Consider the following 56839-nt stretch of genomic DNA (forward strand, 5'->3'; position numbering starts at 1 on the left):
TCACGCTGGAAGTTTGAAGCAAACGTTGATTTCAACAGGCAATCAACTGATAACTTCCCCGACGTTCAATACGGTCCTAACAGTATCATTTACAATATTGCCGTTTGGACCGGGGCCGACTGGGACATTAACGCCCCCGATATTAAAGCCATTTGGCAGCCAGGTAAAGAAGGCGTACAATCGCAGTTTGCCGAATATACCCGCTACCATAACCCATATTTGCTTACGCAAAAATGGACAAGGGGCCATTATAAAAATGATGTTTACGGATATTTGTCAGGTAACTTTAAGATCAATGATAACCTGAACGCAACCCTGCGCTCACAAATCAATACCTATAATATATTACGCAGCGAGGATCTGCCATTTTCGGCACACCCTTATGGTCGTGAGGGAAACCAGGGCGATTACCGCGAAGATCGCCGTAACCTGTTTGACAACAATACAGAGTTGATGTTGAACTATAACTACACTGTAAAAAAGTTCCTGAACTTATCGGGTGTTGTTGGTTCAAACCTGCGTAGCTTTAACTACAACTCCAGCTGGACATCAACCGATTATTTGAACGTACCTGAAGTTTATGCTTTTAGTAACTCTAAAAATCCTATACAGGCTACAAACTTTACATCGCAGGAGCGTGTATTAAGCGGTTATTACTCACTTGATGCCACATTTGGTAAATATGCTACCTTATCAAGCACAGGTCGTGTTGATAAATCGTCGGCATTTCAAAATGTAACCACTTACTATTATCCAAGCTTATCAGCGGCAACTGTAATTTCCGACTATGTTAAATTGCCGGAGGTTATATCATTCTTAAAAGCAAGGGCTTCATATTCAACAGTAAAAGCCGATGCTTCAAGTGCAACAATAGGGCCTGCTCCTTTTAATGCCATTTCGGTATACGGTGGTTCAACAACAACCAGTAACCCCAATTCAAACCCGTTGTTCCTCAATCCGCTTGGTTACGGAAGCACTTATAACTCGCCTTATAACGGGCCAAGTTATCAGCTTAATCCATTTTTCTTAACCAGTAAGCCTTACAACAGTCAACCCGCTGCATCAGCGTCCGACTTTTTGTATCAGAACAACATCAAAACCTCAACCCGTGTTAACTACGAAGAAGGCTTCGATATTAAATTCTTGCAGAACCGTTTAGGTCTTTCTGCTACTGCCTTCCAATATATCGACGGTCCGCAGATATTGGCTAATACCATATCAACAGCCACAGGTTATACTACCTTATACCTGAATGCTTTAAAAACCAAGAAAACTGGTTATGAAGGTTCATTAGAAGGTACCCCGATTAAAAATTTAGGCGGTTTTACCTGGAATATCCTGGTAAACGTATCAACCTTTAAAGATGTGTACGAAGAGCTGCCTCCGGGACAGGAAACTTATCAGACTTTCTTTAAAAAGGGCGACCGTACCGACAAATTGTATGGTACAGCGTTTGCCAGGACTCCGCAAGGCCAAATCATTAATGACGACGCAGGCAAGCCTTTAGCATTACCGGTTCCGCAATACCTGGGTAACGAAAACGCCAAATACCAATGGAGCGTTGCCAACAAAGTGCGCTATAATAACTTTAGCCTCGGTTTCCAGTTTGACGGTTCTGTAGGCGGTGTTATCATTGATTACATGCACAACAAAACCATGCGTGGTGGTGCAAATATTGAAACAGCCACCGGAGCTTTGGGCGACGCCCGTTATAAAGACTGGCAAAACTTTGGCAAAGCAGGTTACAACGGTAGTTATATAGGCGAAGGTGTAACTGTATCAAACGGAGCATCTATCAACTATGATCCTGTAACCGGTAAAATATCAAACTATACTGCGCTGCAATATTCACCTAATAAGCAAACCGCTTTGGTACAAGATTATGTAAGTAAGTATTATAATGTTGATGAGTCAAACCTGATGAGCAAAACCTTCTCCAAACTGCGCGAGGTTACTCTTGGTTATGATTTCCCTAAAGCATGGATGGATAAATCATTCATCAAAAAGGCATCGGTATCGGTATATGGCCGTAACCTGTTATACTTCTATAAAGACAAACGCTTTAAGGATGTGGATTTAGATCAATACAATTATGCTACCTCAAGCACTGTTTTGCAATCGCCAACAGTACGTAGCTATGGTGTAAACTTAAATGTATCATTCTAATTAAAAATTGAATAATTATGAAAAAGATATTTATTAATTACGTACTGCCGGTATTTATGGTATTGGCGGTAACTGGTTGTAAAAAGAGCTTTGAGGACCTTACCAAAAACACCAATGTTCCAAGCACTGTTCCTGCATCGCTGTTATTTAATGGTATATTAAATAAAATGGCCGACCTGCCTCAATCAGAAAACGAAATTTATTGCCAGTATTATCTGTATAATTATGATTATTATGGTAATAACCGCTATGATGCCCTGGCCAGCGGAGGCGATAATTATTACGGCACGTTAAAAAACGTATTGGTGATGGAAAAACAAGCTGCGGCTTCGGGTGGCGCAGCGGTTAATCCTTATTCGGCAATGGGTAAATTTTTCAGGGCTTACTTCTTCAGTAAAATGAGTTTGGAAGAAGGGGATATCCCGATGACCGACGCTTTAAAAGGATTAGATAACCTTACGCCTGCTTATGATACTCAAAAAGCGGTTATGACCCAATGCTTAGCCTGGCTTGAAAGTGCCAATACCGATCTTACCCAGTTAATAAAAGATCCGGCATCGGGCGGTACCGGCGTAGGCGCAACCCTGGCTAATGATATTTATTTGGGCAGTGATCTGGCTAAATGGCAAAAGGTGGTTAATGCCTTCCACATCAGGTTATTACTTGCCTTAAGTAAAAAAACAGCCGATATTGACGTAAAGGCGCAATTTGCAGCTATTGTTGGCAACCCGGCTAAATATCCTTTAATGGCAAGCAATGATGACAACCTGCAATATAAATTTGTTACCCCAAGCAACTATTATCCTCAAAACCCCGATAACTTTGGGCAAAACGGTTCAAGGCAAAACATGTCGGCAACATATGTAGGTTTGCTTACCCAGCTTAAGGATCCGCGCGTGTTTGTTACTGCCGAGCCTTCACGTTATAGCGTTGATACCTTAAAGAAAAGCCCTACCAGCTTTGACGCCTATATTGGCGCCGATGCCGGGCTTGATCTTGGAGTAATGTACAATAACGCTACCTTACAGCGTTACTCGTTCTTAAACCGCAAACATTTTTATTCAACCTACACAGGCGAGCCAAGCATACAAATAGGTTATCCTGAGTTGATGTTTAACATTGCTGAAGGTATAAACCGCGGATGGGCCACCGGTTCGGCCGAACCTTATTATGTTAAAGGTATACAGGCGTCATTCCAATATTATGGTATTCCTACAGTAAGTGCCCCAACTATATTTTCAGCTTATTTTTATCGCCCGGGTGCAACAAAAGGTCCGGCCGATCAGTCGAGCTATGATACTTTCCCTATCACAGTTAACTGGGATACCTACTATTCACAAGCGGCTGTAAAATATGCAGATGGCGCTACCGGCCTTACCCAAATATTACAGCAAAAATACCTGGCCCTGTTCCGTCATTCAGGTTTGGAATCGTATTTTACTTATCGCCGTACCAAAGTGCCAACTTTCACAACTGGTCCGGGTACAGGTAACAGCGGGCGTATAGCGCTCCGTTTTGAGTATCCAACATCAGAAAGAACAGTAAATGCTACCAATTATAATAAGGCCCTGACCAATCAATTTAGTGGCAAGGATGATATAAACGGTATCATGTGGATATTACAATAAACAAACTAAACTAAATTTTAGCAAGGCCTCCCGGTACATCGGGAGGCCTTTGTCTGATTAAATAAAAAAGCGATGAAGAAAGCAATTTTAATGCTCTTACTTGCCGGATGTTTTTCGGCATTATTTGCTCAGCAGCATAAAACCGAGAATGTAATTATTGTAACCATTGATGGTTTACGCTGGCAGGAAGTTTTCAGAGGTGCCGATTCCGCGTTGATCAACTCAAAAGAAACCAACGAAAAAGAAGAAGTACAAAAAAACTTCTGGACGCCAAATACTGATGAACGCCGCAAAATGCTGATGCCGTTTTTCTGGTCGACGCTGGTACAGCAGGGCCAGTTATATGGCAACCGGGATAAAGGCAGCAAAGACGAAGTAGCCAACCCGTATCATTTCTCTTATCCGGGTTATAATGAAATTATGACGGGGTTTGCCGATCCGGGTATGAACACCAATGATGCAATTTACAACCCCAATATGAACGTGCTTGAATTTTTGAACAAGCAAAAAGGTTTTGAAAATAAGGTAGCGGCATTTGCATCGTGGGAACGTTTTACACAAATACTGAGTCCAAAACGGGCCGGTATTTTGGTTAATGCCGGCTTTATGCCGTTGAATGTTGCGGGTATGAATGATCGCCTTAAGCACCTTAACGAATTACAGCAGGAAGCCCCGCGTTATATCAGCGACTCTACCCGTATCGACTTTCTGACTTTTGAATTTGCCAAAAACTATATGAAGCAGTATAAACCTCGTGCTTTATATCTTTCGTTCGACGAGCCGGACGATATGGCACATGCAGGTAATTATAAATTCTATCTTGATCGTATACACCAGGAAGATGGTTTTATAAAGCAGATCTGGGATTACATTCAAACAGATCAGGCATATAAAAACAAAACTACACTGATAGTTACCTGCGACCACGGCAGGGGCGATGTGCCGATAACTAAGTGGCGCGATCATGGTAAAGAAACGTCTCATTCAGAACAAACCTGGTTTGCCGTTTTAGGTCCCGATACACCTGCTTCGGGTGAAATGAAATCAACTGCGATCACTTATCACAAACAACTTGCCCAAACCATAGCTCAGTTGCTTGGTTTTGATTTTAAAGCAGCAGCCGGCCATGAAGTTGGCGACGCCATTGGCAGTGTTATTGGCAAATAATATTAACAGTAAACAAAATAAATGCGTTTAGTAATAGTAACTGCAATATTCCTTTTATTATCAGGCACCGATAGCTGGCAGCCCAACCCGGCACCGGCATCAAAACATAAATTTATAGTGGCCGCTCACCGTGGCGATCACGTAATATATCCCGAAAATACGCTGGCAGCTTACCAGGAAGCCATTAAAAATGAAGCCGATTATGTGGAGATTGATTTACGCACTACTAAAGATGGCCAACTGATCAGCATGCATGATGCCAATGTTAACCGCATGACCAATGGCAGCGGACTGGTTAAAGACCTTACTTTTAATAAGCTTGAACAGTTGAAAGTTAAAAACAAGGATACTACATCAGTGGAAATTCATCGCATCCCTACATTTAAGCAAATATTAAAACTCTGTAAAAACAAGATCAACATATATCTTGATTTTAAAGCGGCCGACCCCGCAGCAGCTTACCAAATGATCAAGGAGTATAAAATGGAAAAACAAGTGCTGGTTTATATTAACGGTGCCGGTCAGTTTACCGGCTGGCGCAAAGCCGCACCTCAAATGCCCCTGATGCTGAGTTTGCCTGATAGTGTTAAATCTGTAGCTGGCATGGAGCAATTTATTGATAAGTACCAGGTTGATATTTTGGATGGCAGTTACAAACAATATAATGCGGAGATGGTGAAATTTGCAGAAAGTAAACACATTCCCATTTGGCCGGATATTCAAAGCGCAGGCGAAGGTCCTGCTGATTGGGATAAAGCCTTGGCTATAGGCTTAACCGGTTTGCAAACCGATCATCCGGCGGCATTGGTAAAGTATTTAAAAGAGAAAGGGTTGAGGTAGTATCAACTCAATGACGAATGATATCTTTTACCCTCATATCATTCCTGTTACTTTATTGTAATTAACGCTAATTTAACAACCTTGTACTACATTTACTTAAAATTGAATACATGACTACCCGCAGAGAATTTATAGGCACTGGCTTGGCCGGTGTGGCCGCTTTAACTTTGTTGCCTGCTGTTAACACTTTTGCAAACGTTACTAATGATTACAAAAGGAATAATAAAAATAAGCTAAAACTAAGGTTTGCCCTGGCGTCTGATATACATTATGGTCAGCCGGAAACAGATTATGCCTTGCATACCGGCAATATGGTTAAATGGATAAATGCAGATCATGCTAAAAATCACCTGGATATGGTGATCATCAATGGCGATCTCGTACATAACCGCCCCGATCTGCTGCCGGAAATTAAAACCAATTATCTCGATAAACTAAGCGTGCCGTATCATACCATACCGGGCAACCATGATTTTGCCGACGCTGCTGTTTGGCAAAAGAACTTTGGTTATGAAGATAAATATACCGTGGAGTTTGGTGACATAGCCTTTGTACTGGCCAATACCGCCGATACCAAAGGCACGTATGTTTGTCCCGATAATGCTTTTATCAAGGCTTCGCTTGATAAGTTTGCTGATAAAAAAATTGTTTTTGTGATACTGCACATAGCTCCGTTTAAGTGGCAAAAGGACGATTTTTTTGTTGATTGCCCCGAAACTATCAGCTTATTACACAGCTATCCTAATGTAAAAGCGACCTTTCATGGCCATGATCATTTGCTTGATGGGGTACGTTATACCGGTAAATTCCCGCATTTTTTCGACTCGCATATTGGCGGTAACTGGGGTACTGATTACAAAGGATACCGTATAGTGGAGGTTGATGAGCAAAACGCCATTTATACATACCAGGTTAACGCCAGCCAAAACCCGGTGCTTAATTCCAATAAATTATAAGATCTTATTTTTCTGAGGGGAACTTTAATCCTATCTCGGCGCGGGCCCTGTCAATCAGGTTAATCATTTGTTTTGACATTTGGTGGCTGATGACAGGGCTTTCGGTTTTTCCGGCTTTGATCAGGTTGCAAAAGTGTGCTATTTCATAGTTAAGGCCACCCGCGGCAAAAGGTTCATTCAGTTCAATAACCCGGCCGTCGACGTAATCAATGGTAGCGCGGGCCGGGTTCCACCAGTTTTTATGGATGGTGATATGCCCTAATGTACCTGCTATAAGTGCATCGCCCTTGCCATGCAGATCAAAGCCTGCATATAATTGTGAATAGCCACCCGTATGCAGCGTTTGAAATACCGTAAACATATCAATTCCGGTACTGCCAAACCGGGTCATGGCTTGTACATCCAGCAGGTCGCCAAGCCAGTCTATCGCCAAAAAAGCTTCATATATCCCTATTTGCATTAATCCGCCGCCGGCCAGCTCATAGCTGAAATTAGGATGATCGGCCGAAACATCGGCTACGGATGATCCCGCACGCACATAACCCACCGGGCCAATAGGATCATGAGCAAGATGTTCTTTTAAACGGATGTATAAAGGATAAAATGCCGGTTTCATGCCCTCCATAAAAAGCAGCCCGCAAGTGTTAGCTACGGTGAGTACCTCCTCCAGTTCAGCGAGATTTATGGTTGCCGGCTTTTCGCAAAGTACATGTTTGCCCGCTTTTAGCGCGGCTATGCTATATGCCGCGTGACTATCAGGCAGGGTGGCAATGTATACCGCGTCAATATCGCTGGCCAGCAATTGGTCAATACTGGTGCAGGCATTGCCGCCATATTGTTCAACAAAGGCATTAACAGTTGAGGGCCTTCGTGACCATGACGATACCAACCTGGTACCGGCCACTTCGTGAAGGCCCTGCATAAACCTGTGGGCAATACGCCCGCAACCTATAATACCCCATTTGATCATGATCTTAAATTCTGAGTTTTAAGTCTTAAGGCAAAAGTCTAAAATTAAAAAGTCTTAAGTCAAAAAATATAATATTAATTGACCTAAGACTTAAAACTCATACTTATAACCCGAACCTATTGGTATTGTATATAAATAGGGTATGGTTTGTATCGTGATAAAACTTCCTCAGGTGTTAACATGTGGAAAGGTTTTTTCTTAATATCGTTTTTGTAAAACAGTTTAAAGCCAGTGAACTGAACCGGCTCCTGGTTTATAAAGTAGCGGTAAGTACCGGTTTTTAAATCTGGTTCGCCCCATCCGTCCATATCCATTACTATTTGTACCTCCTTACGTAGTTTAATGTTCTTATAGTTGGTTACCATTTTCTTGGTAAAACGGTGTACTATCAAAATTTTTGGAGGCAGGTTATTTTTTTTAACTATACCGGCTAAATAACCCGATACATAGTTAACATCAGCTGCATCATAAGTTCCAATTTTTCGGCCAGGCTTGCTGCCATCTTTCATTGAAAATTCAGGGTCCATACCAAAATGCACTTGTGGCATAGCCAGGTATTTTTCAAGCAAAGGCAATTCGGCCTGTATGTTGCTTAATGCTACCTGTACATCTAAAAACACAATGGCATGCGCCTTTTTTGCCAGCACTAACACACTGTCAATTTGTTTAAACGGCATTCTGTAGCGGTATTTGCCATCTTTTCCGCCATCACCTTGTGCCACAACGGCAATATAATGCAGGGCTGGTTGCACAGGTGTTTTCGGGTCGGCTTTTTCCCAGTGTTTTACTTCGCCTTTTAATTTGGCCAGCATTTCTTTAGGAGGCAGTTCGCCCAAAATCCCCATCTTTTTAGAGTACAGGTTACCATAAAAAGCTACCACACGTTTAAATGGCAAAATTGCACCGTTTAAAGGGTAGGGCGTGTTCTTAACCGGCCATCTGCCGGTAGTATCACCATGCGCGTTAAATACTAATAGGGAATCATAAAGCTTTTTATCCAAAGGCGGATAGCTTGATTTAACTTCGCTAAGCGTATCTTCCGTTTCGCCTTTGGCAGAATCAGCTGTAGCTGATTGTTTACTGCCCGGCTTGCTTGTACCATTGCTTTGGTTACAATTAGTAAGCAGGGTGATTGATAATAAAAGGACTGAGGCAGAAAGGAAAAAATGTTTCATTATAATGGTGAGATAGTTTGTGTGTTTTTATTTTGCCGCGCTTAACAAAACGCTGTAAATTATTAATTATTTCTGTTGATATCCGGGGCCGTGCAAAATAACACCTTTTCTGGTACCAATGTGTTTAAAATTATCAACAGTTATGTTTCCATTTACCAAAACATATTTAAAACCAGTTGAATAGGCGTGGGGATGCTCAAAAGTTGATTGGTCCTTAACCGTGCCGGCATCAAAGATAACAATATCTGCAAACATGCCGGGCTGCAGCAAACCCCGGTTGGCGATGCGGAATTTTTGAGCCGGTAAGGAAGTCATTTTCCGAACGGCATCCTCCAGCCTGATGATATTCTTTTCGCGTACATAATAAGCAAGTACGCGTGCATTGCTCCCATAGCCCCGTGGGTGGGGTACTCCCGCGCCAAATAACCTGATTCCGGAGTCAGATGCTACCATAGTGAGCGGGTATTGCAGTATACGCTTCACATCGGCTTCGTTTAAACCATGAAATACCATAGAGGCACTGCCTGTTTTGGTGATATCCAAAATGGTTTCAATTTCATCAGGTATGGTTGGCGGGCGACCTTTGGCAATATTGATCTGCATGATGTTTTTGCCGTTGATAGAAGGATCTCCATCACAATGTGCAACTACGGCATAATCAAAATGTTCTCGTGTACGACTTTTCATGTCAGCTATCATTTCAGTAACCACTTTTTGATGTATCATCGGATCGTTCAGCCGCTTTAATACTGAATCATGGCCGCCGTCCTGAAGCCAGTCGGGCAGCAATACATTCAGAGTGGTACTGCTGGCTGTGTAAGGGTACTGATCAACCGTTACATCCAAACCTTCCCCGCGGGCTTTTTCAACCATGGCTATCATGTCGGCCGAGCAGTTCCAGTTGGGTAAACCGACTTTAAAATGCGATATCTCTACAGGCATACCGGCTTGCCTGCCAATATCAATAGCTTCGGCAATGGCATCAAAAATTTTATCTGTTTCATTACGCATGTGCGAAGCATATACGCCATGATATTTCGCAGCAGATTTAGCCAAAGCAACAACTTCGGGCGTTTTGGAGTACAGTCCGGGCGTATAAATTAAGCCGGTAGAGAAACCCACGGCACCATCGCGCATGGCCTGTTCAACAATGGCCTGCATTTTTTGTAACTGGGCATCGTTTGGCGTTTTGGCGGCTTTGCCCAAAACAGCTTCGCGCACACTGTTATGCCCTATCAGCGTAGCCACGTTTACCGATAGTTTAATACTATCCAGGAATTTAAAATATTGTTCAATATTGGTATTTGAAGTGCCGCAATTACCGGTGATCACTGTGGTTACACCATCGTAAATAAAATTATCGGCAGTGGGCGTTTTCTTTTCGTCGCCTTCAATATGGGTATGTACGTCAATAAAACCCGGGGCAATTATTAAACCGGTAGCATCAATAATTTTATCGGCTTTGTTTTTGGAAAGATCACCAATGCTAACGATCTTATTTTTATTAATACCCACATCGCCATAAAACCAGGGATTGCCTGTGCCGTCAATTACTTTTCCGTTTTTTAAAATGATGTCAAAATGTTGCTGTGCGCTGCAGGAGGCAGCTATAAATACCAATAAAAATATTGCATACAGCTTTTTTTTGATCATACCTGAATCATGAGCGCGTTTTAAAGAATTTGCCAAAAACACCAAGCGGCAGTTTTGAACCGGCTGTAGCCTGCAGGTAAAGTTCGCCTATCTCCAGGTTTTGTACTTTCGGAAATGCGCTTTTAATCAGGTTTTCAATAATTACCGATGAAAAGCCAAGCGAGTAAGTGTTCAGGATCAGGAAATGCTCATCAGGGTCAAGCAACTGTATCACATCAGCCATCATTTCGTTAATGTTATCTTCTAGTTTCCATTTTTCGCCATTTGGGCCGTTGCCATATGCCGGCGGATCAAGGATAATACCGTTATATTTTTTGCCGCGTTTCAGTTCGCGCTTTACAAACTTCAGGGCGTCCTCAACCACCCACCTGATATTGCTAAGGCCCGAAATTTCCTGGTTTTCATTGGCCCAGGTAACCACTTGCTTTATGGAGTCAACGTGTGTGGTATCGGCACCTGCTGCCTGCGCAATTAATGATGCGCCGCCGGTATAAGCAAACAAATTAAGTACTTTGGGTTGTGGGGTTTTAAACTTTTTGATGTTTTGGGTAATGTAATCCCAGTTAACGGCTTGTTCAGGAAAAATACCGAGATGTTTAAACGAAGTTAAACCCAGCCTGAATTTAATGGCCGCATCTTTATTTTTATATTCAATATGCCAGCGGTCTGGTGTTTTTTGATCTTTTTTTATCCAGTCGCCGGCAGTAGCCGAGCGCCCTTTAAATTTAATATGGTGTAAGCGCTGCCACTCAGATGGGGGTAAATTTTTACTCCAAACCGCCTGTGGCTCGGGCCTTATCAGTACAATGTTCCCAAAGCGTTCCAGCTTTTCAAAATCGCCGCAGTCAATCAGCTCGTAATCTTTCCAGTGCGTTGGAGTTAATAGTTGGATCATTTTTTTTGGGTTCGGATGCGTGTTGCCGGTGTCCGGATTTTTTGCGTGCAAATATAATAAAATACTAAAGCTAATTTAACACGCTACACGAACCGCGCTCCCGCCACAGATCAAAGTTTAGCTTTTGCGGCCTGCATGAACTTGCTGGCAAATACAAAGTCGTTCAGCTCCTGGTTATCAGTGTGGGCAATTTCTTTATTGCTGCCTTCCCACCATTTTTTGCCCTGGTGCAGGAAAATGATATGCTCGCCTATACCCATAACCGAATTCATATCGTGGGTAACAATAACGGTGGTAATTTGATATTCTTCGGTAAGCTCATTGATCAGTTCATCTATCAGGATGGATGTTTTTGGGTCAAGGCCGGAGTTGGGTTCGTCTACAAATAAATATTTTGGCTGCATGGATATAGCGCGGGCTATGCCAACGCGTTTTTTCATGCCCCCCGAGAGCTCCGAAGGGTATAGCTTATTTTTACCGGTGAGGTTAACCCTTTCCAGGCAAAAATTGGCACGCTCCAGCTTTTCGGCCTTTGATTGGTTGGTAAACAAATTAAGCGGAAACATAATGTTTTCTTCAACCGTCATGGAATCAAACAGGGCCGAGTTTTGAAAAAGCATCCCGATCCTGGTGCGGATGGGCACTCTTTGTTCAAAGTCCATATCAGTAAAATTCTCACCGTCAAAAAGCACATCGCCGCTGGTAGGAGCGTGCAAACCAACAATGCACTTCAGCAGGGTTGTTTTGCCCGATCCTGAACCCCCAATGATCAGGTTATTTTTACCTGGTTTAAAAGTTGCGCTTATACCCTTAAGTACCTCGTTTTGGCCAAATGTTTTGTAGATATCCTTAATTTCGATCATAGTAGAAGGCGTGAAATAATCAGATCCACAAATAATATCATGATACAGCTCCAAACAACTCCACGCGTTGCCGACTGACCAACTTCCAGGGAGCCGCCATCAGTGTAAAAGCCCTGGTATGAACAGATTGATGTGATAATGAATCCAAAAAATATTGATTTAACAGCACAAACCGTAACAATAAGCGGGTTAAAGCCATCAGTTAAACCGGTTACATAATCGGCTGTTGAAACGTCGTTTGAGGCGGCGCAGGCTATGTAACCACCGCTCAGGCCTAAAATTACCGATACTATTACCAATAAAGGTATCATGCTTACACCAGCAATAATTTTAGGTGATATTAAGTAGCCCGGGGCGTTTACACCCATGATCTCCAAAGCGTCTATCTGCTCAGTCACGCGCATGGTGCCAATTTGCGATGCCATGCTTGAGCCCACCCGGCCTGCAAGTACCAGCGCCGAAATGGTTGGGCTAAACTCCAGTATAGTTGAATCGCGGGTGATACCGCCAACAATTGTTTTAGGTATAAAATCACTAACTAATTGAAATGCGGTTTGTATAGTGGCCACTGCGCCAATGAATACCGAAATAATGGCTATGATACCCAATGAGCCTATGCCAACCGATACCATTTCGCGCATAACCTCGCTCCAATAAACACTAAACTTTTCAGGTTTTCTGAAACTTAAACGCAGCAACAGTATATATTTTCCTAAACTTTGGAACATTTGTTTTTATTAAAATCGGTTAAAAATACGTTTTTTACCAATAAGCTTTACCGTTATACCTATTGAATTAATTTTAATATGCAATTTTATAAGCTATCAACTATTGCTTACGTAAATTGGCGCCATAAAGCTTCAACCAGGTCAAAAAAAACCGACGGGTGTTTCCGGGGTTGTTTCAAAAATAAAATAATCATTAAAAATACATTATCATCATTATGAAGAACGCTCTTATTACAGGTTCAACAAAAGGCATGGGCCGTGCTATTTCTATTTCCTTTGCTAATGAAGGAATAAACGTTGCAATTTGTTCGCGAAATGAGAAAGAATTATTAAAATTTAAAGAAGAGCTGCAAGGCTTAAACCCCGATATTAAGGTTTTTGCCCAGGTAGCTGATGGCAGTAAAAAAGCGGAACTGCTGAAATTTGCTGCCGATGCCGAGCAGGAGTTGGGGTTCATGGATATAGTAGTAAATAGCCTGGGGATGTTTGTGCCGGCAAGCATACTGGATGAGAGCGATGACGTTTTTGAAAAACAGGTAAATACCAACCTGATGCCAACTTATGAGTTATATCGCTACTTTGGTAAAACCATGATGGCCGCGCGCAAAGGCCACTTCTTTAATATATGTTCTGTTGCCTCTTTAAACCCTATTGCTCAGGCGGGTACGTATAGTGTAACAAAGTATGCCCTGTTAGGTCTAACCAAAGTAATGCGGCTTGAAATGCAGGATCATGGTGTAAAAGTAACCGCAATAATTCCGGGATCAACGCTAACAGATTCATGGAAGGACGCTGTTGTTGATAAAGATACCATGGTGTTGCCAGAAGACATCGCATCAGCGATCACCAATATATATAAAATGAGCGCTGGCGCCAATGTTGACGAAATAATCATTAAACCTGCATCGGGCCAGATATAATAAATCAATTTACAAAAGCATTCGTTCTTGTTTACGCAACTGGCAACTAATTTATTTGCCTGATAACACTACACGGCCGGCTTTTATTAGTACATAGCAAACACATCGCTAAAAGTGCATTCGTTCGTCGGCATTTTCAGGCAGTTTACCGAAAGTTTGATTACTTTCACCTAAAAGTATTACACTAAAACCAAGGTTGTTAGCACATTTGAACCATAAATCACCACATTAACAAATTATGGAAAAGAAACTTTATCGCGATGAACACCGAAAGGTAATAGGCGGTGTTTGCGCGGGTTTGGCCGATTACTTTGATATAGATATAGCTATTGTACGCGCCCTGTTTTTACTCACCTTTATATTTATGGGCACGGGCTTAATGGTTTACATTGTTTTATGGATAGTGTTGCCAAAAAAAGGTTATGGCTTTTTTAATCCGGATGTAGATTACAGGGTGCCGCCGCAGGAGCCTTATGCTTCATCTGGTAAAATGCCGCCGCAGCCTGGCAATCCGTTCGTCGGCCAGTCCAAAAAGGGAGCATCAACCGCAGGCCTTATTATAGGCGTTATATTGATATTCATAGGAGCCTCTTTTCTGCTTCACGAGTTAAACATGTTCAGGTTTTGGCACATGGGCCGGTTGTGGCCGGTTATTTTGGTGATAGCAGGTTTTGCCATGATGGCATCAGGCAACAAAACAAAGCCCTGGGAAAAGAAAGAATGGCCAAACACCGAAGATGCTAATAAAGAAGAGAGTAAGGATGATACCCTGAATAAGGATGACAGCTTTACCGGTGAAAAGGAAGACGATAACCTGAAAAACAATCCGCCAACTGTTTAACATGATGGAGCTTTTGGGGGCGCAACGATCATAATGACGTTGTTATAACCCGTAGCAGTTTCACAACAAAAAAATACTGAAATGAGAAATGATAAATTAGTTCCGGGCGCGATCCTGGTATGTATAGGAGCCATATTTCTGCTGAATAATTTTGGCTATATTGATTTTCACTGGATGAATGTCATTCACCTTTGGCCTATATTTTTAATTATGGGTGGTGTTAACCTGGTTTTTGCCAATAACAGAACCGCCTGGGCCACTATTTTAAAGTTAAGTGTGGTAATACTGGGTTTTGGGCTGCTTCTTTTCGGGCATTTTGAACGCTATAGTTTTTGGCCCGGCCGCTATAACTTTCATTATAACGATGATAATAATAATGACAACAACGACAGTGATGACGACGATGACAGCGACAGTTCCGGAACAGACCATGGCGTGGTTAAAATAGAAGGAAGCAGCGTTTTTAATAAAGAATATACGCCTGATGCTAAGCTGGCACGCCTTAATGTTAGCGGCGGAGGTACCACTTACACATTAAATGACACTACCAGCCAGCTTTTTAAGGCCGAAACCAAAGAATTTTACGGTAAATACGAGTTTAACTCCAGTAAGGAAGACTCGGTTTATGTTTTAGATCTGAAAATGAAGAACAATAAAGGCTGGCATTTTGATTCGGATGAAAACAAATCAAACATGGCAAACATTAAATTGAACCCAAATCCGGTTTGGGATATCAATGTGCAAACTGGCGCAACAAAACTTGATTTTGATCTTAGTAAATTCAAAATAAAAAACTTAACTTTAAAGGGTGGTGCAGCATCATTTGATGTAAAACTGGGTAACCCTTTGGCAAGCACAAATGTTGAAGTATCAACCGGGGTATCAGAAGTAAACATCAATGTACCAAAAGAAGCGGCTTGCAGCATCCGTACCAACTCCGGCCTGTCATCAAACGAGTTTGCCGGATTTGACAAAAAGGACGACAACCGTTACGAAACCCCGGGGTTTGACGCTGCAAAAACTAAAATATACATCCACATGAGTGGTGGTGTATCTGACTTTAAAGTGAACAGGTATTAATTTACCCCCAACCGATACCGGGACAGTATATATAATAAATTTTACAAGCCGCCATATGATGATTCATATGGCGGCTTTTTTATATTATTTATGGCTTTGCTGCAGACAGGTTCAGTTTTTTGTCATTAATTATCATAACTGGGCTTAAAAGTGTTAAAATCAAAACCATTATTGCAAAAAATAGGTTTAATTTACAGCATTAATTGATCTGCCCATGAAACCTAAATATATCGTATTGATTTCTGCGCTTTTTATAGCAGGTACAGCTAACGCCCAAAGTGTGCTAAAGGGTACCGTTTATGAGCTGGGCAAAAACACAAGGATGCCGAATGTTTTTATAAGAGACGATAATAACAAAAAGCAAATAACCATTACCGATGACAAAGGTAATTTCGAGATAAGCACCCAAACCGGCCATACCCTGATATTTGATTCACCAGGCTATGTATCTGATACCTTGTATATAACAAGCCTGGCTCCTAAGAGAATAGAAATGACCACTAAGCTGATAAGCTTACGCCAGGTTAATATTACATCAACCAGGCAATCATTTGATGCGCATAAAGAATATCCTGAGGTTTATACCAAAAGCAAGGTTTATCCATTATCACCATCTTCATGGTTCAGTAAAGACGCCCGCGATGCCCGGAGACTAAAAAAATACTTCAAGAGAGAGGAGGAGGAACGGCATGTGGACGAGGTGTTTAACGCCGCTTATGTACAAACTCTTGTACCGCTGCGAGGCCAGGAGCTTGAAAACTTCATGACCCTTTACCGCCCCACATATGCTTTTCTGAAAAACAACAACGGTGAATCGCTTACCGTGTATATTAATGATTCATACAAGAAATTTATGGCCCTGCCGGCTGATAAACGGTCATTGCCAAGTTTGCCCAATACGGGTAAAACTTTACAATAGATGGTAGATAGTTGTTTGAGAAGGACTTTTAGTCAACCAATACACTTTCATCGCCCGACAAGATCTTTTGGTAAAGCACTTGTATCTGGCTTTTCAGTATCCGGTCTTCAGATAATTCAGGTAGCTGGTCAATATCAAAATACTGCACATCAAGTACATCAAAGCCCTTGTTAAACGCAGATGATATGGCTTTACACCAAAAAATCATTTTATAAACGTAGAATGGCTGTGGAGGGTGTGGGTGCATTCTTTTATCGAAAACGGCCAGCAGCCTTTCGGGGACAACGTCAAGCCCGGTTTCTTCTTTAAATTCTTTAATGATCGTTTCTTTCGGGCTATATCCAATATCGCCCCATCCGCCGGGTAACGACCACTTGCCATCCGCGCTTTCGCGGGCCAGCAGTATCTTGTTATCGGCTGATAATACGATACCCCTGATATCAATTTTCGCAGTAGGGTAGTCTTTAGCCTGCGGGAACATTATGCTGATAGCTTCTTCACCAAAGCCTGTGATCTCATTAAGTATTTGGGTGCTAATGTGTTGTAGTTCGGTATAACGCTCTATATCGTACTCGTTTTTAGCATACAGCAAACCAATATCAGCTACAGACCTTAATTGAGCAATTAGGGTTAAAAGATTGTTGTTATTCATAGAAAGGAAAAAAGTGAACTGTCATCCCGTTGCAACAGGTTGCCCATAACAGCCTTGTTTATATTGAAATAGATAACTATCCCCTGCCCAATAGTTCGTCAAGTTTATTGCGTTCCGTTTGTAGTTCGCGGGCCAGTTTCTTTTCTTTTTCGTTGGCTTTTGATTTGTAAGCTTTATACTCCTCATCAAGTTCTTCGTACAATTTTGTCCTGTACCTGGCTTCGCGGCTATGTGCTCCGGAGCGGGCAATAACAACAGCGGCAATAATGCCAAATGCAATAACCAGTCCCCACATAAGTAAATTATATGACGATTTGGTAAGGGATATGCCCAAAAGACTAATTTCGTCGCGTTTTGCATTTGATTCAGAAAGGGTTTGGTCTTTTACGCTTACGTCAGTTTTAAGGGTATTAATATCCTGGGCTTGAGTAGCCAGCTTAGCCTGGGCCTCCCTAAGTTTACGGCGCTCGGTATTTAAAGTATCGCGCATGTTTTTCCACAGGGCCGATGCCAGTGGTTCCTGGTAATGATATAGCTTACTTAACAGGTATTTATACTGCCCGTTAAGCGATTTATCTTTAACTAAAGCGGAGTCTGCTCCTTTGGCTTTTGGCTGTGCATATTTATTAACTGATGGATTGACGGGTGTGGCGGCTTTTACAACAGCGGGTTTTACACCATTTGTTTTTTTTGCAGTATCCTGGGCAAAGCCCGGCATCATACTACTAAAATAAACGATTGTTAAAATGCAGACACGGAATAAAAAAGGCTTGTTCATCAAATGTAAAATTAGGTATCCAATCTGTTAACAAAATAGGATTTCAATGGTTTTTGTCCTGATATCCTATGGTTTGTGGATGCTAATGTAAAGGTTTCATACGTAATTTTGCTACTCATGGTTATATTAGCGGCATGAATATAGGTATTATTGGTTTGGGCGATATGGGGCGTTTATATGCCAAAGCTTTTGCAAAAGCAGGTTATACGGTTTGTGGATGCGATTTGCCGGAAAATCGCAACAAGCTGGAAGAAGAGCTTGCCCCTTATAAAATAACCGTAATGGACAGCGGGAAAGATGTGTCGCGCACCAATGACCTGATCATTTACTCAGTTGAGGCCGATAAAATGGAACAGGTGGTAGCCGAGTGCGGCCCTTTAACCAAATATAGAGCTATTGTAGCCGGGCAAACCTCAGTAAAACATCCCGAGATCACTACTTTTGAAAAATACCTGCCCGCTGATGTGCAGATCATCACCTTTCATGGTATGCACGGCCCTGGGTTTGAACCTGAAGGACAAACACTCATCCTGATACCTCATCGTTGCAATCCTGATGCTTACCAGCGCATGCATGACCTGTTTATGGCTATCGGAAGCAATATTGTGGAAATAGCCGACTATCATGAACATGATAAAATTGTGGCTGATACGCAGGCTGTAACCCATGTTGGTTTTGAAAGCATGGGCACGGCGTGGAAATCGGCCGGGTTTTTTCCCTGGGAAAACGCCTCTTATATAGGTGGTATTGATAATGTAAAGATACTGACCACTTTGCGTATATTTAGCTATAAGGCGCACGTATACGCGGGGTTGGCCATATTAAACCCTTATGCCAAACAGCAGGTTAAGCGCTATGCCGAATCAGAGTCAGAATTGTTTAAGCTGATGATCAGGGAGGAGGCCAAAACTTTCAGGGAAAGGCTGTACCGGGCCCGCGATTTTGTTTTTCATGAAAGTCGCAAACCTATTATGCTTAACGATTTGGTAATGAAGGAGTTTTCATTATCTCAAAAGCCCGAGCAACAAAAGCCCAACTCGCATTTAAGCATTTTGAGTATGGTTGATGCCTGGTATCACCTGGGCGTAAACCCATATGATAACCTTATTTGCCAAACTCCGCCCTTCCGTTTGCGGTTAGGTATTGCCGAATACCTGTTCAAGAATGAGGAGTTGCTGGAAGAGTCAATTGAAACCGCCTTGTATGATAAAACCATCCGGGGTGATGATCTGGAGTTTCATTCTGCTGTGCGGGAGTGGTCGTCAATAATAGGTTATGGCGATATGGAGGGCTACAAGAAGCATTTTAATGAGGTACAGGCCTTTTTTGATGGCCGGCTTGAAGAAGGTAAGAAACAGAGCGCCGAACTGATCAGAAGGCTCATGATGGAGTAACTTTATACCAGATGGCGGGATGGCTAAACGGCAAGCAATCCGTGTTCACGGTGTTCACGTTTTTTATGTATGAACATTGTGAACATCCATGAACACTGACAAATTATTGTCAGTGAGTACTAACGAGCTTTACTGATTGCATGGTACTTTGCGCTATGGCCGCGATAATGACTCCATAACTTATTCTTCAATTCCAGGCGCTCCAAAAGCTATATATGCCCCAATAAATTTTATTGACTGCCAAAAACGAACACATCGTTCGTACTCGAAGAATCATTTTTTCATTATTTTGTCGCAATGTATTGATAACAAAGTGATTAAATTTATGGCATAGCTTATGCCGGCAATCTGACATCGTATTTAACTGACACTGTTTTGGTACCAATAGTTGACCGCAGTTAGTTTAAACCCTACATTGAAATAATTTTAACGCTATGAAAATTCACTTTTTAATGGTGTGCCTTGTAATAACTATTACACAGAGCAGTTTTGCTCAGCAGGACGTTAATGCGCTTAAAGATAAACACGAAAGGAAAGGAAAAGATATTACTGTTTATCCTGATTTTGATCACAGCTTATTGTTAGAAGCGAAATCTGATACAACAGCGAATATCAGTTCCGGAGATTTCGACGGTGATGGACATCTTGATATTTTACTGGTGAAAGGACGGCACTGGCCTATTCTTGACAGGGTTCTTCTGGGTGATGGTAAGGGCAGCATACGAAAGGTCTATAACCTTGGGGAGATGTCAGACCGCTCATATACCGGCGCCGTGGCGGATTTTAATGGAGATGGTTTCCCTGACATTGCTGTCAGTAATGATAACCCCGACCGGAAACTCGTTTATTTTAATGATGGGAAAGGTAATTTTAAAGTTGTGTCTGAATTCGGACGACCGGAATGGCCAACACGCAATATATCCGTCGCTGACATTAACCGCGATGGATTGCCGGATATTATTTTGGCGAACAGAGGTGATTCACCAACTTTAAATTACATCTGCTTAAATACGGGAAACGGGCAGTTTAATGGTAATTGCATTCCATTTGCTCCCTACCCCACCACAACAATAACCCCTGCAAACTTTAACAACGATGGTTTTGTTGATCTGGTTGTACCTCATCGTGACGGCGGTCAGAGTTACGTATACTTTGGTAGTTCGGACACGTCTTATTCAGACAATCATCGTGTGCCGTTTGGTCCGTCTAAAGCTACAATTCGGGTAGCGGCAGTAGCCGATTTTAATGGCGATCATATGCTCGATATTGTGACAGTCGACGAATATAAAGGTGTAGATCTTTACTTTGGTCAGAAAGATCAAACCTTTTCAGAAGGTATTTCATTAGCTGGTCCAAAAATAGTGCCTTATGCGCTGGCCGTCGCTGATCTGAATAACGATAAAAAAATTGATATCATTGTAGGGCATGTAGAAGCGCCGTCGACGGTGTTTTTTAATGACGGCACGGGCCGCAACTTTAAAAAGGTTTCTTTTGGCGATGCAAAGGGCACTGTGTATGGTTTTGCAATTGGCGACTTTAATGAAGACGGAATGTCCGACATCGCTGTCGCACGCTCAGACGCTCCCAATATTTTATACTTTGGTAATACCAAATCTAAACCTCGAATGAGATGATGTGTAAGTTTTAGCAGATAGTTAGGTTCTGTTCAAATTTGAACAAGGCGGTTAAAAAGCCTCCCGCGAAATTGAAGGGCTTTTGGCTTGCGCTGTATCCGAACTTGCACAACTCAGGACGGCGGGTTTCCGGCGCGAGATGAATACCCGCCTTAATTTTTTACAAATTTCAAATGCATTACCCTCCAACTGTTCACCTCAAAGCCGGTAATTTTATTTGATTTATTTCGCATTACCACGAGGTGCTTCATATACCAGGCGTCGTTAAGTAGGTGATCCGGTCCAAATAATGTCAATCTCGTGTCGTTGTATTTGCTGTTAGTTAAATAAAGCTGATGATCTTTTAATATTATATTGTAGGTACAATCGAGCTCCCTGTTATAATAAGTGCCCGTGTATTCCAACATTTTTTTATCATCAGCTATCAGTTTGCCGGGTAGTTTGGTAAGATGAAAAGTGTCATTGGATATGTTTAGGGTCACATACGGGATGTTTGCCTTTTGGTTAAAAATCAGCTTGATTGATGGTGCATAAAACATAGCGTAGGTATGCTCAGTTTCTCTTGCCATCAGGTTGTCATTTGTGCCGATACGCAGATATAGGCTATCATTTTTAAGCGCCAGGCTTGTTACCATATTCATTTCATCGCTGAAATAATCCCCTGACTGCGCTTTTAGGAAAAGTAATTCTGTGTCTGGTATTTTTGCATTTCTTGTCTTTTCGGTCGGTTTTGCAATACCCGCTTTTTCTGAAATTAGCACATCTGCAATTTGGTTTGCTTTGTCTTGGGCATTAATCTCACTCAAATTACTTAAAACGATGATACCTGTTTTTAATTCAGGGAAAACTGTAATTGATGTGCGGAATCCCGCATCGGCTCCATTATGGGTAAATTGTTTCCAACCTTTGTAGTTTTCAGATAAAATCCCTGAAGCATAGTCTAATTCTGTGCCATCATTTAATTTAGCTTTTTGGGTAAGTTGCAATATGGATCGTTGGTCTCCAACCTTAGTATCATAAAAGTTCATGACCCAATTTGCCAGATCGGGAATATTTGACAAAAGGCTGGTGGCGCCAACGGTTGAATAACTCAAAATACTATTGCTAAACCGCGTATTATCTTTTCTGTCGTAAGAGTAAGCTCTGTTGCTTTCTATTTCAGTATAATCATCATGAAAATGAGTATGGGCCATTCTTAAAGGTTTAAATATAGCCGAATCTGTAAATTCCCTTAACGGCCGGCCAGATACCGCCTTCACAATTTCTGCGAGTAAGGTATACCCGCTGTTTGAGTACATGAATTTATCGCCGGGGATAAAATTTAGTCCCTGCTGCTTACTTAAAATTTTTATGATGTGTTCCTGCGTTATCACATCATCAATCCTGGTTCCCGAAATGCCGAGTAGTTGCCACTGGTCCCTTATTCCGCTTGTATGGTTCAGCAAATTACGAATGGTTATTTTTTGCTTAAGGTTGGGGAACCACGCAAGGTATTTCCTAATATCGGCGTCAAGATCAAGTTTGCCTTGTTGCGCCAATAAAATAATAGCATAGGCTGTAAATTGCTTAGACACCGATGCCAAATGATATACTGTTTGGGTTGAATTGGGTATAGCATATTCTAAATTTGCCATGCCATATGCTTTGGAGAAAACAAGAGAATCGTTTCTGACAACGCCCACTACACATCCGGGGCTTTGATTTTTATCCCAACTATTAAAAAGAGAGTTGATCTTTTTTACAACTGGCTCAGGCAGTGCCTGGGCCCATAGTTTAGTGCCACTTGTTAAGATCAAATAAAAGAACAGGAAAAATAGGCGTACTCTAAGCATTGTGTGAACAGGTTGGGTTTTAATATAGCTACCGGATAGTTAGTTGATATAAATGTATAAAAAAGGTTCAAATCTTTCGACCTGAGCCTTTTACTATTTAGCGGGAGCAGTATGTTTAGCTAAATCTGGACAGAGGGGCGTGTAAAGACGGCCTGGTTGCCTTTTTGAATTAGGATTTCAGCAGCCATTTGCTCAAGACCATCGGCTGAAACGGTAATAAATATTATTAAACCAATACTGTGCCGCCATCAATTATGAAAGTTTGCCCGGTAGCGAAAGTTTGTTTCATCAGGAATACAAAGGCTTCTGCAATATCTTCGGGCTGCCCGATGCGTTTAACCAATAGTGAACTTGCAGTTGAATGATAGAACTGTTGCCGGTCTTTATCAGACATTCCGTTCCACAGGTCGGTTTCAATTACACCTGGCATAACCGCATTAACGCGGATGGGAGCCAGTTCCACGGCCATAGCACGGGTGAAACCTTCCATTGCGCCACAGATGGCAGCGGCCATGCCCCAACCTGCTCCGGGGCGCTGACTGGCGATGCCGCTCGTCAGGCTGATCGATCCTCCCTCGCGGATCAGTGGCGCGCCGTATTTGACGGTCGCCAGTGCTCCCCAAAATCGAAGCGTAAAAAAGTTCCGGGCCTCAGCTAAGTCGGTATCAGCTATCTGTTTTAAATTCAAATTTTCTGCGGCAGTATAAACCAGGTGATCGAAAGCGCCTATCTTACTGAAAAAATCCTGAATATTGGCCTCATAGCGCAGATCAATCGCGTGTCCGCTTGCGTTTTGGGGTAATGATTTTAACGCATTGTTGATGCGCGCCTGAGAGCTGGAGGCAATAATTACCTCTGCGCCTTCTGCTGCCGCTGCCCGGGCGGTGGCCAGGCCAAGACCTGAACTTCCGCCTAAAATAACTATGCGTTGATTTGATAACGTTTTCATGTTTATAGCTTTTAAAGTGATTAATTGGTAGCGCCGCCGTTAACTAACAGGTGCTGCCCGTTAACAAATGAAGAAAGATCGCTGGCGAAGAATTCGGCTACATTGGCCACGTCTTCAACTTCAGCCAATCGACCCATCGGACAACTGTCCAGCAATTGTTTGCGCAGGCGCGGATAGGATTCAGGATCAGCAAATATACCTGAATGATCAACGGCGAACGGGATGATGGAGTTTACTGTAATGCCACGGTGACCGATCTCTTTAGAAAGGATATCTACAAGGTAACGCGGCGTAGTTTTACTTCCGCCATATACAGCCATCCCCGGTACCGGAAATGAGGTGGTTGAAGAAGCGATGTAGATAATTCGGCCACCATCTTCTACATTTTTTGCCGCCTGCTGCAGCGTGAAATAAGTACCTTTGGTATTGATGCCAAATACACGGTCGAATTGCTCCTCAGTAAAATCTACTACGGGTGTCTCTACCATTTCAATACCGGCGTTAGCAACCACAATATCTATTTTACCGAAAGCCTTTTTAGCGGCAGCAAAAAGCTTCTCAATTTCGGCAACTTTACTGATATCAGCTTGTACGGATATCACACGTGCGCCCATGGCTTTAATATTGCTTTCTACCTCTTCGGCAGATACTTTATCGCGTGAGTAATTGATAACAATATCGGCGCCTAATGAGGCATAACGTTCTGCAATTGCCTTGCCTAATCCCCTGGCCGAGCCGGTAATAACGGCTACTTTATTATTTAATGAGTTCATGACTGAAATTTTTATGATTTGATCTTTATTAACTGAAACCAATTGATTTGATTGATTATGCCATTGCTCCATTTAAGCCGATGGTTTGAGCACTGATCCATTTAGCGTCGTCACCAGCCAAAAACACTACTACTTTGGCAACATCCGAGGGTTGTCCCAGACGGTTAAATGCGTTTAACGAAGCCAGATGATCGATAACCTGTTGTGGTTTACCTTTGGTAAACAGTTCGGTGTTGGTAGGGCCGGGTAGTACCGCATTCACATTGATACCGCGGGCGCCAACTTCTTTGGCAAACACGCGGGTTAGTTGCTCAACTGCACCCTTGGTGGCAACGTAAGTGCTGTAAGTTGGCATGAGCAAACGAGTGGTGGTTGAAGAAAAATTGATAATGCTGCCGCCGTCGGCGAGTTTGGTAGCAGCTTCACGCAATGTATTGAAGGTGCCGCGCACGTTAACGTCAAACTGGCGGGTAAAATCTTCGTCGGTAGTATCCTTTAGCAATTTGGTGATCATGATACCGGCGTTGTTAACCAGTACATCTATTTTACCATAATGCGCTATGGCGGCATCAAATAGATTGGCTACTTCGTCAGCTTTACTTACATCTGCCTGTAAAGCGATGGCTTCGCCGCCTGCGGCTATGATCGCGTTAACGGTTTCTTCGGCCGCGGCTGTGCCGCCTGCATAGTTAACAATTACCTTTGCCCCCGCTAATGCCAGCTGTTGGGCTACTTCGGCACCGATGCCTCTTGAAGCACCGGTTACCAGGATTACTTTTTCATTTAATGTTTTCATGACTTTCTTTGTTTCTTTTATTGTCGCTGATCGACAGAACAAAGGTCATGTTTAACTCACCAGCAGAGTTGCGAAGTCTTCAGGAGGTGATGTAAATTTCTAAGATCGTGTTTGCTGTTGCATGCTCCGATAGGCGGCGGGTGACATTTTCGTGTGCTTTTTAAAATAATTGCTGAAATGCGCGGATTCGGTAAACCCAAGGCGATAAGCGATCTCTTTAACAGAAATGTTAGAATTCTGCAGTAAGGATTTGGCTTCAGCCACCATTTTTTCGGCTATCCAGGTACCGATGGATTTACCGGTTTTTGACTTGATTACGGTGCTCAGATAGTTAGGATGCAGGTTTTGTGCGTCCGCAAAATCCTGCACCCGGAACACTTGCTGCACCTGGCCGTCGCTTAACTGGCGAAAGTGTTTCTCCAGCAGTAATTTGAAACTTTTAACAATCCATGAACTCCGGTTACCTTCATAGATTGGGTTATAGTCCAGCCAGAAATGTTCTTTTATTTTTAGAAGCAGCACAACAAAAAGATTTGCTATTATACGCTTACGAAAAGGCGAGCGGCTTAGATATTCGTGATGGATTTGTAGATATATGCGTTCAAACTCGGCAATGTTTTCTTCATTTAACCGCCGGCCAGGAAATGTTTCTGCAAGCAGAAATGGAAATTCGTCGAAAATATCCGCATGTATATTTTCTTTTAAAAAGGTTTCGCTTAGCGTAATTAAATAAACTTCGTCTGTATTCTGCCACTCGTAGGCACGGTAATGGCCGGGATTGGTAAAATAGATTGTTCCGGGCTCTATTGGAAAAGTTTTATCATCTATGGTGTACTGCCCGCTGCCTTGTTTGATGAAATTAAAAACGAAAAAATTAAGACGGTGAATGGGAGATTTAAAAGGTAATAAGGGCTGCAAGGTATCGCGTAGATTGAAGATCGTGAATTCGATGTCCGGATCGATCAGGTCGGTACGCAAGCCCAAGTAACGATATTGTTCCTGTAACGTATTAAAAATCCGGACTTTTTCTTCATTCATACCGCTAAAATAACCATTACTTAGAGCCAATTTAAAAATGGATGGTTAAATTTATTATGGGTTGAAAAGAGAATAACACAGGCACAGCCCATTGGTCAAATAATTGCTAATTATGAGTAACAACAAAATTATTATCAAATAAAATTAAACACACTCTTAAAAGCGGAAAAAAATGGAAACATACAAATTTGAAAGCGACATTAAGATTTTTTATGTAACAGCTAAATCTTTTCCGGAAGGTATTCAGGAAGCCCACGACAGATTGCATACTTTGGTGCATTTTTCAACAGCAAGAAAATACTTCGGCATATCCAGGCCAGAAAACAAGAAAATTATTTACCGGGCCGGCACTGAAGAAACATATGCTGGTGAGGCTGAAAAATATAAATGCGATACACTAACTATCAAAAAAGGCAACTATGTTTCTGCCGTTGTAAAAGATTTCAGGGAAGATAAAACAAGCATCGCCAAAACGTTTGATGAATTGCTTAAACAACCCAATATTGACCCTGAAGGATATTGTGTGGAATGGTATGCTAATGACAAAGAAGAAGTAAGGTGCATGGTAAGACTTAACCAATAATTTATCATTAAAGAATATTTATGGAGGCTTTTTTGAGACCGTTTGCAGGAATTATTGGAATAGCTGCATACCTCCTTCTTATCGCCGGAATAATAAAATCAAAAGTAAGGCAAAGCTTTGTAGCATTTTTGTTATGGGCAATGCTTGATGCCATAGCAACGATAACAACTATTCTTAAGGAAGGGAATTATTGGCTTTCACTATCTAATGCATTGGGTGCAGCCATCGTTGCAATTTTACTCGCTTTAAAAAAACAGGTTTCATGGACCTGGGTTGAAACAACAACGACAATTCTTGTGATTATTTGCCTAAACGTTTGGTATTTTGCCGGCGCAACGGAAGGAATAATTGTGAGTAGTTTGGCAATGGTTATTGCAAGTGTTCCGCAAATGCGCGACACTTACAAAACCCCGGAAGAAACACCCACTACTGTATATAGTATGTTTTTAGCGGCAAATATTTTATCGCTTATTGGCGGAAAAGAATGGACCATTGAAGATCGGTTTTATTCAGGGTGTGCTGTATTTCTTTGCGCTGTTATTGTGATTTTTTCACTTAAAAATACCTTGAAAATTAAGCAAAGACAGCCTTCATAACATATAAAAAGTCACTAACATTAGTATTGCCAAAATACAGGCTGGCGGAACTGCATCGATCTTTGTTTTCCGTTTGACCTTTCATTCTGTTTGCTCAACCCATTGACTTCGCCAGGCCGGCGCTTCAAAGGAGTCTGCAAAATACTGTGTCTCGTGTATAACCTTGCCGTTATGAAACTCCATAATGCTTATGGTGAAAGCTGATCGCTCCTGGTAGGTGATGGTGTATTCCGTGATCCAGAGATTACCCTTTCCGAGAATTCGCCTGACTTTGAAGCCTGATGGCTTACCCGGATGATGGCTCCTTAAAGCCTGCAAATTGTTTCGCCCCAGTATGCGCTCGCCCGACTGGGGATAATCACAAATAGCATCGTCGTTGTAGATGTCATGTTCGGCGTTTGCATCACCAATTGCCGACGCGCGCCAGTGTGCATTCAGGGCCTCGCGTATTTGATCTTCTTCCATACTACCAATTTACAAATATATACCCAACAAAAAGCTGCCGGTCTTTTGCTTTCAGGATAGCGGGATATGACAATTCTAAAACCATTTATCAGGTGGACCTAAACTTTAATAAATATTTACTTTAAATTAGTTGACAAATCTTATCAAATGCAATTGATGTTTAGGATGCTCCTTCCTTGCGTTGTTGCAAAAACAATTAAACCCGGCAAAACAAATAGCTATGAATAAGAACCATTACTCCCTGCTGATATTTTTTTTTGCATTAACTACTGCTTGTGGCTTATTACAAAGTTTAATTAGTTTTAAGATAGGTGCGGGAATATACACGCTGGACGCAATTGTTTTATGGGTTATTGGAATAGGTATTATTTCCTTTGCCGAATCGGTATTCTTATTAAAGTATTTTCATTACCGTAAATATTGGTTTGCCTTTTATGCGGCAAGCGTTGCGTTAATAACAAATCTCTGTTTCCTTATAGTTGTCTGTTGCGTTTTAATATCAAAGCAATTAGTAAGCTATTACAAGCCTGTGGCTATTGTTTACTTGTGTGCCGGCATTATATATGCTATAAGTCTTATGTTTTCGGGTAGCAGAAAAACGTTATGGTTAAAAACAGCAGGCGTATATGGACTCGTTATTGGTCTTATTTTACTTTCAGTAGTTATTCGGAGTACATTACCGCAGCCTAATACTAATATATTAGAACGAATTACACAATGGACCTCACTGGCCGCCAACCTCGTTCCCGTTCTGTTTATACTGCATTTAATAACGGAGATAAAGTTATTAAAAACAGAAGAACCGGATATCCCAATATCAGAGCGGGCAACAGAGATGTTCGGCCTTGTGAAAACGTTGGCTCTTATAGTTACAATCGGATTGGGAACAGTGATAAGCTATCAATGTTATTCACAGATATACTGGGGGAAACGTAACTTTGAAAATACAAAAGCATTGGCACGGCTATTTGAAGCGCGCGCCTTTGTGAACAGTAAAGGGGATACGTTGCGGTATCGTTTATTAAAACCGCTCAATTATGATCCGCAAAAAAGTTATCCTTTGGTGGTATGCCTGCCCTATGGTGGGCAGCCAGGAACTGATACCATAAGACAAATAGAAGGGGCCGCGGCGGCCGAGATACTATCGACCGACATCAACAGAAAAAAATACCCGGCGTTTATTTTTGTGCCGAACTGCCCGGCAGGATCAGGATGGGGAGGCGTTCCGAATTATCCATCAGTAGATACACTGGTTTATAAAGCCATCAACGCACTGGATACGGCATTTTCAATAGATGCCAAAAGGCGTTATGTTACAGGTATTTCAAGGGGCGGATATGGCTCGTGGCATTTTATATGCACACGCCCGGATATGTTTGCCGCTGCAATACCGGTTTGCGGAGGAGAGGATCCTGAACTTGCCTCAAAAATTGTAAATGTGTCTGTATGGGCATTCCACGGCGCAAAAGACCAAAACGTTCCGGTTAGCGGCTCACGTGGTATGATTGAGGGGATGAAAAAGGCCGGCCTGAAACCAAAATATACAGAATATCCACATGAAGGGCATAACATTTGGTACCAGGTTAGTATTACACCCGGCTTGTGGGACTGGCTTTTTGCCCAAAAACGTATTTAATGGCTAATTCAATATTCTTAACAGGTAGTGCCATAAAATACAAATCGTGTTTTTATGGGCTCTTAATTTTTCCGATAAGATAATAAATTACCAGGGCGGGGATAGTCCGGTAGAAAGCAAAGCCGGGCAACCAGGAACGGAGGCAGCGGATCTGGCTTGCGGCTGCGAAATGAAAGTCATCCAAATAAGATTTTTTTGTTTTTAAGCAGATACTTATTCTTAAGAATTAATTTCAAGCTTATATCCTTTGCTGCGGATAACAACAATTTTGATATTCGGATCAAATTCCAATTTTTTTCTAAGTTTTGATATAAACATATCCAAACTGCGTCCAACAATAACACCTTCATCTTCCCATATCTCTTTTTGCAGCCGGCTTCTTTCTATAGTTTGGTTAGGAGACGATGCGAAAATATGCAGCAGACGCGTTTCAGTTCCGGTTAGGTCTATTGTTTTGCCGTTTATTATCAGCTTCCGGTTCTTCGCATCAAACAACACCGCGCCTAAAGTTAATATGTCAGTATACCTGCCGTCAGGTAAAGCGCTCTGCGGCTTAACAGATCTAAAAAAAATGAAACCAACAAATGCTAAAAATGGCAGACTGCCCAAAATATATCTGTTCTTTGCTGTATTTATTCCTGTCGGTTTGAATTTAACGTTGATCATGTAACGTGCTCTGGGTTGCTTTCTTCCTATACAAGCTACAATATTATCTTTTTTATTTTTTGATATAGCATATCCATAGGCTACATCAAACTTGCCACTGTTCAAAACATTAACAACATAATCTCCTGTGAGCGGGTCTTTGGCCAACAAACGCCGGGCGGTATTCACCAGGGAGTCTGGTCGAAAAGTAAGCTCATTCTCAAACCTGATCTGGTATTCATTTTCCGCGATCTTTTTTACCGGGAGCACCCTTGATGTACTGTCGCCCGACTGTAAAAGCAATTCATGTCCGATCCTGCGGAGTAAAACTTCCCTTCTGGAAATATCAAAATCGTCATTGCTCTCCATGCTTAAAGCCACGCCGATTACAGAGATAAACAAGAGTAGTATCAGTGCGAACAGGTATTTGCGTTTTCCGGAGAGGAGATTTCGGCTAAGATGCATTGTGTCAAGTTTTTATTTACAAAGTTTACATTTTTATTTACAATCTAAGTTCCTCAGGCTGAATTATATCAAAGTATTTTTGTTGCACCAACTTTAAAAGGATATGAAAAATAAAAAAAATGCCTTAAACGGATCTGATTTATCAGCAGATAGATTTATGTTAATTAAACCTACAAAAAATATGAAAATAGCTATTTATGCGCTGATCTTACCGCTGGTTGTGGTAAGCGGACTGGTATTTGCTAATCGCGAAATTAAAACTTCTAAAAGGCCAACCCCAAAACCCATCTCTGCTGCTGAAAGGAAAGCCGCACTGAAAAAATGGGAGGCTACCCCTGATGGTGTAAGGTTCAAAGAATGGGAAGCGTCTCCCGCAGGTAAAAAAGTGTATGCCGGTGTTGCTAAAATAAGGAAACATATAAGCGCTTTTACCAATATGGAGGCTGTTATAACCTCTCTGTCTCTTCCGCCGGGATCAAGATTAGGTTTCGGTATGATGGTTAGGATTAATGGTGACGATTATATTCTTAGTTTCGGGCAGGAAAAGTTCGACATGAATTTTTTGAACTATAACAATGAATTTGAGCAATTGCATAACCTGAAAGTTAGCGACAAAATAATTATAAGAAGCCATAACGTATCATACGCGCCCAAGTATTCATACCCAATCGTATCAGGCGACTATGTAGAACAAGATAGTAAAGTAATTTTTAAACGTGCCCCCCGCAAAGGCGGTTGCTGAGCAAATAAGTTATGAAATACAGTAGCTGCTGTTTTCGATATGACGGAAAATTATTGCAAAGCGCTTTCCCGGTATGATGAAAAGTCCTTGTCTAATAAAAAGCCAACCGTAACCCTTTCCTTGCAGCACCACCGTACCCGAACCACATTCTATAGGAGGTCAGTAATCTTAAATTTTGCAAAAAGGGTTCGGGAAGCTTCAACAATTGCTACACAATTCAAAACCGAACGGCTTAATGTTCGGTTTTGTAACAGTGTACCTGTTTTATTCCATACAATTTTATATGTATCAATAAGTTATAACTTTGGAACAGCAATTGAGTTAGCTATTTCAATTGAATACATATACTCTCCATATTAATACGTACGACGTGGCTTTTGTTGGGGCGATCTTTATCGGCCTCACTTTTATCCTGCTTTTATGGTTCACCAAAAAGATAAACCGGGCCGCAAACCGGTTTTTGGCCCTGGCAATGGTTACAATTGTTTTGTGGATAGCCAGGATATTAGGCACCGACATTGGGCTGTCAACCTATATTACTAATTGGAGCAGGCTGCCGCTGCAGTTTTCGCTTGCACTTGGCCCCCTTATTTTCTTTTACGTGCTTAAAATAACCCGGCCCGAATATAAATTCCGGTATAAGGACCTGCTGCATTTTAGTCCGTTGCTGCTGGAATTGGGCGCCCAGGCATTGGAAATTAGGGATAGTATAAAAACCGGCGCGGCTACTTATGAAACACCGGCCTTTCGGCAACTGAACCCGGTATTGCAATTGCTGGCCTTTGTTTCGGTCATAATTTACCTTTGCCTGGCTCACAGGCTGACAGGGCGCTTTTACCGGGAACTAAAATTTAATGGGGGCGACCGTCATCGGTACGAGCTGCGGTGGCTGCGCAGCTTACTGAAAAGTTTTGGCGTGGTATGGTTATTATGGGTGCCTTTAACAGCTGCCGACTATTTTTATTACAATCACCAATTAAGTATACATGCATATTACCCACTATATCTCCTTTTAGCGATAATAACTATATGGATGGCGGCAGTAGCTTTTTTAAGACCGGAGGCTGGCGAGCTGGCAGAAACCCCGTCGTTTTTAAAACCACCACTTCCTTCAGCAACAAAGGAAAGGGGTATTTGGCTAAAGAAAGCAGTGCAGGCCAATCGTTATTACCAGGATCCGGAACTAAGCTTAAGCTCATTGGCCGAAAAGCTCGGGCTGGGGCCTCATGAATTATCCCGGATCATCAATACTGTGCTCAAAAAAAGTTTCAATGATTTTATCAATGAGTATCGCGTACAGGCGGTGACCCGGAAAATGCAGGACCCCGCTTATGACCATATCACCCTGCTGGGTATTGCATTTGAATCGGGGTTCAACTCTCAAAGCACGTTTAATCGTATTTTCAGGCAGATGACCGGGAAAAGCCCGCTGGAATATAAAAATGACCTGAAAAAAGAGTACCCATCTTATAACTTGGGAAGCCATTCCCAATTTGCGCCGGTAATTTTGAATCGTGAAACACCTCCTAAGTGGTCCCACGAAAATTTAAGTCGCAATTATATGTTTAAAAATTATTTCAAAATAGCACGGCGCAACCTGTTACGTAATAAAAGCTACACTATTATTAATGTTACCGGCCTGGCTGTTGGTATTGCTGTTTGTATGGTGATATTTATTATTATACAGTATCAAACAAGCTTCGATAAATTTCACTTAAAAAAAGACCGCACCTATCGTGTGTTGACCGAATACCATCATGCAGATGCGGGTACTGTGTCATACGGCAAAAGCGTTCCTTTTCCCATGGCCACAGGATTGCGAACGGCTTTTCCCCAACTGGAACAAGTAGCCCCGATTTATGCAAGCCACAATGATCAGTTACAGGTACTTGATGCTAACGGAACTCCTGTAAAGAATTTTAAAGAACCGAGCGGAGTCTTTTATACATCGCCTTCATTCTTCAATATATTTGATTTTCCGCTGGTTGCCGGTTCATATGAGTCATTAAAGGACCCGAATAATGTGCTGCTTACAAAAGAGATAGCAGACAAATACTTTGGCGACTGGAAAGCAGCAATGGGTAAAACCATTAAACTAACCGGATCATATAGCATTGGCGCAGGATTGTTCCAGTCGCCGCCGGTTGCCTTAAAAGTGTCAGGCATTTTGGCAACCATACCGGCAAATACCGACTTTCAGCTAAAATTGGTGATTGCTTACGGAACAGATTTTACCGGAGATAACGTGTACGGATTTCAACAACCGAATTGGAATGAAACATCAGCGGATTTAGGTTGCTACGTTTTGTTGCCGCCAAATATCTCTGCTGACAAGTTTAATCAACAGCTAAGAGCCTACTCCCGAAAGGTACTTCCTGCCAACAATAAGGATAGTCATATTATACAACCATTAAGCGCTGTGCATTATGATGCCGCGGTAGGCAATTACAGCAACAGAACGATCAGTCGCGAACTGCTGAATGTGTTATGGCTGATTGCGGCGTTCATTCTTTTAATTGCTTGCGTAAACTTTATCAACCTCTCCACCGCGCAGGCTGTTAATCGTGCAAAAGAGGTTGGCGTAAGAAAAGTTTTGGGGAGTAATAAATTTCAATTGCGAGTGCAATTCATCGTTGAAACATTTTTGATAGTTACAAGTGCCGTATTGCTTGCAGCAGGCATTACAACCCTGGGATTGCCTTATATAAATCAACTCTTGGAACTTTCGCTTTCATTCAATATACTCAATCCTTCCATTATTTTATTTCTTCTTATTGTTACGATTGTTGTAACCGCGCTCGCCGGTTTTTATCCTTCCATTGTTTTATCACGTTTTAATCCTGTTAATGCTTTAAAAAGTAAGCTAACCGTAAATAATGCAAACGGAATTTCATTAAGAAGAGGGTTGGTAGTGTTTCAATTCATTATTGCACAGGTGCTCATTATTGGAACCCTCATTATTGTAAAGCAAATGGATTATTTTATGAGTCAGCCATTAGGGTTCGATAAAGAGGCAATTGTAAATGTTCCTTTCCGTCCGGATAGTACCGGCAGCAGGCTGGCGAATTATTTAAGGCAACAGTTATTGCAGGTAAACGGCGTGCAGGCGGTAAGCTTTAGTTCCAACACCCCGGTTGAAGATGATAACAATAGGTTTACCACGCTAAAATTTGACAATGCAATAAAAGAAGCAGATTTCCAGGCTATTGTCAAATTCGCCGACAATAATTATGTGCCGACTTATAAACTCCAGCTGGTAGCCGGAAGAAATTTGCAACCTTCCGATCTGACAAGAGAATTTTTGGTGAATGAATCGTTTGTAAAAAGCCTGGGGCTTAAAAAGCCCGAAGATATATTGAATAAAGAAGTAACCATATGGGGCGATGTAATAAAATGTCCGGTTGTTGGTGTGCTGAAAGATTTTAATGACAGGTCTTTACGCAATAACCTGGAACCATTGCTTATTGCCACTAACATAACCATGTACCGCCAGGCTGCAATAAAACTTACAACCATAAACATTACCTCTGCCATGCCGTCTATTAAAAACATATTTGTAAAAACGTTTCCTGATTTTGTTTATGATTACCAGTTTCTTGACGATAAGATCGCAAACTTTTACAAACAGGAAAATCAGCTATCGCAATTGTATAAAATTTTTGCAGCTATCGCTATTTTCCTTAGCTGTCTTGGCCTATATGGTTTGGCCTCATTTATGGCGGTTCAGCGGGTAAAAGAAGTTGGTATCCGTAAAGTACTTGGCGCCAGCGCAGGTAGCATCGTTTATTTATTTTCAAAAGAATTTGTGATGCTCATTACAATTGCCTTTGCCATTGCTACACCCGTTGCATGGTATTACATGCACCAATGGCTGCAAGCTTATGCTTATCGTATTAGCATTAGTTGGGGATTAATGGCTGCAGGCGGGCTTATTGCCATAATTATTGCACTTGCAACTATAAGTTTCCAGGCAATAAAGGCAGCAAAAGCAAACCCGGTGAAAAGTTTGAGAAATGAATGATTTAGGCGATAACCCAAAAAGAACTTAGGGCCGCAAACACGGGATCTGAGGTTTAGTTGAACACTAATGGTGCGTTCCGGGGTGAGATACGGAACGCATTTTTATATCCAACCTTGCAGGCGCTTGGGTTATTTTTTGCAGTAATGAAGCTGAGCAACCGGTCTATAGTAGCTATACCTCAGCTCCGCTGATGTATTGATAGGGTTAAATAATTGCATCCCCGGTGGTTCCAGTCATCTAACTATCTAACCTTAAAGCAACGATGTGCGAAGATTGGGAAGCTCTTTTACGCCGCGTTTTTTTTGAAAGCCTGATAAAGCCCGAAGCCGATTTTTGTACCCGCAGAATTAAACGGCTTACCCGCCAGTCAAATACCCCGGAAGGGGTGGTTAAAAACCATTGTGGAAAATTATAAAAAAATAATTAACTAACTATTTGAGAGTTAATACAAAATTTCTATCTTTGCCGTCCCTTTCGGGGGGAATAATATGCCTTGAACGAAGCCCTACTGCTTCGATGGGCACAAACAAATTAAAAAAATGTCAGGAATTATTGGTAAAAAAGTAGGAATGACCAGCATTTTCGACGAAACAGGGAAGAATATCCCCTGCACAGTAATCGAAGCTGGCCCTTGCGTGGTAACACAAGTTAAGTCTGTGGATACAGACGGATATGCTGCTGTACAGCTGGCATATGGCGACAAAAAGGAAAAAAACACCTCAGGCCCTTTAAAAGGTCACTTCCAAAAAGCCGGTACTGCTCCAAAGCGTAAACTGGTTGAATTCAAAACTTTCGAAGATCAAAAAAACTTAGGTGATAACATCACTGTAGAGATTTTTGAAGTTGGTGATTATGTGGATGTGGTTGGTACCTCAAAAGGTAAAGGATTTCAGGGTGTGGTAAAACGTCACGGTTTTGGTGGTGTGGGTATGCAAACTCACGGTCAGCACAATCGTTTACGTGCACCAGGTTCTTTGGGTGCGTCATCATGGCCATCACGTGTATTTAAAGGTATGCGTATGGCGGGTCAAACCGGAAACTCCCGCGTTAAAATTCAAAACTTACAAGTTGTGAAAGTTTACGCCGAGCAGAATCTGTTAGTTGTTAAAGGTTCCATCCCCGGAGCTAAGGGTTCATTCGTAATAGTGGATAAATAAGATGGAAATTAACGTATTAAACGTATCAGGTAAACAAACAGGTGCCAAGGTGCAGCTTCCTGAGTCGGTTTTCGGTATTGAGCCAAATGATCACGCTATCTATCTTGATGTTAAGCAGTATTTAGCTAACCAGCGTCAAGGTACACACAAAGCAAAACAGCGTAATGAAATTGCAGGTTCAACCCGCAAATTATATAAACAAAAAGGTACAGGTGGTGCCCGTGCAGGTAGCGTAAAATCTCCGTTGTTTAACGGTGGTGGTCGCGTTTTCGGTCCGCAACCACGCGATTACAGCTTCAAATTAAACAAGAAACTGAAATCACTGGCACGTAAATCAGCTTTATCATACAAAGCAAAAGATAACAACATTTTAGTATTGGAAGATTTTAATTTTGATACCATCAAAACTAAAAACTACATTAAAATGGAGGCCGACCTGAATGTTACTAATGACAAAACATTATTAGTAGTAGCAGGCGCCGAAAATAACAATGTGTATTTATCAAGCAGAAACCTGAAGAAAACTAAGGTTATTTCAGTTGAGCAGCTAAACACTTATGATGTGTTAAACGCCGGCAAACTGTTATTAACTACAGGCGCTGTTAAAACTTTGGAGGAAGCATTAGCTTAAGTAATTATGGAAATTTTAAAGAAACCCCTACTTACTGAAAAAGTAACTCAATTAACCGAGAAACTTAACCGTTATGCTTTCAAAGTTGATCACAGAGCAAACAAAATTCAGATTAAAGGCGCCATTGAGGCAATGTATGGTGTAAACGTTAAGGCGGTAAACACTATGAAATACGTCGGCAAACTTAAAACTCGCAACACTAAGGCAGGCGCCGTACAAGGCCGCATTGCTACTTACAAGAAAGCGATCATTACGTTGAAGGACGGTGAAACAATTGATTTTTACAGCAATATATAATTAAGAGATGGCAGTAAAGAGATTTAAACCGGTTACCCCGGGTACCCGCTTCAGAGTTGACGTATCTAACTCAGATATTACAACAAACGTTCCTGAAAAGTCGTTGGTTGTAGCAGCCAACACCAGATCGGGCGGACGTAACAACAGCGGTAAAATGACTATGCGCTACCTGGGTGGTGGCCATAAACAAGCATATAGGCTGATTGACTTTAAACGTAATAAGTTTGATATCCCGGCAAAAGTTGCAACTATTGAGTATGATCCTAACCGTTCTGCACGTATAGCCCTGCTACACTTTGTTGATGGCGAAAAACGATATATGATAGCTCCTGAAGGCTTAACAGTTGGACAGGTAGTAGTATCAGGCGAAAGCGCAACTCCTGAGGTAGGTAATACAATGCCTTTGAAAAATATCCCACTGGGCTCTATTATTCATAACATTGAATTAAACCCTGGCCAGGGCGGTATCATAGCACGTAGTGCAGGTACTTATGCACAGCTTTCAGCACGCGATGGCAAATATGCTATCATCAAATTGCCTTCAGGCGAAACACGTATGATACTGTCAACTTGTTTGGCAACTATTGGTACCGTTTCAAATGGCGAAAAAGCAAACGCGGTGTTAGGTAAAGCAGGTCGTAAACGCTGGTTAGGCCGCAGGCCGAGAGTTCGTGGTGTAGCCATGAACCCGGTAGATCACCCTATGGGTGGTGGTGAGGGTAGAGCCTCAGGTGGTCATCCACGGTCACGTAAAGGTTTATTAGCTAAAGGCTACAAAACCCGTGACAAGAAAAAAGGATCGGATCGTTATATCATTGAAAGAAGGAAAAAATAATGGCACGTTCAATTAAAAAAGGACCTTATATTGATCATAACCTGGAAAGAAAAGTTCTTACCTTGAATGATTCAAACAAAAAATCAGTTGTGAAAACATGGTCACGTCGTTCCATGATCTCTCCTGATTTCGTTGGTCACACATTCGCAGTACACAACGGTAACAAGTTTATCCCTGTGTACGTAACAGAAAACATGGTTGGTCACAAGTTGGGAGAATTTGCTCCAACCCGTACATTCCGCGGTCACGCAGAAAAGAAAAAATAACAGGCAATGGAAGCAACAACAAAAATCAAAAAGTCTGTATTGATCAGGCAACAAAAAGAAGCTGCGAAAGCCCTGGTTGGCGGCGCTTCAGTTGCTAAATTACAGGACTGTCCAACATCACCGCGCAAAATGCGTTTGGTGGTTGATCTGATCCGTGGTGAAAACGTTGAGAAAGCGTTGTACATATTAAAATATACTAACAAAGAAGCTGCTATTCGTGTAGAGAAACTTTTGTTATCAGCCATTAAAAACTGGGAAGCAAAAAACGAAGGCAAACGTGTTGAAGACAGCGCTTTATTTGTGAAAGAAATTTCAGTAGGCGGCGGCCGTCAGTTAAAAAGGTTACGTCCTGCCCCTCAGGGAAGAGGATACCGTATCCGTAAACGTTCAAACCACGTTACACTGATTGTGGATAGTAAAAACGATAACAATTAATTTGAAATGGGACAGAAAGCACATCCAATAGGTAACAGATTAGGAATCATCAGAGGTTGGGATTCTAATTGGTTCGGTGGCAACAACTACTCCGACAAATTAGTTGAAGACGAAAAGATCCGCAAATACCTTTCAGCTCGTATTGCTAAAGGTGGTGTATCAAAAGTGGTAATTGAACGTACTTTAAAACGCATTACCGTAACTATACACACTGCCCGTCCGGGTATTGTGATTGGTAAAGGCGGCCAGGAAGTTGACAAGATCAAAGAAGAGTTGAAAAAACTTACTAAAAAAGAAGTTCAAATCAACATATTCGAGATCAAACGTCCGGAACTTGACGCTCAGTTAGTAGCAGAAGGTATCGCTAAACAACTGGAAGCACGTATCTCTTTCCGCCGTGCCATGAAAACAACAATTGCTTCAACCATGAGAATGGGTGCCGAAGGAATTAAAGTAATGACATCAGGCCGTTTAGGCGGTGCTGAGATGGCACGTAGCGAACAATACAAAGAAGGAAGAATTCCATTGCATACTTTCCGTGCCGATATTGACTATGCACTTGCAGAAGCATTAACTACTTATGGTAAAATAGGTGTTAAAGTGTGGATATGCAAAGGCGAGGTTTACGGCAAACGCGACCTGTCACCAAACATTGGCGGCACAAGCAGCAGCAGCGGTAAAGGTGGTCGTCCAGACGGTGCTCCGGCATTTGGCGGACGTGACAACCAACGCGGTGGCGAACGGGGCGGCGAGCGCAGAGGCGACAGGAAACCAGGTGGTGACCGTCGTGGTGGTCAGGGTGGTAACAATGGTCCTCGTGGTGGTGGTAACCGTCCCGGTGGCCAGGGTGGAAATCGTCCGGGCGGAAATCGTCCCGGTGGCCCAGGAAAGAGATAATAATAACAGATGTGAGATTTGAGATGTTAGATATGAGAACATATACATCATCCTTATCCGCAGCATATAGATAACAATTAATAAGATAAAAGATATTTGATAAGAGGGACTGAAAAGTTATAATCTCACATCTCATATCTCATATCTCAATACTTAAGAAAATGCTACAGCCAAAAAGAACGAAGTTCAGAAAGATGCAAAAAGGCAGGATGAAAGGTTTAGCCACTCGTGGTGCAGAACTTTCATTCGGATCTTTCGGTATAAAATCACTCGAAGCGGCCTGGATCACCAGCCGCCAGATCGAGGCTGCACGTATCGCTGTAACACGTTTTATGAAACGTGAAGGCCAGGTATGGATCAGGATATTTCCTGACAAGCCTGTAACTAAAAAACCAGCAGAGGTACGTATGGGTAAAGGTAAAGGTGCTCCTGAATACTGGGTTGCGGTAGTACGCCCCGGAAGGATCATTTTTGAAGCCGAAGGTGTGCCTTTGGACGTTGCTAAAGAGGCCTTACGCCTTGCAGCACAGAAACTTCCGGTACAAACCAGATTTATAGTACGTAGGGATTACGTAGAAGCATAAATGGAGCGTTAGTTGAAAAGTTGTAAAGTTTTAATGTTGTGAAGTTAGATGCCGAACTTTCACCCATCAAAAAAAACAATACAACGTTTAAACTGCCAACAACAACAAATAACAAAAGAAAATGAAGAACTCAGAAATTTTGGAGCTATCAACTGAAGAATTGGTTGCAAGAATAGGAGAGGAAAGAACAAGCCTAACCAAACTTAAATTTGCCCATGCAGTATCAGCTATTGAGAATCCAACACGTATAACTAAGGTACGCAAGGACATTGCTCGGTTAAATACTGAATTAACAAAGCGTAAAGCTGCGTCAGCTTCTGAAAACAATTAATTTTTTAAGCGTTCAGAAAAATGGAAAGAAATTTAAGAAAAACACGTACCGGTTTGGTAGTTAGCAATAAAATGCAAAAATCTATCGTAGTTGCTGTGGAACGTAAAGTGAAACACCCTATCTACGGTAAATTCGTAAAGAAAACTACCAAATTCATGGCTCATGACGAAGAAAATACCTGTGGTATTGGTGATACCGTATTGATTATGGAAACACGCCCGTTGAGCAAAAGCAAAAACTGGAGATTAGTTCAAATTATAGAAAGGGCTAAATAAGATGGTACAACAGGAATCAAGATTAAATGTAGCCGATAACAGCGGAGCTAAAGAAGTTTTAGTGATCCGTGTATTGGGCGGTACCGGAAAAAGGTATGCCTCAATTGGCGATAAGATAGTAGTAACCGTAAAAAGCGCTTTGCCATCAGGCAACGTTAAAAAAGGTACAGTATCAAAAGCCGTAGTAGTACGCACCAAAAAAGAGATCCGCAGAAAAGATGGTTCATACATCCGTTTCGACGATAACGCAGCAGTTTTGTTAAATAACCAGGATGAGCCAAGAGGTACACGTATCTTTGGCCCTGTTGCAAGAGAACTGCGTGAGAAACAATTTATGAAAATTGTATCATTAGCACCGGAGGTATTGTAACATGGAAAAGAAAAAACACGCACAACCAGCCAAGTTAAAGATCCGCAAGGGCGACCTGGTAAAAGTTATTGCCGGTGATTCAAAAGGAACACAAGGCAAAATTGTTGAAGTAATAGCAGACAAAGGCCGCGCTATTGTTGAAGGTGCCAATATGGTATCAAAACATACAAAACCAAATGCTGCTAATCCGAATGGCGGAATTGTTAAACAGGAAGCTGCTATACACATTTCAAACCTAATGCTGGTTGATCCTAAAACAGGTAATACAACCCGTGTTGGCCGCAAGAAAAACGATGCCGGCAAATTAGTAAGGGTAGCAAAAAAATCAGGGGAGGAAATTAAGTAATGACTTACGTACCAAGATTAAAAACAAAATATAAGGACGAAATACGTACCACGCTGAAAGATAAATTTCAGTACAAAAGCGTAATGCAGGTTCCTAAGCTTGAAAAAATTGCCATTAACCAGGGTGTTGGCGGTGCTACAACCGACAAGAAACTGATTGAGAACACGATTACCGAGTTAACAACCATTACCGGTCAGCAAGCAGTTTCTTCAAAATCAAAGAAAGATATCTCAAACTTTAAATTACGTAAAAACATGCCGGTAGGCGTACGTGTAACTTTACGTGATAACAATATGTATGAGTTCCTGGATCGTTTAATTGCTGTTGCCCTGCCACGTATCCGTGATTTTAAAGGCATCAACGATAAAGGTTTTGACGGCAGAGGTAACTATACATTAGGTATTACAGAGCAAATTATATTCCCTGAGATAAATATTGACAAGATCAATAAAATTCAAGGTATGGATATTACCTTTGTAACCTCCGCAACTAACGATGTTGAAGCATTGGAGTTGTTGAAACAATTTGGATTACCATTTAAAAATCAAAATAGCAATGGCTAAAGAAGGTGTAAAGGCACGTGAATTAAAACGCGCTAAATTGGTTGCTAAATACGCAGAGAAAAGAGCAGCTCTTAAAGAAGCCGGCGATTATGCAGGCTTAGATAAATTACCTAAGGCTTCATCACCGGTAAAATTACACAACCGTTGTAAGTTAACCGGCCGCCCACGTGGTTATATGCGCCAGTTTGGCATTTCACGCGTAACATTCCGTGATATGGCATTGGCAGGTAAAATACCGGGAGTAAAGAAAGCAAGCTGGTAAAAAAATATAGAATATCGGATTTCGGAATTTCAATTTCGGAATTTGGTATTTCTTTAATTTTTGAGGACCCGGATAAATTCGAAATCGAAAATCCGGCATTCGAAATGTAAATGAATTAACCGATGGAAGGTCGCTCCGGATGTTACGGAAAGGAAACCACCATCATAACACAATAAAATGAATACAGATCCAATCGCAGATTATCTTACAAGAGTAAGGAATGCTATTAAAGCCAACCACAGGGTTGTTGAAATTCCTGCATCAAATCTGAAGAAGGAAATCACTAAGGTGCTTTTCGACAAAGGTTACATTGCCAATTACAAGTTTGAGGAAGTTGGTCCGCAAGGCAGCATTAAAGTTGCTTTAAAATACCACCCGATAACTAAAATTTCTGCTATACGCAGCATTTCGCGCATCAGTAAACCAGGTTTGAGGAAATATGCAGGTACTGATAACTTGCCGAGAGTATTAAATGGTTTAGGTATCGCTATCCTGTCAACTTCAAAAGGAGTAATGACCGATAAAGAAGCGCGTCAGCAAAATGTAGGTGGCGAAGTTTTATGCTACGTTTATTAATAGGAGAAATTAAGCAATGTCAAGAGTAGGAAAAGCACCGATAGCACTACCAGCAGGCGTAACTGTTACCGTATCAGCAGAAAATGTTGTTACTGTAAAAGGCCCTAAAGGTGAGTTGCAGCAAGCGGTTGATAGCGATATCACCATTGCACAGGAAGACGGCCAGTTACTGGTTCAACGTCCTTCTGAACAAAAACGTCATAAAGCGTTGCACGGTTTATACCGCGCGCTTTTAAATAACATGGTAGTAGGCGTAACTGAAGGTTACAAGGTACAGCAGGAATTAGTGGGTGTGGGTTACCGTGCTACCAATACAGGTAATACTTTGGATCTGGTGTTGGGTTACTCTCACCACTATGTATTTGAATTACCAAAAGAAATTAAAGTTACAACCACTGCTGATAAGGGTAAAAACCCAACCATCATTCTGGAATCAATAGATAAGCAGCTTATTGGTCAGGTAGCGGCAAAAATACGCTCGTTACGTGCACCAGAACCTTACAAAGGTAAAGGTATTAAGTTTGTAGGCGAAGTATTGAGAAGAAAAGCAGGTAAATCAGCATCTAAAAAATAATCGTCATGGGAGCTAAATTATCAAGAAGAGACAGGATTAAAAGAGGGATCAGGAAACGTCTTTCAGGATCAGCAGCGCGTCCTCGCCTGTCAGTTTACAGAAGTAACAAAGGAATTTACGCGCAGATCATTGACGATTTATCCGGTAAAACTATCGTATCGGCTTCATCTTTATCAAAAGACTTTTCAGCAACAGGCAGCAAGTCTGATCAATCAGTAGCCGTAGGCAAACTGGTAGCTCAAAAAGCTATTGCTGCAGGTATTAAAGATGTGGTTTTCGACAGGAACGGTTATTTGTACCATGGTCGTGTTAAGTCACTGGCCGAAGGTGCACGTGAAGGTGGTTTAAACTTTTAATCGAAAAGAGAAATGTCAACAATCAACATAAAAAGAGTAAAAACAAGCGAGATCGAATTAAAAGACCGCTTGGTAAGCATACAACGTGTTGCCAAAGTAACCAAAGGCGGCCGTACTTTCAGCTTCTCTGCCATTGTGGTAGTGGGTGATGAAAACGGTGTTGTAGGTTATGGCTTAGGTAAAGCAAAAGAGGTTACCGAAGCAATTGCAAAAGGTATTGATGATGCTAAAAAGAATCTGGTAAAAGTTCCTATCATTAACGGAACTGTACCTCATGAGCAAATTGGTAAATTTAGCGGTGGTTTTGTATTTATTAAACCAGCTGCAAATGGTACCGGTGTTATTGCGGGTGGTGCAATGCGTGCCGTATTAGAGTCGGCAGGTATTCACAACGTACTGGCAAAATCAAAAGGTTCATCAAATCCGCACAACGTGGTTAAAGCAACCGTATCAGCACTATCACAATTACGTGATGCGCATACTGTAGCACAGCAGCGTGGCGTTAATTTAGGTAAAGTATTTAACGGATAATCAGTCATGGCTAAAATCAAAATAACTCAGATTAAGAGCGTGATCGACAGAAGTGAACGCCAAAAAAAGACAATCGAAGCTTTAGGCTTGCGTAAAATTAACCACAGTGTAGAAGTTGAAGCTACACCTGCTATAGTTGGTATGGTTAGAAAAGTTAATCACCTGGTAGCGGTAGAAAATATTTAATATCATGAATTTAAGTAATTTAAAACCTGCAGAAGGTTCTACTAAAAATAAAAAACGAATTGGCCGTGGTACAGGTTCTGGCCGTGGCGGTACGTCAACCCGTGGCCATAAAGGCGCTGGTTCACGTTCAGGTACCAGTACTAAGGTTGGTTTTGAAGGCGGTCAAATGCCTTTACAACGCCGTGTACCAAAAGTGGGCTTCAAAAACCCTAACCGTGTGGAGTATACCGGTGTTAATTTAGATGTACTGCAGGAGTTAGTTGAGAAATTCTCACTTTCGGCAGTTGATTTTGACACATTGAAAGAACATGGTTTGGTATCACGTAATGACTTGGTTAAAATACTTGGTCGTGGCGAGCTGAAAGCCAAATTAGAAGTTAAAGCACATGCATTTACTGCTACGGCGCAAAAAGCGATTGAAGCAGCTGGTGGTACCATAGTTAAGTTGTAAGTTTCAATGAAGAAATTTTTCACCACATTATCCAATATCTGGAAAATCGAAGATCTGAGAGTGCGTATTATTAACACACTCTTATTTCTTTTAATATATCGCGTAGGCTCATTCGTGGTTTTGCCTGGTGTTAATGCTACATCAATATCAAACCAAAAGGCAGAAGGATTAGTAGGATTGCTGAATATGTTTGCAGGCGGCTCGTTTTCACGTGCCTCCATTTTTGCATTGGGTGTAATGCCTTATATTTCGGCTTCAATTGTGGTGCAACTGCTGGGTATTGCGGTGCCTTATTTTACTAAACTGCAGAAAGAAGGCGAAAGCGGACGTAATAAAATTAACCAGTGGACACGTTACCTAACCATAGGTATCACTGCATTGCAGGCCATTGGCTACGTACGCTCGCAGATTGCTCCTGATGCCCGCTTAATTGGCGATCCTATATTTACCATACTAACTACAGTTGTTTTAACCGCAGGCACATTATTTGTAATGTGGCTTGGCGAAAAAATTACTGATAAAGGTATCGGTAACGGTATATCGTTAATTATCATGGTGGGTATTATTGCCCAGTTGCCTGGTGCGTTTTTAACCGAGTTTCAGTCACGTACCGGTGGTACAGGTGGCTTGGTAACTTTTATAGTTGAAATTGTAGCACTTATTGGTGTGGTAATGTTCACTATACTTATAGTACAAGGTACCCGTAAAATTGCGGTACAGTATGCTAAACGTATAGTAGGTAATAAACAATATGGCGGCGTTCGTCAGTATATCCCGTTAAAGGTAAATGCTGCCGGTGTAATGCCTATCATATTTGCTCAGGCCTTAATGTTCATACCGCAAACTGTACAGCAGTTTTTCCCTAACGCGGCATCAAACGGTATTTTGATAGCATTGTCAAACTATAACTCATGGCAGCATAACCTGTTGTTTGGTATCTTGATCATCCTGTTCACCTATTTTTATACAGCTATTACGGTTAACCCTAACCAAATGGCTGATGATATGAAAAAGAACGGTGGTTTTATACCGGGCATTAAACCAGGCCGGTCAACTGCCGAGTTTATTGATGGTGTAATATCAAAGATAACTTTACCAGGTTCAATATTCCTGGCTATAATAGCTATCATTCCGGCTATTGCCAGTTTGGTTGGCGTATCCCCAATATTCGCAAGATTCTTTGGCGGTACATCATTGATCATCCTGGTTGGTGTTGTTTTAGATACCCTGCAACAAATTGAAAGTCACCTGTTGATGCGCCATTATGATGGTTTAATGAAAACCGGACGAATTAAAGGCCGTACAGCAATGCCTGCTGCAGCCGGAACAACTCCGACGGCTATCTAATAAAAAGCAATGTCAAAAATCAATTATAAGTCTGTCGAAGAGATAGAACTCATAAGAGAAAGTTCTTTACTTGTTTCTAAAACACTCGGAGAAATAGCTAAGGTTATAGCTCCGGGTGTTAAAACAATAGAACTGGACAAACTTGCTGAAACTTTTATCAGGGATAACGGCGGCATTCCTGCTTTTTTAAACTATCACGGGTTTCCCTATTCACTTTGTATATCCCTTAATGATCAGGTGGTGCATGGTTTCCCCGGCAGTCATGTTTTAACGGAGGGCGATCTGGTATCGGTTGACTGTGGTGTTATCCTGAATAAATACTTTGGCGACTCAGCTTATACCTTTGCCATTGGCGAAGTAAGCGAAAGCACTAAAACATTAATGCGTGTAACACAGGAGTGTTTAAAGCTTGGAGTTGAAAAAGCCGTTGTTGGTATGCGTATAGGCGATATTGGCCACGCCGTTCAGGAGCATGCAGAAAAGCATGGCTTTGGTGTGGTTAAGGAACTTGTAGGGCATGGCGTAGGTTTACAGCTGCATGAAAAACCCGAAGTGCCAAACTATGGTAAACGCGGTGCCGGTATAAAGCTTGAAGAAGGTATGGTGATTGCTATAGAGCCTATGATCAATGCGGGCAGGGCAGGGGTTAAGTTTTGGGATGATGGATGGACGGTATCAACCGTTGATAAAAAACCATCGGCTCATTATGAGCATACTGTAGCTGTAAGCAAGGGCAAACCTGATATTTTATCGACGTTTGAATATGTTGATAATGTTTTAAAAGAAAAAAATAATAATTAAATAATTTTTATTAATTTTGCATCCCGGTTTTAGGGCGGATAATTAAGTAATAATCAATAAAATATGGCTAAACAATCTTCGATTGAGCAAGACGGTACAATTAGGGAAGCATTGTCAAATGCAATGTTCAGGGTTGAACTGGAAAATGGTCATGAGATTATTGCACATATTTCCGGCAAAATGCGTATGCACTACATTAAAATTTTACCTGGTGACAGAGTAAAACTGGAAATGAGTCCGTATGATTTAACAAAGGGTAGAATAACCTATAGATATAAATAATAAAGAGATGAAAGTTAGAGCATCCATTAAAAAACGCAGCGCTGATTGCAAGATCATTCGCCGTAACGGGAAACTTTATGTAATTAACAAAAAGAATCCTAAGTTTAAACAACGCCAGGGCTAAGAACAATTTTGAATTGGAGAATGGTTGAATTACTGATTAATGGAATTCGATAATTCAATAATTCGATAACTCAATAAAAAAGATAAAATATGGCAAGGATTTCAGGTATTGATTTACCAAAAAATAAAAGAGGAGAAATCGGACTTACTTACATTTTCGGTATAGGCCGCTCAACAGCTCAAAGAATTTTGACTGAGGCAGGTATTGATTTTAATACAAAAGTACAAGACTGGACCGATGAGCAGTTAACCTCTATTCGTACTATCATTAACGATCAGATCAAAGTGGAAGGTTCTCTTCGTTCAGAAGTGCAGCTTAACATTAAGCGTTTAATGGATATAGGTTGTTACCGCGGTACACGTCACCGTAAAGGTTTACCATTACGTGGTCAGCGTACTAAAAATAACTCACGTACCCGTAAAGGAAAACGTAAAACAGTTGCTAACAAGAAAAAAGCTACTAAATAATAATTGATTAGTGATCATAAGCAGTGATGCTTGCCGATCATTAGGAATAAAAATTAAAAGAACAGTTAATGGGTCCGAGTTATTCAGTAACTCAGTAATTCATTAACTCAATAATTAAAAAAATGGCTAAAAGCAAAAAAGTAACCAAAAAGCGTGTTGTAATTGTTGAGCCGGTAGGCGAAGCGCACATCAACGCTACTTTTAACAATATTATCCTAACCCTTACCAATAAAAGCGGCCAGGCTATCTCATGGTCATCAGCCGGTAAAATGGGTTTTAAAGGTTCAAAAAAGAACACTCCTTATGCTGCCTCACAAGCTGCTGCCGATTGCGGTAAAGTTGCTTATGATTTAGGCTTACGTAAGGTTGAGGTGTTTGTAAAAGGCCCGGGCGCTGGTCGTGAGTCAGCTATCCGTACTTTGCAAACAGCAGGTATTGAGGTTACAACCATCAAAGATATTACACCGCTTCCACATAATGGTTGCCGTCCTTCAAAAAGAAGAAGAGTTTAATTAACAAATTTTTTAAAGCTAAGATTCGGCAGCTACAGGCTGCTTGATACTTTAAGAACACACACAAATGGCAAGATATACAGGCCCAAAATCCAAAATTGCACGTCGTTTCCGTGAGCCGATCTTCGGTCCGGATAAAGCGTTAGAACGTAAAAACTACCCACCGGGTATGCATGGTGCCTCTAAAAGAAGAGGAAAGCAATCTGAGTACTCAACTCAGTTGCAAGAGAAACAAAAAGTTAAATATACTTATGGTGTATTAGAGCGTCAGTTCGAAAACTTGTTTCACCGTGCATCAGCCAAAGAAGGTATCACAGGCGAGAACCTGCTGAAATTTTTAGAGGCCCGTTTAGATAATGCTGTTTACCGTTTAGGTATTGCTCCTACACGTTCGGCAGCGCGTCAGCTGGTAAATCACAAACACATTAACGTTAATGGCGCTGTTGTAAACATTGCATCATACGCGTTAAAAGCTGGTGACGTAATATCAGTACGTGAGAAATCTAAATCATTAGAGGCAATCACAAATTCAGTTGCCGGAAGAAGAATCAACAAATACAGCTGGTTAGAGTGGGATGCTAACGCCTTAACAGGTAAATTCCTGAACTATCCTAACCGCGATGAGATCCCTGAAAACATTAAGGAAAACCTGATCGTCGAGTTGTACTCAAAATAATAAGATATGAGATATTAGATGTGAGATTTGAGACTTGTTTTCAAATCTCATTTCTGGTTTCATACTTAAACAAATCAAATAAAGGAACGTTTTTAGATTGTAAGAGATGTAAGCCGGGACATGTTAAAGGTCCCAGATCTCAAATCTCACTTCTAAAATCTATTATTAGTAAACAATAAATAAAGGATATAAATGGCAATTTTAGCATTTCAAAAACCAGACAAGGTTATCATGCAGAAATCGAATGATTTTGATGGCACGTTTGAGTTTCGTCCGTTAGAACCAGGCTTCGGTGTAACCATTGGTAATGCTCTACGTCGTATCTTACTTTCATCACTTGAAGGTTATGCGATTACTTCTGTTCGTTTTTCGGGAGTAATGCATGAGTTTTCAACCATCAAAGGTGTTGTTGAAGACGTTACCGAGATCATCCTGAACCTTAAACAGGTTCGTTTCAAAAAAACAGGTGAGTCTGGTGATAATGAGAAGATATTTGTTATTATAAATGGCCAGGACGCTTTTAAAGCCGGAGATGTTACTAAATTCTCTAATAACTTTACTGTTTTAAACCCTGATCTGGTTATCTGTAACATGGATTCATCAGTAACGCTTGAAATTGAGCTTACTGTTGCAAAGGGCCGCGGTTATGTTCCGAGCGAGGAAAATAAAAACCCTGATGCGAATGTTGGTGTGATAGCTATCGATTCTATCTTTACGCCAATTAAAAACGTAAAATATACTATTGAAAACTATCGTGTTGAACAAAAAACCGACTATGAAAAATTAGTTCTGGATATTGCAACCGATGGCTCAATTCACCCTGAAGACGCGCTGAAAGAAGCTGCCAAGATCCTGATCCAGCACTTTATGCTGTTCAGTGACGAGAACATGATGCTTGAAGCACAGGCTAAAGAAGAAACCAAAGAGGTTGATGAAGAGATACTGCACATGCGCAAGATCCTGAAAACTGAACTGGTTGATCTTGACCTTTCTGTACGTGCCTTAAACTGCCTTAAAGCTGCTGATATCCGCAGCCTGGCTGATCTGGTATCATACGATGTTGCCGACATGCTGAAATTCAGGAACTTTGGTAAAAAGTCATTAACTGAAATTCAGGACCTGGTTAAATCAAAAGGTTTATCTTTTGGTATGAACCTGTCTAAATTCAAGTTAGACGAAGAATAACAAGATTTGAAATGTTGGATATAGGACAAGTTTTATATCTGGCTTTTAAATATAACAAGGTGTAAGCCAGGAGGCAATTGTCTCTAATCTTATACTCAACACTAAAATCTAATTAGCGAAGGCATAATTCCGAAGGCTTGATTTTATCGCCGGACGGTATGCACGTGAAATAATTTAATAACAATGAGACACGGAAACAAAAACAACCACTTAGGCCGTACTACCAGCCACCGCAAAGCGATGCTGGCAAATATGGCAACTTCGCTTATTTTACACAAGCGTATTACTACAACATTAGCAAAAGCAAAAGTTTTACGCGGATATGTTGAGCCTTTATTAACCAAATCAAAAAACGATACCACTCACTCTCGTCGTACAGTGTTTAGCTACCTGCAAGACAAGGATGCTACTACTATCCTGTTCCGCGAAATTGCTGAGAAGATAGCTAACCGTCCGGGTGGTTATACCCGTATTGTTAAGTTAGAGAACCGTTTAGGTGATAACGCTGAAATGGCGATCATTGAATTGGTTGACTATAACACCGTTTACGGTACTGACGCTGCTCCAGCTAAAAAATCAACACGTCGTCGTGGTGGTTCTTCAGCAAAAGCTAAAACCGCTGCACCTGCTGCTAAAGAAGCTGCACCGGTTGAAGAAGCCGAAGTTGCTGAAGAAGTTAAAGCCGAAGCACCAGTTGCCGAAGCTACTGAAACTCCAGCTGCCGAAGCTCCAGCTCCTGCTGAGAACGAAGAGAACGCTGAAAAAGGAGAATAATTTTAACTATTCTCTGCTTGATATTAAACGCCCTGGTTATTTAACCAGGGCGTTTTTTGTTGTCTATTGATATTCCCCTGTTTAAAGCCGCATTTATCTGATAGTCGCTTTAATAGCAAATTGGTTGCACCCGCGTATAATAGCGCTTTACCATGACAACAATAAACTGTTTCTCTTTTTTAGAGTGAAGTCATACTTTTATTTGATGCTGCAAATATGCAAGTTGATAAAAATATAAATGACTAAATTTATAGTGATATTTAACCGTGTATGACACCGCAGCTCCTTTTATACAATGTAATTTGCATAGGCTTTTTCTTGTTCTCGCTTATTTCATTTGTTAATCCGGTTAAGGTAAATAACATAGCTAACAGATGGTTTAGTCTGTTCCTGTTCTCGGTAGGCTGTAGTTTATTAAATGTAATTATCTATGAGGCTAAAGCAGAGCGATCCTACACACAGCTTATTGCCTTTAATGAGCTTTCAAGGTTTGCTATGGCGCCTGCATTATATTTAAGCATATTGCATTTTACGTCGCCCCACAAGGCATTTAAACGCCAGGAGTATCTTCATTTCATACCGTTTTTATTGTTCTTTTGTTTTATGGCGCCTGTTGCATTTATGGCGGGCGGTTCAACATGGGGCAATACGCGGGTATTGCCGCCTATTATCAACACCATTATGGCTTTTACCATGTTTGTATCTATAAAAGGCCAAATGCTCATTTATTGGATACTGGCCTGGCGTAAATTAAAACAGCATGAGAAAAACATCAGGGTGATAAATTCAAATACCGGAGAGGTTAGCTTAAACTGGCTGAAATATCTGCTTTTGGGAATAGCGTTTATGTTGGCCATTTGGTACGTTAGCATATTTTTGCAGCTTGGATTCATGAGGATTTACGCGCCAATTGGCTACCTGGCAGGCTCTCTTTTTATATTTTATTTTTTACTCGCGCAAAAGGAAATTTACCCCTTTGACGAACCTGATCTGGAGGACATCAGCACAATTATTAAGGAAAAAAGCGAAAACAACGCCGTGCGGAAAAGAGTACCTGATGAACGGTCAAATGAGCTTAAAAATAAACTTGAACATTTAATGCAAAATGAAAAGCTATACCTGGATAACGAACTGAGTTTGCCACAGCTGGCCCGGGAAATGGCCGTTTCAACACACGAGCTTTCATACCTGTTGAATGAAAACTTTGGGATTAATTTTTTTCAGTTTGTGAATAAATACCGCGTTGAAGAAGTTAAACGCTTGATGCTTTCTGAAAAGCATAGGCACCTTAATATTTTAGGTATCGCATTCAGCGCAGGCTTTAATTCAAAAACAACGTTCAATACTACTTTTAAAAAGGAAACCGGCATAGCCCCGAGTCAGTTTATGCAACATGCCAAAACCCAGGGCGCGGCACAGGCGACTGGAAGTGTAAATACCCTTTTTAATTAATTATACTTTTTTTCCATTAAAGGTGATATTGTAAAGATCGGTTCGCCGGTCTTTTAAATTTTGCACGCTACCATATTCGTGTAATTCTTCCAGTGTCGACAGGTCAACATCAGCAATCACGATCATTTCGGTATTCGGTGTAGCCTCTGATTGGATGCCATTGGTTGGGAACCCAAAATCAGACGGGGTAAATACGGCCGACTGTGCATAGGAAATACCCATGTTGTTTACATTAGGCAAATTGCCCACACAGCCGGCAATGGCAACAAAACATTCATTTTCTACCGCGCGGGCCTGAGCGCAAAACTTAACACGGTTAAAACCATTTTGGGTGTCGGTTAAAAAAGGGACAAACAATATTTGCATATCCTGGCTGGCCAGTATGCGTGATAATTCCGGAAACTCCACGTCATAACAGATCAGTATGCCTATTTTACCGGCATCAGTTTCAAATACCCTTACCTCATCGCCGCCGCGCATACCCCATGAGCTGATCTCGGATGGGGTGGGATGTATTTTATAAACCTCCTCCATGGCGCCATTACGTTTAAACAGGTAGGATACGTTATACAACGATTCCTCATAAATTGTGGGCATACTGCCTGCAATAATGTTTACATTGTATGAAACCGCCAGTTTAGAAAATTCCTCAATGATAGGCTGTGTATATTTTGCCAGTTCGCGCATGGCTTTTGCCGAATCCATGTGATTATAATCGGCCATAAGCGGTGTGTTGAATAGCTCGGGAAATAAAATAAAGTCGGCCTGGTAATCACTCACTGCGTCAACAAAATATTCAGCATGTTTCATCAGTTCGCTAATATTATTGTATGCACGCATTTGCCATTGAACCAAACCTATGCGTACTACCGTTTTTTGATTGATGGCTGTGCTGATCTCTTCATAATAAACGTTATTCCATTCAATCAGCGTTGCGAAACCTTTGGAACGGCTATCCTCAGGCAGGTAATTACGCAATACTTTACGCACATGAAAATCATTAGCCAATTGAAACGACAGAGTTGGGTCATATATCTCCTTGTATTTAACCTTGTCGATATATTGGCGCGGGGTAAGGTCGTTCTGATATTTTTGATAATTGGGTATCCGCCCGCCAGCTATAATGCTTTTAAGGTTAAGTTTTTCGCAAAGCGCCTTACGGGCCTCATATAAGCGGCGCGCCAGGCGTAATCCCCTGTAATTAGGATGAATAAAAATATCAATGCCATATAAAACATCGCCCTTGTCGGTATGTGTTTTAAAGGTGCTGTCGCCGGTAATTTGCTTATAGGTATGGTTATCGCCGTATTTTTGGTAATCTACTATAATGGATAGGGCACAGCCTACTACTGTATCATTTACAGTGATGCAGATCTGCCCTTCGGGGAAAAGCCTGATGAGTCTTTTAATGGAGTTGGCATCCCAATAATCCTCATCCATATCCATATAGGCCGATTTCATTGACTTTTTCAGGTCCTGATAATCCTGTACTTCGAGGTTCCGCATCTCAACACTTTGCAAATCCATATGTTTATTCTATATAGGTTAATCTTTTTATGGTTTCATTAATTTTTGTAGCAGGCATTGCTATGGTAATCAATTGAATCAGGTTGCTGTTTTTTTGATTTGAGTAGTACCGCAAGGCTGTGATCTTTAAATCAATTGCTTAATATACATTATTTTGCTATATATTGTTTTAAGCAGTTTAAATGTGGTTTTTACGTTATTTTTCCTAATTTATAACCATTCTAAATACATCTGTTTGACAAAGTGTTGACATTGCAACGCTTTTATAGTGATATTTTTGTTGGGTCAAATTTAAAACTGCTTTGAAGTATTTAAAGGTTATTGCTTTTACACACAAACAGATTGAACTGAAGGAATTAGGTAGATTGGTGGTTTGCCAGGAAAATCTGACAGAAAAACTTCAACAAGTAAAAACTCAATTTGGGATACCAGAGATATTTTATCTGGCCACGTGTAACCGTGTTGAATTTATTATGACAACCCCTAAAGTGGTTGATAAAGATTTTGCCAAGCGGTTTATAGAATCTTTTAATACTGAGTTGTGCCACGATTCGTTAAGCACATTTATGGATAGCGCTTCTATATATGAAGACCAGGAAGCGATGATTCACCTGCTGCGTACTTCATGTTCCCTGGAAAGCTTAATAGTTGGCGAAAAAGAGATACTTGCACAATTGCGCAAAGCCTATGAGCATTGCAAAGAGGCCGGCCTTACCGGTGATGGGTTGCGTATGGTGATGAATTGTGTGGTTAAAACAGCTAAAGAGGTTTATACCCATACCAATATCTCAAAAAATCCTATTTCGGTTGTGTCATTAGCTTACCGTAAGCTAAGGGATCTTAACTTATGTGCGAGCGATGCCCGTATACTGATCGTTGGCGCGGGCGAAACCAACCGCAATATTTCCAAATATCTTCAAAAACACAAGTTTACCAACTTCGCGGTATTTAACCGTACTATATCAAAGGCCCGGCAACTTGCCGCTGATCTTAAAGGCGAAGCTTTTGATCTTGAGGCCTTAAAAACATACAACAAAGGTTTTGATGTTATCATTACCTGTACATCGGCGGTTGAGCCTATTATTACAACCGAAATATACCAATCGCTGCTCAATGGCGAAACCGGCCGTAAAACCATTGTCGACCTGGCTATACCTAATGATACCGCACCCGAAGTACTGGAGCAATTCCCCGTTAACTTTATTGAGGTACACTCCCTTAACGAGGTAGCTAAACGTAACCTGCAGGAACGTTATCAGGAACTTGTACATGCCGAAACCATCATAGAACAAAATATCGCCGAGTTTTGTACCCAACTAAAACAACGCCGTGTTGAACTGGCCATGCGCCAGGTGCCCGAAAAAATCAAGGAGATCCGTAACACGGCCATCAACTCTGTTTTTGCTGATGAAGTTCAGGGGCTTGATGAACAATCGCGCGAGATACTGGAAAAGGTGATCAACTACATGGAAAAAAAATATATCAGCGTACCCATGATCATGGCAAAGGATATATTGATCAACGAAAACTAATTTTTCACAACGTAACCTCCTCCCTCAGCTCATTTCAATTAAGCTGCCGCGAGTTTAGCGCGGCGTAGCTTGTAGTGGTCTATGTATTGAGCTTCCAGCTTAATCTAAATCAGCAACATATCAATTGAACCTTTATCGCCGTGATAATCGCGTGCGCTGCTGTAATTCTTACTTACAACCTCTATATCCTGCGTTTAAAATTTAACTTTTAAATTATCATTAGTCAGCCTACTTTCATAACATGAATTAATGTTAAATTCATCCCTATAAAAAATTAAATTTGCACCTGTAAATAATCATTCTTTTGGACAGAACACTGATAATAGGAACCCGCGGCAGTGAATTGGCACTATGGCAGGCTAATTTTGTAAAAGACAGCCTTGCCGCAATTAATGTAACCGCCGAGCTAAAGATCATTAAAACCCAGGGCGACCGCA

Annotated in this window: 64 protein-coding genes (2 of these 64 cut by a window edge); 48 read left to right on the forward strand and 16 right to left on the reverse strand. The window is 41.4% G+C overall.

Annotation, left to right across the window (positions count from 1 at the left end):
• From J2W55_RS00635 to J2W55_RS00655, 5 genes are all read left to right on the forward strand, one after another.
• A protein-coding gene (locus tag J2W55_RS00635; RefSeq protein ID WP_310090767.1) for a SusC/RagA family TonB-linked outer membrane protein crosses the window boundary here: on the forward strand, window positions 1-2166 show its 3' portion. Its footprint begins 1131 nt before the window's first position; the window shows 2166 of its 3297 coding nt (coding positions 1132-3297); its start codon lies beyond the left edge, outside the window; its stop codon occupies window positions 2164-2166.
• A 17-nt stretch (window positions 2167-2183) separates the two neighbouring features.
• On the forward strand, window positions 2184-3794 hold the full coding sequence (locus J2W55_RS00640; RefSeq protein WP_310090769.1) for a SusD/RagB family nutrient-binding outer membrane lipoprotein: 1611 nt from the start codon (window positions 2184-2186) through the stop codon (window positions 3792-3794).
• Window positions 3795-3866: 72 nt separating this feature from the next.
• Entirely contained in the window at window positions 3867-4961 is a 1095-nt protein-coding gene (locus J2W55_RS00645) for an alkaline phosphatase family protein (protein ID WP_310090771.1), read from the forward strand.
• A gap of 21 nt (window positions 4962-4982) precedes the next feature.
• Window positions 4983-5801: a glycerophosphodiester phosphodiesterase family protein gene (locus J2W55_RS00650; RefSeq protein ID WP_310090773.1), complete on the forward strand. Its 819-nt coding sequence runs from the start codon at window positions 4983-4985 to the stop codon at window positions 5799-5801.
• A gap of 110 nt (window positions 5802-5911) precedes the next feature.
• Window positions 5912-6757, forward strand: coding sequence for a metallophosphoesterase family protein (locus J2W55_RS00655; protein WP_310090775.1), 846 nt, complete (start codon window positions 5912-5914; stop codon window positions 6755-6757).
• A 4-nt stretch (window positions 6758-6761) separates the two neighbouring features.
• Here J2W55_RS00655 and J2W55_RS00660 read toward each other — a convergent pair whose 3' ends face one another.
• The 6 genes from J2W55_RS00660 to J2W55_RS00685 all read right to left on the reverse strand — a co-directional run bounded on the left by J2W55_RS00660 (window position 6762) and on the right by J2W55_RS00685 (window position 13041).
• Complete coding sequence (locus J2W55_RS00660; RefSeq protein ID WP_310090777.1) at window positions 6762-7727, reverse strand: Gfo/Idh/MocA family protein; 966 nt, start codon at window positions 7725-7727, stop codon at window positions 6762-6764.
• A 116-nt stretch (window positions 7728-7843) separates the two neighbouring features.
• Window positions 7844-8902, reverse strand: a complete 1059-nt coding sequence (locus tag J2W55_RS00665) for a hypothetical protein (RefSeq protein ID WP_310090779.1) — start codon at window positions 8900-8902, stop codon at window positions 7844-7846.
• Window positions 8903-8968: 66 nt separating this feature from the next.
• Window positions 8969-10555 carry an N-acyl-D-amino-acid deacylase family protein gene (locus tag J2W55_RS00670; RefSeq protein ID WP_310090781.1) on the reverse strand — a complete coding sequence of 529 codons (1587 nt, stop codon included), beginning with the start codon at window positions 10553-10555 and terminating at the stop codon, window positions 8969-8971.
• 7 nt (window positions 10556-10562) lie between these two features.
• Window positions 10563-11450 (reverse strand): class I SAM-dependent methyltransferase, encoded by an 888-nt coding sequence (locus J2W55_RS00675; RefSeq protein ID WP_310090782.1) that lies wholly within the window; start codon window positions 11448-11450, stop codon window positions 10563-10565.
• A 110-nt stretch (window positions 11451-11560) separates the two neighbouring features.
• A complete protein-coding gene (locus tag J2W55_RS00680) occupies window positions 11561-12313 on the reverse strand; it encodes an ABC transporter ATP-binding protein (protein ID WP_310090784.1) in 753 nt (250 codons plus the stop codon).
• Window positions 12310-13041, reverse strand: coding sequence for an MlaE family ABC transporter permease (locus tag J2W55_RS00685; RefSeq protein ID WP_310090786.1), 732 nt, complete (start codon window positions 13039-13041; stop codon window positions 12310-12312). Before J2W55_RS00685 ends, J2W55_RS00680 begins: the two co-directional genes overlap by 4 nt.
• A gap of 215 nt (window positions 13042-13256) precedes the next feature.
• Here J2W55_RS00685 and J2W55_RS00690 point away from each other — a divergent pair, with 215 nt between their 5' ends.
• The 4 genes from J2W55_RS00690 to J2W55_RS00705 all read left to right on the forward strand — a co-directional run bounded on the left by J2W55_RS00690 (window position 13257) and on the right by J2W55_RS00705 (window position 16801).
• On the forward strand, window positions 13257-13961 hold the full coding sequence (locus tag J2W55_RS00690; RefSeq protein ID WP_310090788.1) for an SDR family oxidoreductase: 705 nt from the start codon (window positions 13257-13259) through the stop codon (window positions 13959-13961).
• Window positions 13962-14199: 238 nt separating this feature from the next.
• Window positions 14200-14802 carry a PspC domain-containing protein gene (locus J2W55_RS00695; protein ID WP_310090790.1) on the forward strand — a complete coding sequence of 201 codons (603 nt, stop codon included), beginning with the start codon at window positions 14200-14202 and terminating at the stop codon, window positions 14800-14802.
• 81 nt (window positions 14803-14883) lie between these two features.
• The gene (locus tag J2W55_RS00700) at window positions 14884-15882 is read left to right on the forward strand and encodes a toast rack family protein (RefSeq protein WP_310090792.1); all 999 of its coding nucleotides are present in this window, start codon (window positions 14884-14886) and stop codon (window positions 15880-15882) included.
• A gap of 214 nt (window positions 15883-16096) precedes the next feature.
• Window positions 16097-16801, forward strand: a complete 705-nt coding sequence (locus J2W55_RS00705; RefSeq protein ID WP_310090793.1) for a peptidase associated/transthyretin-like domain-containing protein — start codon at window positions 16097-16099, stop codon at window positions 16799-16801.
• 28 nt (window positions 16802-16829) lie between these two features.
• Here the strand turns inward: J2W55_RS00705 and J2W55_RS00710 are convergent, their stop codons facing one another.
• Together J2W55_RS00710 and J2W55_RS00715 are read right to left on the reverse strand one after the other, a co-directional pair.
• Complete coding sequence (locus J2W55_RS00710) at window positions 16830-17453, reverse strand: NUDIX hydrolase (protein WP_310090795.1); 624 nt, start codon at window positions 17451-17453, stop codon at window positions 16830-16832.
• 76 nt (window positions 17454-17529) lie between these two features.
• The gene (locus tag J2W55_RS00715; RefSeq protein WP_310090797.1) at window positions 17530-18174 is read right to left on the reverse strand and encodes a hypothetical protein; all 645 of its coding nucleotides are present in this window, start codon (window positions 18172-18174) and stop codon (window positions 17530-17532) included.
• Window positions 18175-18365: 191 nt separating this feature from the next.
• Between J2W55_RS00715 and J2W55_RS00720 the strand changes: the two genes are divergently transcribed.
• On the forward strand, window positions 18366-19625 hold the full coding sequence (locus J2W55_RS00720) for an NAD(P)-binding domain-containing protein (RefSeq protein WP_310090799.1): 1260 nt from the start codon (window positions 18366-18368) through the stop codon (window positions 19623-19625).
• A gap of 452 nt (window positions 19626-20077) precedes the next feature.
• Complete coding sequence (locus J2W55_RS00725; protein ID WP_310090801.1) at window positions 20078-21259, forward strand: FG-GAP repeat domain-containing protein; 1182 nt, start codon at window positions 20078-20080, stop codon at window positions 21257-21259.
• 152 nt (window positions 21260-21411) lie between these two features.
• On the opposite strand, the gene J2W55_RS00730 is transcribed toward J2W55_RS00725, so the two are convergent.
• From J2W55_RS00730 to J2W55_RS00750, 5 genes are all read right to left on the reverse strand, one after another.
• Window positions 21412-23091 (reverse strand): serine hydrolase domain-containing protein, encoded by a 1680-nt coding sequence (locus J2W55_RS00730; protein ID WP_310090803.1) that lies wholly within the window; start codon window positions 23089-23091, stop codon window positions 21412-21414.
• Window positions 23092-23317: 226 nt separating this feature from the next.
• A complete protein-coding gene (locus J2W55_RS00735) occupies window positions 23318-24040 on the reverse strand; it encodes an SDR family oxidoreductase (protein WP_310090805.1) in 723 nt (240 codons plus the stop codon).
• Between the two features lie 20 nt (window positions 24041-24060).
• Window positions 24061-24813, reverse strand: a complete 753-nt coding sequence (locus J2W55_RS00740; protein ID WP_310090807.1) for an SDR family oxidoreductase — start codon at window positions 24811-24813, stop codon at window positions 24061-24063.
• A 55-nt stretch (window positions 24814-24868) separates the two neighbouring features.
• Window positions 24869-25609, reverse strand: a complete 741-nt coding sequence (locus tag J2W55_RS00745; protein WP_310090809.1) for an SDR family oxidoreductase — start codon at window positions 25607-25609, stop codon at window positions 24869-24871.
• Between the two features lie 99 nt (window positions 25610-25708).
• Window positions 25709-26647: an AraC family transcriptional regulator gene (locus tag J2W55_RS00750; protein WP_310090811.1), complete on the reverse strand. Its 939-nt coding sequence runs from the start codon at window positions 26645-26647 to the stop codon at window positions 25709-25711.
• Between the two features lie 172 nt (window positions 26648-26819).
• Between J2W55_RS00750 and J2W55_RS00755 the strand changes: the two genes are divergently transcribed.
• Window positions 26820-27230, forward strand: a complete 411-nt coding sequence (locus tag J2W55_RS00755; protein ID WP_310090813.1) for a transcriptional regulator — start codon at window positions 26820-26822, stop codon at window positions 27228-27230.
• Between the two features lie 20 nt (window positions 27231-27250).
• The gene (locus J2W55_RS00760) at window positions 27251-27826 is read left to right on the forward strand and encodes a hypothetical protein (protein WP_310090815.1); all 576 of its coding nucleotides are present in this window, start codon (window positions 27251-27253) and stop codon (window positions 27824-27826) included.
• Between the two features lie 81 nt (window positions 27827-27907).
• Here J2W55_RS00760 and J2W55_RS00765 read toward each other — a convergent pair whose 3' ends face one another.
• A complete protein-coding gene (locus J2W55_RS00765) occupies window positions 27908-28291 on the reverse strand; it encodes a nuclear transport factor 2-like protein (RefSeq protein WP_310090817.1) in 384 nt (127 codons plus the stop codon).
• 220 nt (window positions 28292-28511) lie between these two features.
• Here J2W55_RS00765 and J2W55_RS00770 point away from each other — a divergent pair, with 220 nt between their 5' ends.
• On the forward strand, window positions 28512-29927 hold the full coding sequence (locus J2W55_RS00770) for a carboxylesterase family protein (RefSeq protein ID WP_310090819.1): 1416 nt from the start codon (window positions 28512-28514) through the stop codon (window positions 29925-29927).
• Between the two features lie 219 nt (window positions 29928-30146).
• Here J2W55_RS00770 and J2W55_RS00775 read toward each other — a convergent pair whose 3' ends face one another.
• Window positions 30147-31037 (reverse strand): winged helix-turn-helix domain-containing protein, encoded by an 891-nt coding sequence (locus tag J2W55_RS00775; protein WP_310090821.1) that lies wholly within the window; start codon window positions 31035-31037, stop codon window positions 30147-30149.
• A gap of 181 nt (window positions 31038-31218) precedes the next feature.
• Here J2W55_RS00775 and J2W55_RS00780 point away from each other — a divergent pair, with 181 nt between their 5' ends.
• The 32 genes from J2W55_RS00780 (at window position 31219) to J2W55_RS00935 (ending at window position 53343) form a co-directional block, all read left to right on the forward strand.
• Entirely contained in the window at window positions 31219-31779 is a 561-nt protein-coding gene (locus tag J2W55_RS00780; RefSeq protein WP_310090823.1) for a hypothetical protein, read from the forward strand.
• 334 nt (window positions 31780-32113) lie between these two features.
• The gene (locus J2W55_RS00785; protein WP_310090825.1) at window positions 32114-35800 is read left to right on the forward strand and encodes an ABC transporter permease; all 3687 of its coding nucleotides are present in this window, start codon (window positions 32114-32116) and stop codon (window positions 35798-35800) included.
• A 539-nt stretch (window positions 35801-36339) separates the two neighbouring features.
• Window positions 36340-36957 (forward strand): 50S ribosomal protein L3, encoded by a 618-nt coding sequence (gene rplC / locus J2W55_RS00790; protein ID WP_310090827.1) that lies wholly within the window; start codon window positions 36340-36342, stop codon window positions 36955-36957.
• 1 nt (window position 36958) lies between these two features.
• Window positions 36959-37588, forward strand: a complete 630-nt coding sequence (gene rplD / locus J2W55_RS00795) for a 50S ribosomal protein L4 (protein ID WP_310090829.1) — start codon at window positions 36959-36961, stop codon at window positions 37586-37588.
• A gap of 6 nt (window positions 37589-37594) precedes the next feature.
• Complete coding sequence (rplW, locus tag J2W55_RS00800; RefSeq protein ID WP_310090830.1) at window positions 37595-37885, forward strand: 50S ribosomal protein L23; 291 nt, start codon at window positions 37595-37597, stop codon at window positions 37883-37885.
• A 7-nt stretch (window positions 37886-37892) separates the two neighbouring features.
• A complete protein-coding gene (gene rplB / locus J2W55_RS00805; protein WP_310090831.1) occupies window positions 37893-38720 on the forward strand; it encodes a 50S ribosomal protein L2 in 828 nt (275 codons plus the stop codon).
• Window positions 38720-38986 carry a 30S ribosomal protein S19 gene (rpsS, locus tag J2W55_RS00810; RefSeq protein ID WP_066006044.1) on the forward strand — a complete coding sequence of 89 codons (267 nt, stop codon included), beginning with the start codon at window positions 38720-38722 and terminating at the stop codon, window positions 38984-38986. The genes rplB and rpsS overlap by 1 nt, the downstream gene beginning before the upstream one ends.
• A gap of 6 nt (window positions 38987-38992) precedes the next feature.
• The gene (gene rplV / locus J2W55_RS00815) at window positions 38993-39421 is read left to right on the forward strand and encodes a 50S ribosomal protein L22 (RefSeq protein ID WP_310090834.1); all 429 of its coding nucleotides are present in this window, start codon (window positions 38993-38995) and stop codon (window positions 39419-39421) included.
• 6 nt (window positions 39422-39427) lie between these two features.
• Window positions 39428-40318, forward strand: coding sequence for a 30S ribosomal protein S3 (rpsC, locus tag J2W55_RS00820; RefSeq protein WP_310090836.1), 891 nt, complete (start codon window positions 39428-39430; stop codon window positions 40316-40318).
• A 161-nt stretch (window positions 40319-40479) separates the two neighbouring features.
• Window positions 40480-40902 (forward strand): 50S ribosomal protein L16, encoded by a 423-nt coding sequence (rplP, locus tag J2W55_RS00825; RefSeq protein WP_076377413.1) that lies wholly within the window; start codon window positions 40480-40482, stop codon window positions 40900-40902.
• A gap of 121 nt (window positions 40903-41023) precedes the next feature.
• Complete coding sequence (gene rpmC / locus J2W55_RS00830; protein ID WP_310090839.1) at window positions 41024-41233, forward strand: 50S ribosomal protein L29; 210 nt, start codon at window positions 41024-41026, stop codon at window positions 41231-41233.
• 20 nt (window positions 41234-41253) lie between these two features.
• Window positions 41254-41508, forward strand: coding sequence for a 30S ribosomal protein S17 (gene rpsQ / locus J2W55_RS00835; RefSeq protein ID WP_310090841.1), 255 nt, complete (start codon window positions 41254-41256; stop codon window positions 41506-41508).
• A gap of 1 nt (window position 41509) precedes the next feature.
• Complete coding sequence (gene rplN / locus J2W55_RS00840; RefSeq protein ID WP_073405786.1) at window positions 41510-41878, forward strand: 50S ribosomal protein L14; 369 nt, start codon at window positions 41510-41512, stop codon at window positions 41876-41878.
• Between the two features lies 1 nt (window position 41879).
• Complete coding sequence (gene rplX / locus J2W55_RS00845) at window positions 41880-42224, forward strand: 50S ribosomal protein L24 (RefSeq protein ID WP_310090857.1); 345 nt, start codon at window positions 41880-41882, stop codon at window positions 42222-42224.
• Window positions 42224-42787: a 50S ribosomal protein L5 gene (gene rplE / locus J2W55_RS00850; protein ID WP_310090860.1), complete on the forward strand. Its 564-nt coding sequence runs from the start codon at window positions 42224-42226 to the stop codon at window positions 42785-42787. Before rplX ends, rplE begins: the two co-directional genes overlap by 1 nt.
• Window positions 42780-43049, forward strand: coding sequence for a 30S ribosomal protein S14 (gene rpsN, locus J2W55_RS00855; protein ID WP_310090862.1), 270 nt, complete (start codon window positions 42780-42782; stop codon window positions 43047-43049). Before rplE ends, rpsN begins: the two co-directional genes overlap by 8 nt.
• Window positions 43050-43226: 177 nt before the next feature.
• The gene (rpsH, locus tag J2W55_RS00860) at window positions 43227-43625 is read left to right on the forward strand and encodes a 30S ribosomal protein S8 (RefSeq protein WP_183556585.1); all 399 of its coding nucleotides are present in this window, start codon (window positions 43227-43229) and stop codon (window positions 43623-43625) included.
• A 16-nt stretch (window positions 43626-43641) separates the two neighbouring features.
• Entirely contained in the window at window positions 43642-44199 is a 558-nt protein-coding gene (gene rplF, locus J2W55_RS00865; RefSeq protein ID WP_310090865.1) for a 50S ribosomal protein L6, read from the forward strand.
• 5 nt (window positions 44200-44204) lie between these two features.
• Complete coding sequence (gene rplR / locus J2W55_RS00870; RefSeq protein WP_310090867.1) at window positions 44205-44555, forward strand: 50S ribosomal protein L18; 351 nt, start codon at window positions 44205-44207, stop codon at window positions 44553-44555.
• A gap of 12 nt (window positions 44556-44567) precedes the next feature.
• Entirely contained in the window at window positions 44568-45086 is a 519-nt protein-coding gene (rpsE, locus tag J2W55_RS00875; RefSeq protein ID WP_374726349.1) for a 30S ribosomal protein S5, read from the forward strand.
• Between the two features lie 6 nt (window positions 45087-45092).
• Window positions 45093-45272: a 50S ribosomal protein L30 gene (gene rpmD, locus J2W55_RS00880; RefSeq protein WP_183556590.1), complete on the forward strand. Its 180-nt coding sequence runs from the start codon at window positions 45093-45095 to the stop codon at window positions 45270-45272.
• A gap of 4 nt (window positions 45273-45276) precedes the next feature.
• Window positions 45277-45723, forward strand: coding sequence for a 50S ribosomal protein L15 (gene rplO, locus J2W55_RS00885; protein WP_310090869.1), 447 nt, complete (start codon window positions 45277-45279; stop codon window positions 45721-45723).
• A gap of 6 nt (window positions 45724-45729) precedes the next feature.
• Entirely contained in the window at window positions 45730-47070 is a 1341-nt protein-coding gene (secY, locus tag J2W55_RS00890) for a preprotein translocase subunit SecY (RefSeq protein ID WP_310090871.1), read from the forward strand.
• Between the two features lie 9 nt (window positions 47071-47079).
• Window positions 47080-47871, forward strand: coding sequence for a type I methionyl aminopeptidase (map, locus tag J2W55_RS00895; RefSeq protein ID WP_310090873.1), 792 nt, complete (start codon window positions 47080-47082; stop codon window positions 47869-47871).
• Between the two features lie 63 nt (window positions 47872-47934).
• Complete coding sequence (gene infA, locus J2W55_RS00900; protein ID WP_022833270.1) at window positions 47935-48153, forward strand: translation initiation factor IF-1; 219 nt, start codon at window positions 47935-47937, stop codon at window positions 48151-48153.
• Window positions 48154-48160: 7 nt separating this feature from the next.
• The gene (gene ykgO / locus J2W55_RS00905; protein WP_022833269.1) at window positions 48161-48277 is read left to right on the forward strand and encodes a type B 50S ribosomal protein L36; all 117 of its coding nucleotides are present in this window, start codon (window positions 48161-48163) and stop codon (window positions 48275-48277) included.
• Window positions 48278-48366: 89 nt separating this feature from the next.
• Window positions 48367-48744: a 30S ribosomal protein S13 gene (rpsM, locus tag J2W55_RS00910; protein WP_310090916.1), complete on the forward strand. Its 378-nt coding sequence runs from the start codon at window positions 48367-48369 to the stop codon at window positions 48742-48744.
• Window positions 48745-48866: 122 nt separating this feature from the next.
• Complete coding sequence (gene rpsK, locus J2W55_RS00915; protein ID WP_310090918.1) at window positions 48867-49256, forward strand: 30S ribosomal protein S11; 390 nt, start codon at window positions 48867-48869, stop codon at window positions 49254-49256.
• 67 nt (window positions 49257-49323) lie between these two features.
• Entirely contained in the window at window positions 49324-49932 is a 609-nt protein-coding gene (gene rpsD, locus J2W55_RS00920) for a 30S ribosomal protein S4 (protein WP_310090920.1), read from the forward strand.
• Window positions 49933-50124: 192 nt separating this feature from the next.
• A complete protein-coding gene (locus J2W55_RS00925) occupies window positions 50125-51117 on the forward strand; it encodes a DNA-directed RNA polymerase subunit alpha (RefSeq protein ID WP_183556604.1) in 993 nt (330 codons plus the stop codon).
• A 183-nt stretch (window positions 51118-51300) separates the two neighbouring features.
• Entirely contained in the window at window positions 51301-51891 is a 591-nt protein-coding gene (gene rplQ, locus J2W55_RS00930; RefSeq protein ID WP_310090923.1) for a 50S ribosomal protein L17, read from the forward strand.
• A gap of 270 nt (window positions 51892-52161) precedes the next feature.
• Window positions 52162-53343: a helix-turn-helix domain-containing protein gene (locus J2W55_RS00935; RefSeq protein ID WP_310090925.1), complete on the forward strand. Its 1182-nt coding sequence runs from the start codon at window positions 52162-52164 to the stop codon at window positions 53341-53343.
• Here the strand turns inward: J2W55_RS00935 and J2W55_RS00940 are convergent, their stop codons facing one another.
• On the reverse strand, window positions 53344-54870 hold the full coding sequence (locus J2W55_RS00940; protein WP_310090929.1) for a carbon-nitrogen hydrolase family protein: 1527 nt from the start codon (window positions 54868-54870) through the stop codon (window positions 53344-53346).
• Window positions 54871-55172: 302 nt separating this feature from the next.
• Between J2W55_RS00940 and hemA the strand changes: the two genes are divergently transcribed.
• Entirely contained in the window at window positions 55173-56402 is a 1230-nt protein-coding gene (gene hemA / locus J2W55_RS00945; protein ID WP_310090931.1) for a glutamyl-tRNA reductase, read from the forward strand.
• 304 nt (window positions 56403-56706) lie between these two features.
• Window positions 56707-56839, forward strand: the 5' end (the start) of a protein-coding gene (gene hemC / locus J2W55_RS00950; RefSeq protein WP_310090933.1) for a hydroxymethylbilane synthase. The gene runs 1442 nt beyond the window's last position; the window shows 133 of its 1575 coding nt (coding positions 1-133); it begins with the start codon at window positions 56707-56709; the stop codon falls past the right edge of the window.

The organism is Mucilaginibacter pocheonensis (assembly GCF_031456535.1).
GTDB classification, from domain to species: domain Bacteria; phylum Bacteroidota; class Bacteroidia; order Sphingobacteriales; family Sphingobacteriaceae; genus Mucilaginibacter; species Mucilaginibacter pocheonensis.

Bases quoted from the DNA above. Each gene is read 5' to 3' on its own strand.
- J2W55_RS00640 (WP_310090769.1), top strand. From the start codon at position 2,184: ATGAAAAAGATATTTATTAATTACGTACTGCCGGTATTTATGGTATTG.
- J2W55_RS00645 (WP_310090771.1), top strand. From the start codon at position 3,867: ATGAAGAAAGCAATTTTAATGCTCTTACTTGCCGGATGTTTTTCGGCA.
- J2W55_RS00650 (WP_310090773.1), top strand. From the start codon at position 4,983: ATGCGTTTAGTAATAGTAACTGCAATATTCCTTTTATTATCAGGCACC.
- J2W55_RS00655 (WP_310090775.1), top strand. From the start codon at position 5,912: ATGACTACCCGCAGAGAATTTATAGGCACTGGCTTGGCCGGTGTGGCC.
- J2W55_RS00660 (WP_310090777.1), bottom strand. From the start codon at position 7,727: ATGATCAAATGGGGTATTATAGGTTGCGGGCGTATTGCCCACAGGTTT.
- J2W55_RS00665 (WP_310090779.1), bottom strand. From the start codon at position 8,902: ATGAAACATTTTTTCCTTTCTGCCTCAGTCCTTTTATTATCAATCACC.
- J2W55_RS00670 (WP_310090781.1), bottom strand. From the start codon at position 10,555: ATGATCAAAAAAAAGCTGTATGCAATATTTTTATTGGTATTTATAGCT.
- J2W55_RS00675 (WP_310090782.1), bottom strand. From the start codon at position 11,450: ATGATCCAACTATTAACTCCAACGCACTGGAAAGATTACGAGCTGATT.
- J2W55_RS00680 (WP_310090784.1), bottom strand. From the start codon at position 12,313: ATGATCGAAATTAAGGATATCTACAAAACATTTGGCCAAAACGAGGTA.
- J2W55_RS00685 (WP_310090786.1), bottom strand. From the start codon at position 13,041: ATGTTCCAAAGTTTAGGAAAATATATACTGTTGCTGCGTTTAAGTTTC.
- J2W55_RS00690 (WP_310090788.1), top strand. From the start codon at position 13,257: ATGAAGAACGCTCTTATTACAGGTTCAACAAAAGGCATGGGCCGTGCT.
- J2W55_RS00695 (WP_310090790.1), top strand. From the start codon at position 14,200: ATGGAAAAGAAACTTTATCGCGATGAACACCGAAAGGTAATAGGCGGT.
- J2W55_RS00700 (WP_310090792.1), top strand. From the start codon at position 14,884: ATGAGAAATGATAAATTAGTTCCGGGCGCGATCCTGGTATGTATAGGA.
- J2W55_RS00705 (WP_310090793.1), top strand. From the start codon at position 16,097: ATGAAACCTAAATATATCGTATTGATTTCTGCGCTTTTTATAGCAGGT.
- J2W55_RS00710 (WP_310090795.1), bottom strand. From the start codon at position 17,453: ATGAATAACAACAATCTTTTAACCCTAATTGCTCAATTAAGGTCTGTA.
- J2W55_RS00715 (WP_310090797.1), bottom strand. From the start codon at position 18,174: ATGATGCCGGGCTTTGCCCAGGATACTGCAAAAAAAACAAATGGTGTA.
- J2W55_RS00720 (WP_310090799.1), top strand. From the start codon at position 18,366: ATGAATATAGGTATTATTGGTTTGGGCGATATGGGGCGTTTATATGCC.
- J2W55_RS00725 (WP_310090801.1), top strand. From the start codon at position 20,078: ATGGTGTGCCTTGTAATAACTATTACACAGAGCAGTTTTGCTCAGCAG.
- J2W55_RS00730 (WP_310090803.1), bottom strand. From the start codon at position 23,091: ATGCTTAGAGTACGCCTATTTTTCCTGTTCTTTTATTTGATCTTAACA.
- J2W55_RS00735 (WP_310090805.1), bottom strand. From the start codon at position 24,040: ATGAAAACGTTATCAAATCAACGCATAGTTATTTTAGGCGGAAGTTCA.
- J2W55_RS00740 (WP_310090807.1), bottom strand. From the start codon at position 24,813: ATGAACTCATTAAATAATAAAGTAGCCGTTATTACCGGCTCGGCCAGG.
- J2W55_RS00745 (WP_310090809.1), bottom strand. From the start codon at position 25,609: ATGAAAACATTAAATGAAAAAGTAATCCTGGTAACCGGTGCTTCAAGA.
- J2W55_RS00750 (WP_310090811.1), bottom strand. From the start codon at position 26,647: ATGAATGAAGAAAAAGTCCGGATTTTTAATACGTTACAGGAACAATAT.
- J2W55_RS00755 (WP_310090813.1), top strand. From the start codon at position 26,820: ATGGAAACATACAAATTTGAAAGCGACATTAAGATTTTTTATGTAACA.
- J2W55_RS00760 (WP_310090815.1), top strand. From the start codon at position 27,251: ATGGAGGCTTTTTTGAGACCGTTTGCAGGAATTATTGGAATAGCTGCA.
- J2W55_RS00765 (WP_310090817.1), bottom strand. From the start codon at position 28,291: ATGGAAGAAGATCAAATACGCGAGGCCCTGAATGCACACTGGCGCGCG.
- J2W55_RS00770 (WP_310090819.1), top strand. From the start codon at position 28,512: ATGAATAAGAACCATTACTCCCTGCTGATATTTTTTTTTGCATTAACT.
- J2W55_RS00775 (WP_310090821.1), bottom strand. From the start codon at position 31,037: ATGCATCTTAGCCGAAATCTCCTCTCCGGAAAACGCAAATACCTGTTC.
- J2W55_RS00780 (WP_310090823.1), top strand. From the start codon at position 31,219: ATGAAAATAGCTATTTATGCGCTGATCTTACCGCTGGTTGTGGTAAGC.
- rplC (WP_310090827.1), top strand. From the start codon at position 36,340: ATGTCAGGAATTATTGGTAAAAAAGTAGGAATGACCAGCATTTTCGAC.
- rplD (WP_310090829.1), top strand. From the start codon at position 36,959: ATGGAAATTAACGTATTAAACGTATCAGGTAAACAAACAGGTGCCAAG.
- rplW (WP_310090830.1), top strand. From the start codon at position 37,595: ATGGAAATTTTAAAGAAACCCCTACTTACTGAAAAAGTAACTCAATTA.
- rplB (WP_310090831.1), top strand. From the start codon at position 37,893: ATGGCAGTAAAGAGATTTAAACCGGTTACCCCGGGTACCCGCTTCAGA.
- rpsS (WP_066006044.1), top strand. From the start codon at position 38,720: ATGGCACGTTCAATTAAAAAAGGACCTTATATTGATCATAACCTGGAA.
- rplV (WP_310090834.1), top strand. From the start codon at position 38,993: ATGGAAGCAACAACAAAAATCAAAAAGTCTGTATTGATCAGGCAACAA.
- rpsC (WP_310090836.1), top strand. From the start codon at position 39,428: ATGGGACAGAAAGCACATCCAATAGGTAACAGATTAGGAATCATCAGA.
- rplP (WP_076377413.1), top strand. From the start codon at position 40,480: ATGCTACAGCCAAAAAGAACGAAGTTCAGAAAGATGCAAAAAGGCAGG.
- rpmC (WP_310090839.1), top strand. From the start codon at position 41,024: ATGAAGAACTCAGAAATTTTGGAGCTATCAACTGAAGAATTGGTTGCA.
- rpsQ (WP_310090841.1), top strand. From the start codon at position 41,254: ATGGAAAGAAATTTAAGAAAAACACGTACCGGTTTGGTAGTTAGCAAT.
- rplN (WP_073405786.1), top strand. From the start codon at position 41,510: ATGGTACAACAGGAATCAAGATTAAATGTAGCCGATAACAGCGGAGCT.
- rplX (WP_310090857.1), top strand. From the start codon at position 41,880: ATGGAAAAGAAAAAACACGCACAACCAGCCAAGTTAAAGATCCGCAAG.
- rplE (WP_310090860.1), top strand. From the start codon at position 42,224: ATGACTTACGTACCAAGATTAAAAACAAAATATAAGGACGAAATACGT.
- rpsN (WP_310090862.1), top strand. From the start codon at position 42,780: ATGGCTAAAGAAGGTGTAAAGGCACGTGAATTAAAACGCGCTAAATTG.
- rpsH (WP_183556585.1), top strand. From the start codon at position 43,227: ATGAATACAGATCCAATCGCAGATTATCTTACAAGAGTAAGGAATGCT.
- rplF (WP_310090865.1), top strand. From the start codon at position 43,642: ATGTCAAGAGTAGGAAAAGCACCGATAGCACTACCAGCAGGCGTAACT.
- rplR (WP_310090867.1), top strand. From the start codon at position 44,205: ATGGGAGCTAAATTATCAAGAAGAGACAGGATTAAAAGAGGGATCAGG.
- rpsE (WP_374726349.1), top strand. From the start codon at position 44,568: ATGTCAACAATCAACATAAAAAGAGTAAAAACAAGCGAGATCGAATTA.
- rpmD (WP_183556590.1), top strand. From the start codon at position 45,093: ATGGCTAAAATCAAAATAACTCAGATTAAGAGCGTGATCGACAGAAGT.
- rplO (WP_310090869.1), top strand. From the start codon at position 45,277: ATGAATTTAAGTAATTTAAAACCTGCAGAAGGTTCTACTAAAAATAAA.
- secY (WP_310090871.1), top strand. From the start codon at position 45,730: ATGAAGAAATTTTTCACCACATTATCCAATATCTGGAAAATCGAAGAT.
- map (WP_310090873.1), top strand. From the start codon at position 47,080: ATGTCAAAAATCAATTATAAGTCTGTCGAAGAGATAGAACTCATAAGA.
- infA (WP_022833270.1), top strand. From the start codon at position 47,935: ATGGCTAAACAATCTTCGATTGAGCAAGACGGTACAATTAGGGAAGCA.
- ykgO (WP_022833269.1), top strand. From the start codon at position 48,161: ATGAAAGTTAGAGCATCCATTAAAAAACGCAGCGCTGATTGCAAGATC.
- rpsM (WP_310090916.1), top strand. From the start codon at position 48,367: ATGGCAAGGATTTCAGGTATTGATTTACCAAAAAATAAAAGAGGAGAA.
- rpsK (WP_310090918.1), top strand. From the start codon at position 48,867: ATGGCTAAAAGCAAAAAAGTAACCAAAAAGCGTGTTGTAATTGTTGAG.
- rpsD (WP_310090920.1), top strand. From the start codon at position 49,324: ATGGCAAGATATACAGGCCCAAAATCCAAAATTGCACGTCGTTTCCGT.
- J2W55_RS00925 (WP_183556604.1), top strand. From the start codon at position 50,125: ATGGCAATTTTAGCATTTCAAAAACCAGACAAGGTTATCATGCAGAAA.
- rplQ (WP_310090923.1), top strand. From the start codon at position 51,301: ATGAGACACGGAAACAAAAACAACCACTTAGGCCGTACTACCAGCCAC.
- J2W55_RS00935 (WP_310090925.1), top strand. From the start codon at position 52,162: ATGACACCGCAGCTCCTTTTATACAATGTAATTTGCATAGGCTTTTTC.
- J2W55_RS00940 (WP_310090929.1), bottom strand. From the start codon at position 54,870: ATGGATTTGCAAAGTGTTGAGATGCGGAACCTCGAAGTACAGGATTAT.